Origin of the sequence: uncultured Bradyrhizobium sp. (assembly GCF_947648125.1) — a bacterium.
Lineage (GTDB): Bacteria > Pseudomonadota > Alphaproteobacteria > Rhizobiales > Xanthobacteraceae > Bradyrhizobium.
The window spans coordinates 1-57,671 of sequence record NZ_CANSMR010000021.1 but is presented as its reverse complement, the minus strand read 5'-3'; the positions used below and the strand labels follow the sequence as shown (position 1 = coordinate 57,671).

Annotated in this window: 43 protein-coding genes; 31 read left to right on the top strand and 12 right to left on the bottom strand. The window is 64.8% G+C overall.

Annotation, left to right across the window (positions count from 1 at the left end; genetic code table 11):
• Positions 1–19: 19 nt before the first annotated feature.
• The 5 genes from Q0030_RS29375 to Q0030_RS29355 form a co-directional block, all read right to left on the bottom strand.
• Entirely contained in the window at positions 20–1,063 is a 1,044-nt protein-coding gene (locus tag Q0030_RS29375; RefSeq protein ID WP_298375133.1) for a hypothetical protein, read from the bottom strand.
• A 215-nt stretch (positions 1,064–1,278) separates the two neighbouring features.
• On the bottom strand, positions 1,279–2,400 hold the full coding sequence (locus tag Q0030_RS29370) for a branched-chain amino acid ABC transporter substrate-binding protein (protein WP_298375131.1): 1,122 nt from the start codon (positions 2,398–2,400) through the stop codon (positions 1,279–1,281).
• A gap of 234 nt (positions 2,401–2,634) precedes the next feature.
• The gene (locus Q0030_RS29365; RefSeq protein ID WP_298375129.1) at positions 2,635–3,138 is read right to left on the bottom strand and encodes a hypothetical protein; all 504 of its coding nucleotides are present in this window, start codon (positions 3,136–3,138) and stop codon (positions 2,635–2,637) included.
• 27 nt (positions 3,139–3,165) lie between these two features.
• Positions 3,166–4,380 carry an acyl-CoA dehydrogenase family protein gene (locus Q0030_RS29360; protein ID WP_298375127.1) on the bottom strand — a complete coding sequence of 405 codons (1,215 nt, stop codon included), beginning with the start codon at positions 4,378–4,380 and terminating at the stop codon, positions 3,166–3,168.
• 167 nt (positions 4,381–4,547) lie between these two features.
• A complete protein-coding gene (locus Q0030_RS29355; protein ID WP_298375125.1) occupies positions 4,548–5,567 on the bottom strand; it encodes a DUF4424 domain-containing protein in 1,020 nt (339 codons plus the stop codon).
• Positions 5,568–5,723: 156 nt separating this feature from the next.
• Between Q0030_RS29355 and Q0030_RS29350 the strand changes: the two genes are divergently transcribed.
• Positions 5,724–6,059 (top strand): hypothetical protein, encoded by a 336-nt coding sequence (locus Q0030_RS29350; protein ID WP_298375123.1) that lies wholly within the window; start codon positions 5,724–5,726, stop codon positions 6,057–6,059.
• A gap of 39 nt (positions 6,060–6,098) precedes the next feature.
• Here Q0030_RS29350 and Q0030_RS29345 read toward each other — a convergent pair whose 3' ends face one another.
• Positions 6,099–7,079: an AraC family transcriptional regulator gene (locus Q0030_RS29345; RefSeq protein WP_298375121.1), complete on the bottom strand. Its 981-nt coding sequence runs from the start codon at positions 7,077–7,079 to the stop codon at positions 6,099–6,101.
• 387 nt (positions 7,080–7,466) lie between these two features.
• Here Q0030_RS29345 and paaG point away from each other — a divergent pair, with 387 nt between their 5' ends.
• Together paaG and paaZ are read left to right on the top strand one after the other, a co-directional pair.
• Positions 7,467–8,258 carry a 2-(1,2-epoxy-1,2-dihydrophenyl)acetyl-CoA isomerase PaaG gene (gene paaG / locus Q0030_RS29340; RefSeq protein ID WP_298375120.1) on the top strand — a complete coding sequence of 264 codons (792 nt, stop codon included), beginning with the start codon at positions 7,467–7,469 and terminating at the stop codon, positions 8,256–8,258.
• Between the two features lie 110 nt (positions 8,259–8,368).
• Complete coding sequence (gene paaZ, locus Q0030_RS29335; RefSeq protein WP_298375318.1) at positions 8,369–10,396, top strand: phenylacetic acid degradation bifunctional protein PaaZ; 2,028 nt, start codon at positions 8,369–8,371, stop codon at positions 10,394–10,396.
• Positions 10,397–10,405: 9 nt separating this feature from the next.
• Here the strand turns inward: paaZ and Q0030_RS29330 are convergent, their stop codons facing one another.
• The gene (locus tag Q0030_RS29330) at positions 10,406–11,059 is read right to left on the bottom strand and encodes a TetR/AcrR family transcriptional regulator (RefSeq protein ID WP_298375118.1); all 654 of its coding nucleotides are present in this window, start codon (positions 11,057–11,059) and stop codon (positions 10,406–10,408) included.
• Between the two features lie 175 nt (positions 11,060–11,234).
• The gene (locus Q0030_RS29325) at positions 11,235–12,155 is read right to left on the bottom strand and encodes a LysR substrate-binding domain-containing protein (protein ID WP_298375116.1); all 921 of its coding nucleotides are present in this window, start codon (positions 12,153–12,155) and stop codon (positions 11,235–11,237) included.
• A 100-nt stretch (positions 12,156–12,255) separates the two neighbouring features.
• Between Q0030_RS29325 and Q0030_RS29320 the strand changes: the two genes are divergently transcribed.
• The 21 genes from Q0030_RS29320 (at position 12,256) to Q0030_RS29220 (ending at position 36,389) form a co-directional block, all read left to right on the top strand.
• Entirely contained in the window at positions 12,256–13,029 is a 774-nt protein-coding gene (locus tag Q0030_RS29320; RefSeq protein ID WP_298375115.1) for an ABC transporter ATP-binding protein, read from the top strand.
• Positions 13,026–13,748 (top strand): ABC transporter ATP-binding protein, encoded by a 723-nt coding sequence (locus Q0030_RS29315; protein WP_298375113.1) that lies wholly within the window; start codon positions 13,026–13,028, stop codon positions 13,746–13,748. The genes Q0030_RS29320 and Q0030_RS29315 overlap by 4 nt, the downstream gene beginning before the upstream one ends.
• A 1-nt stretch (position 13,749) precedes the next feature.
• Complete coding sequence (locus Q0030_RS29310) at positions 13,750–14,664, top strand: branched-chain amino acid ABC transporter permease (RefSeq protein ID WP_298375111.1); 915 nt, start codon at positions 13,750–13,752, stop codon at positions 14,662–14,664.
• Between the two features lie 3 nt (positions 14,665–14,667).
• The gene (locus tag Q0030_RS29305) at positions 14,668–15,741 is read left to right on the top strand and encodes a branched-chain amino acid ABC transporter permease (protein WP_298375108.1); all 1,074 of its coding nucleotides are present in this window, start codon (positions 14,668–14,670) and stop codon (positions 15,739–15,741) included.
• Between the two features lie 30 nt (positions 15,742–15,771).
• Positions 15,772–16,959, top strand: a complete 1,188-nt coding sequence (locus Q0030_RS29300; RefSeq protein ID WP_298375105.1) for an ABC transporter substrate-binding protein — start codon at positions 15,772–15,774, stop codon at positions 16,957–16,959.
• An 89-nt stretch (positions 16,960–17,048) separates the two neighbouring features.
• Complete coding sequence (locus Q0030_RS29295; RefSeq protein ID WP_298375102.1) at positions 17,049–17,777, top strand: LamB/YcsF family protein; 729 nt, start codon at positions 17,049–17,051, stop codon at positions 17,775–17,777.
• A 40-nt stretch (positions 17,778–17,817) separates the two neighbouring features.
• The gene (locus Q0030_RS29290; RefSeq protein WP_021082329.1) at positions 17,818–18,060 is read left to right on the top strand and encodes an acetyl-CoA carboxylase; all 243 of its coding nucleotides are present in this window, start codon (positions 17,818–17,820) and stop codon (positions 18,058–18,060) included.
• A 13-nt stretch (positions 18,061–18,073) separates the two neighbouring features.
• Positions 18,074–19,474 carry an acetyl-CoA carboxylase biotin carboxylase subunit gene (locus Q0030_RS29285; RefSeq protein WP_298375097.1) on the top strand — a complete coding sequence of 467 codons (1,401 nt, stop codon included), beginning with the start codon at positions 18,074–18,076 and terminating at the stop codon, positions 19,472–19,474.
• A gap of 43 nt (positions 19,475–19,517) precedes the next feature.
• Complete coding sequence (locus Q0030_RS29280) at positions 19,518–20,393, top strand: allophanate hydrolase subunit 1 (protein ID WP_298375092.1); 876 nt, start codon at positions 19,518–19,520, stop codon at positions 20,391–20,393.
• Positions 20,383–21,360 (top strand): biotin-dependent carboxyltransferase family protein, encoded by a 978-nt coding sequence (locus Q0030_RS29275; protein ID WP_298375090.1) that lies wholly within the window; start codon positions 20,383–20,385, stop codon positions 21,358–21,360. Before Q0030_RS29280 ends, Q0030_RS29275 begins: the two co-directional genes overlap by 11 nt.
• Positions 21,361–21,570: 210 nt before the next feature.
• Positions 21,571–22,536 carry a LysR family transcriptional regulator gene (locus Q0030_RS29270; RefSeq protein ID WP_298375088.1) on the top strand — a complete coding sequence of 322 codons (966 nt, stop codon included), beginning with the start codon at positions 21,571–21,573 and terminating at the stop codon, positions 22,534–22,536.
• 105 nt (positions 22,537–22,641) lie between these two features.
• Complete coding sequence (locus tag Q0030_RS29265) at positions 22,642–23,601, top strand: helix-turn-helix domain-containing protein (RefSeq protein ID WP_298375086.1); 960 nt, start codon at positions 22,642–22,644, stop codon at positions 23,599–23,601.
• 193 nt (positions 23,602–23,794) lie between these two features.
• Positions 23,795–25,819: a hydantoinase/oxoprolinase family protein gene (locus Q0030_RS29260; protein ID WP_363323511.1), complete on the top strand. Its 2,025-nt coding sequence runs from the start codon at positions 23,795–23,797 to the stop codon at positions 25,817–25,819.
• Positions 25,820–25,822: 3 nt separating this feature from the next.
• Positions 25,823–27,784 carry a hydantoinase B/oxoprolinase family protein gene (locus tag Q0030_RS29255; RefSeq protein ID WP_298375081.1) on the top strand — a complete coding sequence of 654 codons (1,962 nt, stop codon included), beginning with the start codon at positions 25,823–25,825 and terminating at the stop codon, positions 27,782–27,784.
• A 113-nt stretch (positions 27,785–27,897) separates the two neighbouring features.
• Complete coding sequence (gene torT, locus Q0030_RS29250; RefSeq protein WP_298375079.1) at positions 27,898–29,004, top strand: TMAO reductase system periplasmic protein TorT; 1,107 nt, start codon at positions 27,898–27,900, stop codon at positions 29,002–29,004.
• 79 nt (positions 29,005–29,083) lie between these two features.
• The gene (locus Q0030_RS29245) at positions 29,084–30,622 is read left to right on the top strand and encodes a sugar ABC transporter ATP-binding protein (protein ID WP_298375076.1); all 1,539 of its coding nucleotides are present in this window, start codon (positions 29,084–29,086) and stop codon (positions 30,620–30,622) included.
• Positions 30,619–31,635: an ABC transporter permease gene (locus Q0030_RS29240; RefSeq protein WP_298375073.1), complete on the top strand. Its 1,017-nt coding sequence runs from the start codon at positions 30,619–30,621 to the stop codon at positions 31,633–31,635. The genes Q0030_RS29245 and Q0030_RS29240 overlap by 4 nt, the downstream gene beginning before the upstream one ends.
• Entirely contained in the window at positions 31,628–32,641 is a 1,014-nt protein-coding gene (locus Q0030_RS29235; RefSeq protein WP_298375070.1) for an ABC transporter permease, read from the top strand. Before Q0030_RS29240 ends, Q0030_RS29235 begins: the two co-directional genes overlap by 8 nt.
• Entirely contained in the window at positions 32,641–33,531 is an 891-nt protein-coding gene (locus tag Q0030_RS29230) for an FAD binding domain-containing protein (RefSeq protein ID WP_298375067.1), read from the top strand. Before Q0030_RS29235 ends, Q0030_RS29230 begins: the two co-directional genes overlap by 1 nt.
• A gap of 14 nt (positions 33,532–33,545) precedes the next feature.
• A complete protein-coding gene (locus Q0030_RS29225) occupies positions 33,546–34,004 on the top strand; it encodes a (2Fe-2S)-binding protein (RefSeq protein ID WP_298375064.1) in 459 nt (152 codons plus the stop codon).
• Positions 34,005–34,019: 15 nt separating this feature from the next.
• Positions 34,020–36,389: a xanthine dehydrogenase family protein molybdopterin-binding subunit gene (locus tag Q0030_RS29220; RefSeq protein WP_298375061.1), complete on the top strand. Its 2,370-nt coding sequence runs from the start codon at positions 34,020–34,022 to the stop codon at positions 36,387–36,389.
• Positions 36,390–36,521: 132 nt separating this feature from the next.
• Here the strand turns inward: Q0030_RS29220 and Q0030_RS29215 are convergent, their stop codons facing one another.
• Entirely contained in the window at positions 36,522–37,280 is a 759-nt protein-coding gene (locus tag Q0030_RS29215; protein WP_298375058.1) for an SDR family oxidoreductase, read from the bottom strand.
• Between the two features lie 79 nt (positions 37,281–37,359).
• The gene (locus Q0030_RS29210) at positions 37,360–38,631 is read right to left on the bottom strand and encodes an ROK family protein (RefSeq protein ID WP_298375055.1); all 1,272 of its coding nucleotides are present in this window, start codon (positions 38,629–38,631) and stop codon (positions 37,360–37,362) included.
• A 241-nt stretch (positions 38,632–38,872) separates the two neighbouring features.
• Between Q0030_RS29210 and Q0030_RS29205 the strand changes: the two genes are divergently transcribed.
• The 7 genes from Q0030_RS29205 (at position 38,873) to Q0030_RS29175 (ending at position 46,981) form a co-directional block, all read left to right on the top strand.
• Positions 38,873–39,838 carry a sugar-binding protein gene (locus tag Q0030_RS29205; RefSeq protein WP_298375053.1) on the top strand — a complete coding sequence of 322 codons (966 nt, stop codon included), beginning with the start codon at positions 38,873–38,875 and terminating at the stop codon, positions 39,836–39,838.
• A 64-nt stretch (positions 39,839–39,902) separates the two neighbouring features.
• Positions 39,903–41,429 carry a sugar ABC transporter ATP-binding protein gene (locus tag Q0030_RS29200; protein ID WP_298375050.1) on the top strand — a complete coding sequence of 509 codons (1,527 nt, stop codon included), beginning with the start codon at positions 39,903–39,905 and terminating at the stop codon, positions 41,427–41,429.
• Positions 41,426–42,487 (top strand): ABC transporter permease, encoded by a 1,062-nt coding sequence (locus Q0030_RS29195; protein WP_298375047.1) that lies wholly within the window; start codon positions 41,426–41,428, stop codon positions 42,485–42,487. Before Q0030_RS29200 ends, Q0030_RS29195 begins: the two co-directional genes overlap by 4 nt.
• Before the next feature lie 229 nt (positions 42,488–42,716).
• Complete coding sequence (locus Q0030_RS29190) at positions 42,717–44,066, top strand: carbohydrate porin (RefSeq protein WP_298375045.1); 1,350 nt, start codon at positions 42,717–42,719, stop codon at positions 44,064–44,066.
• Between the two features lie 39 nt (positions 44,067–44,105).
• Positions 44,106–44,870 carry an ATP-binding cassette domain-containing protein gene (locus tag Q0030_RS29185; RefSeq protein WP_298375043.1) on the top strand — a complete coding sequence of 255 codons (765 nt, stop codon included), beginning with the start codon at positions 44,106–44,108 and terminating at the stop codon, positions 44,868–44,870.
• Positions 44,870–45,952 carry an ABC transporter permease gene (locus Q0030_RS29180; protein WP_298375041.1) on the top strand — a complete coding sequence of 361 codons (1,083 nt, stop codon included), beginning with the start codon at positions 44,870–44,872 and terminating at the stop codon, positions 45,950–45,952. The genes Q0030_RS29185 and Q0030_RS29180 overlap by 1 nt, the downstream gene beginning before the upstream one ends.
• Before the next feature lie 96 nt (positions 45,953–46,048).
• Positions 46,049–46,981 (top strand): sugar-binding protein, encoded by a 933-nt coding sequence (locus tag Q0030_RS29175; protein WP_298375039.1) that lies wholly within the window; start codon positions 46,049–46,051, stop codon positions 46,979–46,981.
• A 304-nt stretch (positions 46,982–47,285) separates the two neighbouring features.
• Here the strand turns inward: Q0030_RS29175 and Q0030_RS29170 are convergent, their stop codons facing one another.
• Complete coding sequence (locus Q0030_RS29170; RefSeq protein WP_298375036.1) at positions 47,286–47,828, bottom strand: RNA polymerase sigma factor; 543 nt, start codon at positions 47,826–47,828, stop codon at positions 47,286–47,288.
• A gap of 22 nt (positions 47,829–47,850) precedes the next feature.
• Positions 47,851–57,609 carry a filamentous haemagglutinin family protein gene (locus Q0030_RS29165; protein WP_298375034.1) on the bottom strand — a complete coding sequence of 3,253 codons (9,759 nt, stop codon included), beginning with the start codon at positions 57,607–57,609 and terminating at the stop codon, positions 47,851–47,853.
• Positions 57,610–57,671: the final 62 nt, after the last annotated feature.

Below are 57,671 nucleotides of genomic sequence, written 5' to 3'. Positions count from 1 at the left end.
GAGCTGCCGTCCGCCGATCTCAGCGTTCGATCTGCCGGAACTTGTCTGTGAGGCCGTCGAGATAACCGACCCAGGTCGAATTGATCGGCTGGTTCTCGATCAGCGCGTGAAAGCGGATCATCATGCAGATCAGGAATAGCGGCTGGATGAATGCCGCGCGCACCGTCACCGCCAGCAGGGCGGCGATGACGACGGTGACCATGGCGCCATACTCCCTGACAGCCTCCGGCAACCAGACCGTCGCCACGCCGGCGGGGACCAGCAGCAGCAGGCAAAGCAGGATGCTCAGGATCCGCTCGACGATGACCATCCAGACCGACGTCGTCAGGATCGGCTTGGCGTTCTGGCAATAGTAGACCAGTCCGTCCTGGATGTTGCGCCTCGGATCGTCGCCGCCGCGCGCCAGATCGTAGGACAGCACCACCTTGTCCAGATAGCGCGTCGCGGCCGACAGGATGGTGTTGAGCAGACCGACGATCGCCTTCATGCCGGGCGCCGGCAGCCAATCGCCAAGCGTATCGAGCGCATTGTGAAACGCGCGCAGCACGGCGCGGATCAGCGCGCCAAGCCCGAACAGGACCGCGACCTCGCCGAACCGGTCCATCACCATCCGGCGGCCGTAGGCGAACTGCCCTTCGGTGCCGTTGCCGATGCTGCCGCGGGTGATCAGCTCGGTCAGCACGGCGACATGGCCGCAGGCGATGATATGAAGCGTGTAGCGCAGGATGGCACCCCAGATCCATCCGCCGAGCAGCAGGATGCCAAGCAGCCAGCAATAGCCGAACACGCTGGCGACATGGGTGCCGAGCCACACCGCGCCGCCGACCGCGACCACGGCCCAGATGGCGCACGCCGCGGCAAAGGCCAGCAGCACGCCCCAACGCGCCAGCGCATAAGGCAGGGTCTCGAGCAACAGCTTCAGCGCGGTGCCAAGACCGTGATCGCGCACCAGCAGCGGGTAGGAGTGGGACGGTCCTTGAGACGGTCCTTGGGATTGTCCCGCGGCGTGCCAATCGGCTGAACCGTCGCGGCCGCTGCCATTGCTCAGGCTTATGTCAGACACGTGTTGCCTCTCGTTGGCTCTTGGGTTGCCGTGATCGATCGAAATCGGATTCAACGGTATCGTGGTTGCGGGATCAGCTCGACGCGGTGACTCCTGCGGACCAGGCGTCACAGCGCCAACACCTCCGGGGCTGGCAGAGGGTTGGTCCGTTGGCGCTGTGAGCCGGCACAGCCGCGACATCGATCAGGGAGGAGCGCCGATGTCGCGGCCAGCGATCATTGACCGGCGGCCGGCAGCTCGGCGTAGTTGCCGTCCTTGTCGCGGCGGTACACGACGTAGTCGATCAGGGTGATGTCACCCTTCGGCGTGTAGCTGATGTTGCCGAGCACGGTATCCCAGTTTCCACTCTTGATGGTCGCTGCGATCTTCCTGGCGTCCGTGGTCTGGGCGCGGGTAACGGCCTGGCTCCAGATCTGGAACGCGGCATAGCTGTAGAGCGTGTAGCCGTCCGGATCGATGCCCTTGTCCTTGAACTTCTTCAAGGTCGCGGCTGCGGTCACCTTCTTGCGCGGATCGGGCGAGAAGGTGAACAGCGAGCCCTCGGCAAGCGGACCTGCGATCGCGGCGAACTGCTTGTCGACCAAGGCGTCGCCGCCCATCAGCACGGCATTGACGCCCTGCTCGCGCATCTGGCGCAGGATCAATGCCGCCTCGGCGTAGTAGCCACCGACATAGACGAAATCGATCGATTCCTTCTTGAAGCGGGACACCAGCGCGGCAAAATCCTTGTCGCCCTTGGTGTAGGCTTCATAGAGCTTTTCCTTCACGCCCGCCGCGTTGATGGCGTTCTTCGTTTCGTCGGCAAGGCCTTTGCCGTAGGTCGTCTTGTCGTGGATGATCGCGACGTTCTTGGTCTTGTAGTTCTTGATGATGTAGGCGGCCGCGACCATGCCCTGCTGGTCATCCCGGCCGCAGACGCGGAACGTGTTCCACAATCCGCGCTCGGTGAAGAGCGGGTTGGTCGAACCCGGCGTGATCTGCAGCACATTACCTTCGGCATAGGCGTCCGAGGCGGGAATCGAGGTCGACGAGCAGAAGTGCCCGACCACGAACGGAATCTTCGCGCCCGCCATCTTCTCGGCAACCGACACCGCCTGCTTCGGATCGCAGGCGTCGTCGCCGACTTCCAGCTTCAGCTTCTTGCCGAGCACGCCGCCCGCCGCATTGATGTCGGCGATGGCGAGGTCAGCACCGTTCTTGAACTGCTGGCCGAAGCTCGCCTCCGAGCCGGTCATCGGCCCAACCACGGCAACACTGATATCCTGGGCCATGGCCGCGCCGGACAATGCCAGGCTCGCGCCAAGCGCAAGAAAGTATCCTCGAAGTGCAAACTTCATCATATTCTCCTTGATGGTCTCAAGTCGCCTCAATGCATCGCAATCGACTGGTATCGCCGGCCGCAACGATCACCGGGGGCTGCCTTGTATGCGCGCGATGAGCAGCAGGCTCGGACTGAGGCGACGGGGAATTGGACATATGCGACATTGGGCAACAATGTGAAACACGTTGCCGTGCATTGGCGCCTGGAATCGTCCTGTGTGCGCGACAGCACATAGCTGGTGATGGTTCGATCACGGCCGCACCAGCGGCTCGGACGCTGCCGGCTTGACGTCGGCTCCGACCGGTGCTGCCGCCTCGACAGCGCCTTTCAGCTCGATCTCGTAGTAGCCGCCGACCTTGATCGCGCCCCATTGCGTCGAGACCGCCAGATTGATCCTTTGTCGCGCCGGCAAATCGGCATCGGTGTGCCGGCGGGCGACGCTGCCCTGGCACAGGACTTCGATGTGGGACAGCCGAACGCCGGCCGCATTCCAGAAGTCGAAGTTGAGATGCTGCGGCAGCGGACGGCCGAACACGCCCATCTCCTTGAAGGCGAGCTCGACATCGACATGGCCCGGCCCCGCCATGAAGCTGTAGTAATGACCGCTGATATCATTGGTGATGTTGGCGCGATTGACGCCGGCGCCGAGCACCGTCGGATGATGCGGATCGGTGGACTGTGCCGATGCCGGGGCGGCCAACCCGCCAATGCTGAGAGGCAGGCGCGGGGCCTGCTTCAGGACCATCCTGGGCATGTTCATCATGGTTGGAATGCGGCGGCGCTAGTTCGGGTTGGCGGACAGAGGGCGTGCTTCGTCGCGGTCATCGGAGAAGAGCAAGGGCGTCGACCGCATATCCGCGCCGAGATACGCCTCACCGGCCATCTGATAGTTGGCCGATGCCAAGGCGAGGTGCTGGACGGCAGCATGGACGTCTCGCACGCAGCGTTCGAGCCCGCAGCTCACGTCCACCGCGGCCGAGCCGCCGGCACCGAACATCAGCTCGGTCGCCTGCTTGGCCGTGTTCGCCGCATGGGTCGATGCCAGCCACAGCGTGGCGCGCTCGGCAACGCTGAGCACCTTGCCGGCACTGACGGCCTGCCACGCCTCTTCCAGCTTGCCGTAAAGGAATGCCCGTCCCGAACCCAGCAAGGCCTCGGCGCGGCCGAGATCGGCTTGGATCAGCGCATCTTCACGGAGCAGCTTGCGCGAGCGCGTTGCGATCTTTCGTCCGACAAGCTCGACCAGAGTGTCGATCGCGTGGCGGGCGATGCCGAGCGGCACGGCGGCGAGCGCCGCCCCGAACAGCGCAATGGTCGGAAACGCATAGAGCGGCCCCCGCTCCACCGGCGGTTCGCGGAACGAGAGCGACTGCGTGGATGGCACGAAGGCATCCGCGATCGCATAGTCATGGCTGCCCGTGCCGCGCAGCCCGATACTGTGCCAGGTGTCGAGAATCTCGCATTGCGCGGTCGGAAACAGCATGAAGCGCATCACCGGGGTGCCGTCGGGGCGCAACCGCGGCTGATCTCCGTCGAAGATCCGGCAATTGCCGATCATCCAGCCGGAGTGCTGGCAGCCGCTTCCGAGCGGCCAGCGGCCCGTGACGCGATAACCACCATCGACGATCCTGGCGATCCCGAACGGCCGCAAGGCGCCCGCCGTTCGAACCAGCGGATCGCTGCCATAGATGTCGCGCGCGGCGTCCTTCCCGAGATAGCCGCCGAACACGCCATAGGCGCCCCCGATGGCCATGCACCAGCCGGCGGCACCGTCGGCGCGCGAGATCTCCTCGACCACCCGAACGAGAGTCATGGGGGCAGCCTCCTCGCCACCGATGGCGCGCGGAATCCAGAGGCGAAAGAACCCGGCCTGCGCCATCGCCTCAACCAGCGGGACAGGCAGCCGCCGCGACTGCTCGCTCTCCAGCACCGATGCCTGAACCCGCGGCGCGAGCGCCGCGGCAGCATCGACGAACGACGAGGTGGTGTCTGTCATTGGTGGCCTCACTGCATCGCTATCGGTGGATCGCTCGCGCAGGCGATCACAGGGGGCTGCCTTTTAGGCGACTCAGCGATGCGAGGCTCGGACGGAAGCGACCAGGATTGGGACGGATGCGACATCACACAACAATGTTCGCAATCATTGCATGATCCTTGCCGGAGTTAATTCGGATTCGGAACAAAGATGACGATCTTCAGATCTCGCGACGGCGTGAAGTTGGTGTGCCGCACCTCGAATCGCGTCGGTCCAGTCTTCTTGACGCCTTCAGCGCAGAAGCTGACGAAATTGTTGGGCTCGCCCTTGTCGACGGTGAGGTGAAAGTCGCCGATCGGCGCGGCCCAGTTGGCGCCGGTCGAGAGCACATAGGCAATCGACCGTTCACTGAACGGCGGATAGGGAGCGTGCTTCGTCGCACGCGCCCGCTCGATGGTGCGGATCAGGTCGTCGTCGATGCAATATGACGCAAGAAACTCTCGCGCTTCCGGGTTGTTGCGCCAGTTGTCGGCGCCGATGATCGTCTGCACCGAGCCGCCAACGCTCGGCCGGTAGGTCTGCTCGAACGTGATCTCCCGGCCCGCAGGGAAGGTCTGCGTCCAGGTATAGGCCGAGCGCAACGTCCAGGTCGGCACGAGATGATCCTGCATCGGGCCACCCGACCCGTAGGTCTCGATGGCGCCGATGCCAAGCTTGACGAGCTGCGGCCAGTTCGATTTCGGCAATTTGTCGAGCAGCTCGCCCGCAGGCCCCCTGATCGGCATCAGCGGAATTCCGAGCTTCCGCAGCAGCGCCGTCTGGTCCACGTCGTTCGCGAGCGCCGTCTGTTCGAGATGCGGCGCTGCCGCCCTGCCGTCGACGGTGACGTGGAAATCAAAGATATTCTCGGGATCGTCGGTCGGGAGCCCGATATTCTCGTCGCCCTCCTTGCCGACGATGTCGGGCATCGGGAACGCGATCATGATCGTTTTGTCGGCAGCCGAGGTGTTGAAGAACCGGTAGACGATCCGGATCTGCTTCTCGGAGATGAAGAGATCCTCGGAACGCATCACGATATCGGGGTCCTGCTTGAAGCGAAGTCCCCCGGTTTCGAGCGCGGCGGACGTGTCATTCGCCCGCGCGCACCAGGGCATCAACACGGCAAGCAGAATCAGAAAGGCCCCTTTGGCTATCGGAGGCATGGTCATTCCTTCTCTCTTGATTGGGGGAGAAAACGCGCGGCAGTCAGTCGCATCCGTCTCCTTGAGTGCGGCGAATACCCAACAGGTTCGCGACGGCCGCGATCTTTTCTCTTCGACATCACACAGGATGACAGACTTTGCGAGCGCGCTGATGCGCCCTTAATGATCGGCTGCCTCGCACGACTTCCGATCGCCATGAAGATTGACAAGCGCCTTCTCGAACAATTTCGTTGCACGTTCCGATCCGCCGCGCTCGTTGCAATGGCGGTCAGCGCGGCAGCCGCGACATCAGCACCGGAAAGCGCGATCGGTTGGGATGCGAAGAACGGCTACCTCAAATGCGACGGCGCGATCGACGGCAGCATCGCCTGGCCGTCCGCGCCACAGGCGGCCTGCATCGCCATGCTGATGTGCGCGAATGAGCGCGCGCTGTCCGCAGAGCGTCACCAGCGGCTGATCGAACAGATCCGCCGGGTGCCGGGTTGCGGAGAGCCGTAAGAAGCGGTCGGGCGACACAACGGCAATTCAGCCGTTCGGTCAGGAACGCCGCGGCACCGCGCGAATATCCGACGGCGTCACGCCGTAGTGCCGGCGGAAGGTGCGGTTGAAGTAGGACAGATCGCCGAACCCGACTTCGAACGCAATCGTGCCGATGGCGCTGCGGCTGTGGCGCGGATCGGTCAGCAGATGATGCGCGCGCGCCAGACGCTGGCCGAGCACGAATTCCGAGAATGTCGAACCCGCGCTCTCGAACAGCCGCTGGATATGGCGCGGCGTGAGCTTCAGCCGGGCGGCCACCGCGGGCAGCGTGAGGTCGCCATAGCTGAGATTGTCGCTGATGTCGGCCTTGACCGCGGCGAGCCGGGCAGCCGCCAGTCCGCCGTCTTCCGCGGCAACCGCCGCATCCCGGTTGGCGCCGATGATCAGCGCGCCGAGATCGATCAAATGCTTGACGACGGCGCCGCGCAACTCGGGAGTCGAAAGCTGGTAACTGTCGTCGAGCTCCCTGATGTAAAGCGCCAGCAGGCGCATCGCCTCCGTGTTCGCCGGCAGAGGGCGGATCAGCATGTCTTCGGGATCGTTGACCAGCGAGGCCAGCGCCTTGCGCGGCAACCGGAGACCGACGAAGCGGCTCGGCGACACCGGCACCACCATGTTGCCGGCTTCCGCGCTCGACTGCAGCACGGCCTGGCCCGGGCCGAGCTCGATATCGCGGCCGCGCTGCGAGGCACGGGTGTTGCCGCTCGTGATGATCGTCAGCACCAGGTCGTCGGTGCCGTCGAGCAATTCGCGCGGTCTTGCGATCTTGAGATTGCTGCACGCCCAGGATCCGATGCCGAGCCCGGACAATTCGCGCACATTCGCTTCGGCATGAAACGCGCCGTCGTCGAGCGGCTCCGGATCGAGCTTGACGATCATCCGCCCGATCTGCTCGCGAAAGATCGGCAAGCGATCGCGCTCGCCAAAATGCGCGGTCGAGAATCGAAACCCTGTGATATCGCCCGACTGCATTGTCATCGGCTCGCCCTCATTGCAGCGGAAGTCGCCGCTCATATACGGCTGATTTGTGGCGGCGCACACCGCAGCATGGGCGCCATGCAGCGCAGCTGCAAACGTGAACCTTTCGCGGGTTCCGCCGATGCTTCGATCTGACAAGTGTCAAGGGTTGCGCATAAGCTTCGCAAATACGCGCTTGGTGCAGCGCGCGCGAAATTGCTCTGGTCTTGTTGTGTTTGTTGCGCCCGAATTCGCGAGCGGGACTAAAATGGTCCTCGCTCCGATAAGCCCGAAGACGTCGTCGGCATCGGAGCGCGGATAATTATAATTGACTGACCGGACGGTCAATAGTAATCCGGTCGCAGGTCATGCGACCTCGGTCATCAGAAGCCGCAACGGGAGGTAATCATGGTCAGCGATTTGGTGTTGACCGATATCCGCGCCGGATATCGCGTCCTGACGCTCAACAGGCCCGACCGCCTGAATTCATTCAGCGCCGATCTGCACGCCGTATTGATGGCCGCGCTGATTGCAGCCGAGCAGGACAAATCCTGCCGCGCGTTGATCCTGACCGGAGCGGGACGCGGATTCTGTGCCGGGCAGGATCTTTCGGACGGCGTGTTCACGCCGGGCGAAACGCCTGATCTCTCGGTGCCGATCGAAAAATACTACAACCCGCTGGTGCGCAAGCTGCGCAGCATTCCGATGCCGGTCGTGTGCGCCGTCAACGGCGTGGCCGCGGGCGCCGGGGCGAATGTGGCCCTTGCCTGCGATATCGTGATCGCCGCGCGATCGGCCAAGTTCATTCAGGCCTTCGCGAAGCTCGGCCTCGTCCCGGATTCCGGTGGCACCTGGTTCCTGCCGCGGCTCGTCGGCACAGCGCGGGCTCGTGCGTTGACCATGCTCGCCGAACCGATCTCCGCGGAGCGGGCGGAGACATGGGGCATGATCTGGAGAGTGGTCGAGGACTCCGACCTGATGACGGAGGCCCACGCCCTCGTCGCCTCGCTCGCGACGCAGCCGACCGATGGTCTTGCGTTGATCAAGCAGGCGCTCGATGCCTCCGAGACCAACACGCTCGATGCGCAACTTGATCTCGAGCGCGACATGCAGGGCCGCGCGGGCCGGTCGGCGGACTATGCCGAAGGCGTCACCGCGTTCCTCGAAAAGCGCACGCCGCGCTTTGTCGGACGAGCCTAGAATTGAACGTTGCGCCCGCAAGGCAAGACGCATCATTGATCACAAAGTCAGAGGATTCGATTTCGATGACACAGCCTCAATCCAGCGGCGCACGGACGGCAGACACCGTCATGAAACTCGACAGCTTCGTTCGCGGAAAATGGTCCGGCACAGCCGAACCGGCTACCGAGATTCGCAGTGCCGTCACCGGCGATGTAGTGGCGCTCGCGACCAGGAGCGACCTCGACATGCGCGAGATCCTCGCCTATGGCCGCACGGTCGGCGGCAATAACCTCCGCAAACTGTCGTTCCACCAGCGTGCGGGCCTGCTGAAGACGCTGGCCGACTATCTGAGCCAGCACAAGGACCGGCTCTACAAACTTTCGCTCCATGCGGGCGCAACCCGCAGCGACGCCATGATCGACGTCGATGGCGGCATCGGTACGCTGTTCGCCTATGCCAGCAAGGGACGCCGCGAGCTTCCGAACACCAGGTACCTGCTCGACGGCAACGTCGAGGGGCTCTCCAAGGGCGGCGCATTCGCCGGTCAGCACATCGTCACGCCGTTGCACGGCGTTGCCGTGCATATCAATGCGTTCAACTTTCCGTGCTGGGGCATGCTGGAGAAACTGGCGCCCGCGCTGCTCGCCGGCGTTCCCGTCGTCACTAAGCCCGCGACCGTCACCTCCTATATCGCCTACGAGCTGGTGCGGATGATCACCGAGTCCGGCGCACTGCCGGAAGGCGTCCTGCAGTTCATCGTCGGATCGACCGGCGACCTGTTCGACCATCTCACCTGCCAGGACGTGGTGTCCTTCACCGGCTCGGCCGATACGTCGCAGAAACTACAGCGGCATCCCATCGTCGCGCGCGAAGCGGTCCGCTTCATCGCCGAGCGGGATTCGCTCAACGCCGCGATCCTCGCGCCGGACGCCGTGCCCGGAACCCCCGAGTTCGACCTCTTCATCAAGGAAGTGGCGAAGGAGATGACGGTCAAGGCCGGGCAGAAATGCACCGCGATCCGCCGCGCATTGGCGCCATCAGCGCAGATCGACGCCGTCGTCACGGCGCTGCGCGAGCGTCTCGCCAAGGTCACGATCGGCAATCCCGAGAACGAGAAGGTCAGGATGGGACCGCTGGTCGGCCTCGCCCAGCGCAGCGATGTGCTCGCCCATGTCGCGAAGCTTCGCACCGAAGCCGAACTGGTGGCCGGCGATCCCGACAACTTCGAGCTGGTCGACGCCGACGCCAAGCGCGGCGCGTTCGTTCCGCCGCTGCTGCTGCATTGCGCGAAACCGCTCGCCGCAACCGCGGTCCACGAGATCGAGGCGTTCGGGCCGGTCTGCACCGTGATGGGCTATGACGATCTCGACCAGGCCATCGCGCTGACCAATCGCGGCGGCGGCAGCCTGGTCGCATCGGTCTACACCCACGACATCCCGGCCGCGACCGAGCTCGCGTTCGGCATCGGCAGTTTTCACGGCCGTGTCGCGATCATCGATCGCGACTGCGCGACCGAGCACACCGGACATGGCTCGCCGATGCCGCAGATGGTTCACGGCGGACCGGGCCGCGCCGGCGGCGGCGAGGAACTGGGCGGTGTCCGCAGCCTCCAGCACTATATGCAGCGCACCGCGTTGCAGGGCTCCCCTCGCATGCTGAGCGGCGTCACCGGCCGCTGGTTCAAGGGCAGCCCAATGCTCGAAGGTGACCTGCACCCGTTCCGCTATCACTACGACGATCTCGAGATCGGCCGCACGCTGGTTTCGAAGTCGCGGCAGATCACGCTCGACGACATCGAGCACTTCGCGCATTTCACGGGCGACACCTTCTACGCCCATATGGACGAGGAAGCGACCAAGGGGCACCCGTTCTTCCCGGGCCGCGTCGCGCATGGCTACCTGCTGCTGTCGTTCGCGGCCGGCCTGTTCGTCGATCCCGATTACGGACCGGTGCTGGCGAATTACGGTCTCGACTCGCTGCGCTTCGTCAAGCCCGTGCAGCCGGGCGAACAGATCCAGGTACGGCTAACCGCGAAGGAGAAGACGCCACGCAACAAGCAGTATGGCGAGGTGCGCTGGGACGTCGAGATCACGACAGGGACCGGTGAGACCGCGGCGACCTACGAGCTTCTGACGATGAACGCGATGCGGGCTTAGCCGCCCGCTTCAGAGCAGTTCGGCCTGCCGGTTGCGGCCGGCGGGCTTTGCCTTGCTGCGCGGCCGGGTGGCGGCCGCCTCCGCGGCACCGGCCAGCACCAGCTGCGCGACGAAGTCGGCGTATTCGGCGCGGGTCATCGGCCCGCCGTCGCGAAACCACATATAGTGCCAGTTCAGCATGCCGAAGACGCTCATCGTCAGCGGCTTGAGGACGCGCTTCTGCTTCGCTGCCGGCACGGCCGCAGCGAGCGCATCCGACATGATCCCGACCAGGATCCGCTCGCTCGCAAGCAGCGGCTGCTGCTTGTCCTTCGGCAACAGCTTGAGACTCGCGATCTGGACCTGATGCTCGGCGTCGGCATGCCGGTAGAGCTCGAGCAGGGTCGCCACGATCGTCCTGAAACGCTCAACCGGATCGCCGGCCGACACGCTCGCCTTCCGAACCGCCGCCACCAGCTTCTCGAGATGCAACGACAGGATATCGAAAAGGATCGCCTCCTTGTCAGGGTAATAGTGATAGAGCAGCGCCTTCGAGACACCGCAGGCGTCGGCAATGGTGTTCATCGATGTGCCGACATAGCCCGATGCGGCAAACAGCTCGGCCGAGCGATGCAGCATCGAGAGGCGCTTGTCGTCGTAGTCCTTGGCGCGCGATCGGGCCATGTCTTTCCGTTCCACCAGCCGGCTAGTCGGCTCTCGTCCAGAGATGTGAATTAAATGACGGCAAAAATTCCGAGACCACCGCCCTGCTTGCGCGGGGCCGCGTCCGAACCAGCATTTATTGACCATCCGGTCGAATAATTCCATGGCTGAGTTGGAATGGCGCCTCCCCGGGCCGCTAGTCGAGCTTGAACGGCTCCGATCCGGGATAGGAATGGGCGACGAACTCGCAGAAGGCGCGGGCCGCCGGTGAAAGCGTCGCGTTGCCCTTCCAGGCAAGCCCGACATCCATGGTATGGACGTCGTCATCAAGCGTCTTGAGCTCGATGCGATGTCCCTCGAGCGACCAGGGACGGTAGACCATGTCTGACAGGATGGTGATCCCCATCCCGGTCGCGACCATGCTGCGGACGGCCTCCACCGACAGGGTGCGGAAGATGACGTTGGGCACGTGCGCGGTGTGCTGCCAGTAGCGCATTGCGGAGCGCTCGGCTTCATCAACGGTCAACATCAGATAAGGCTCGCTCGCGAGGTCGGTCAGCTTGATGTTGTCCTTGCGCAGCAGTGGATGATTGACGCATGTCCATAAGCGGCGCGCCGAGCGCAACAGCAGCCGCGAGCGAATGGAGTGGCGGTCATGCAGGTTCGCGATCAGCATGATGGCCGCGTCGACGCTGCCGCTGATCAGGCTTTGCTCGATCGCATAGCGTTGAAACTCATGCAGCCGAACCGTGATGCCTGGAAACGATCGCCAGAATCGCGTCAGCAATGGCGGCAGGAAATATCCGGCAACGGTATAGCTCACGGCCACGTCGACGGTACCGTCGACCTGTGTTCCCCAGCGATGCGGCCCCCGCGTCGCATCTGACACGCTCGCCTCGATCGCGCGGGCGCGCTGCAAGAACTCGTGACCGTCAAAAGTCAGCGTCACGCCGTTGGAATGGCGGTCGAACAATTTGCGGCCGAGCTCGGCCTCGAGCGCCTTGATGGATGACGTGACCGCCGATTGCGTCACGTTGAGAGCTGCCGCGGCAGCGGAAACGCGTCCGCTCTCCGCCGTCGCAATGAAGTGCCGAACCTGACGGAACGTCAGAGACATAAAAATTTCCGATATCAGCGAACGATATTTCGAATTTTACAATCCCGCGACGGAACGGAAAGATCAATCCGTCGGTTCCGGGTGAGAAGGCGTTGAGATGATGTCCGAAGGTTTGGAATTGGTCGCGCGCGGTGTCAGCGTCCAATTCGAAGGCCTGAAGGCGCTGTCCGACGTTACACTGGCCGTGCCGCGGGGGCATATCGCCGGACTAATTGGCCCCAATGGGGCCGGCAAGACCACCCTTATTAATGTATTGACCGGTTTCCAGCCGGTCGGCGCGGGCACCGTGGAGCTGGAAGGCGAACCGCTCAACGGCATTGCAGCGCACTTGCTGCGACGCAAAGGCGTGGCGCGGACCTTCCAGTCAGGCCGCCTTTTCCGCGACCTGCCCGTCATGGACAACCTGGAAGTGACCGGCGTCGGCCTCGGCCAAGGCCGTCCCGACGCGATCAGCGAGGCCGAGCGGGTGATGGCCTGGCTCGGCATCTCGCATCTCGCCAACAGCATTGCCGGCGCGCTGCCGTATACGGACGAGCGCCGCGTTGCCATCGGCCGCGCCATCATGTGCACGCCGCGATATCTGCTGCTCGACGAACCGGCGGCGGGCATGTCGGAGCATGAGAGCCACGAGCTCGCCGCCATCATCCGCAGGATCGCGTCCGAGCTCAATGTCGGCGTGCTGCTGATCGAGCACAATATCGGCCTCGTGCTGGAGCTCTGCGAGCGCATCTTCGTGCTCGATTCCGGCGAGATCATCGAAGTCGGCCCGCCCGCCCAGATCCGCAACAGCGATGCCGTGCGGCATGCCTATATGGGCACGCAGCGCGACGAATTGATTCCACCGGTCGCAGCCGAAGCGGCCGTGGCGTCATGACCGCACTCGTCGTCGACGACATCACGGTCAGCTATGGGCGCCTCACGGCACTCCGCGGCGTGACATTGACCGTCGACGAAGGCGAAATCCTGTTCGTGACCGGCCCCAACGGCGCCGGCAAGTCGACGCTGCTCAACGCCATCGCAGGCGTCGTGCCGCCGGGCTCCGGCTCCATCCTGATCGACGGCGCGAGGATCACCGGTGCCGCGCCCGAAGACATCGCCCGGCGTGGGTTTTCGCTGGTGCCGGAAGGACGCAACGTCTTCGGCGCGCTGACGATCGAGGAGAACCTGAAGGTCGGCACCGGCATGCGCGCCGACCGCAAGACAATCGCCGGCGACCTGGACCGGGTCTACCAGGAATTCCCGATGCTGGCCGAGCGCCGCCACAGCCCGGCGGGCATGCTCTCCGGCGGCCAGCAGCAGATGCTGGTCATTGGCCGCGCGCTGATGGCCGCGCCCCGCATCATGGCGATCGACGAGCCGTCGCTGGGACTCGCGCCGAAGATCATCGACCAGGTCTACGAGATCCTGCTGCGACTGCGGGCACAGCGCAAGCTCACGTTGCTGATCGTCGAGCAGAGCTCGACGCGCGCCATGATGACGGGCGGGCGGATGGTCCTGATCCGCGGCGGCCGTATCGTGCTCGAGGGCCCCGCCGCCGACATGGTCAGGGATGATCGCCTGAAGCAGACCTATTTCGGCTTCGGAGATCACTGAGATGCGCGAGTTGCTCCAGATCATCTTCGACGCGCTGAGCCTCGGCAGCCTGTATGCGCTGGGCGCGCTCGGCATCGCCCTGATCTTCGGCGTCATGCGGCTCGTCAACTTCGCCCACGGCGATTTCATCGCCTTCTGCGTCTTCGCCATGCTGTGGCCGTCGATCGATGCCGCGGCGATCGTGTTTGCCGGTCAGTTGCCGTTCTATCTTTTGATCCCGCTGCTGCTGCTGATCGGCGCCGCGCTGTCCATTCTGTCGGAGGTCGTCGTCTTCCGCCGCTTCCGCAACGCCAATCCGGCGACGATGATGATCGCGTCCTTCGCGCTCGGCTTTGTCATCCGGCATCTCCTGCTCATGCTGTTTTCCAGCCGGCCGAAGTCGATCACGCTGTGGCCGAGCCTCGGCCTGCCGGTCGAAGTCCTCGGCGCGCACATCCCGATGCTTCAGGTCGTGACTATCATCATCACGCTGGCCGTGCTTGTGATCCTCGTCCTGTTCCTGAAGCGCACGCGCTACGGCCTCGAGATGCGCGCGGCGGCCGATAATTTCACCATGGCGCGCATGCTCGGTGTCCGCGCCAACGGCGTGATCCTGCTGGCCTTCGCCATCAGCGGCATGCTGGCGGCGGCGATCGGCCTGATCCTGGCGACCAATTCCGGCACCGCCGACATCGGCATGGGCGCCAACGTGATGCTGATCGCGTTCATCGCGACCGTGATCGGCGGCCTCGGTAGCATTCCCGGTGCCGTTGCCGCCGGCTTCCTGATCGGTGCGGCCAGCGTCGTGTTCCAGGCGACCTTGCCGCACGACGCCCGCGTGTTCCGCGACGCTTTCGTCTACGGCGCCGTCATCGTCATCCTTCTGGTGCGGCCGCAGGGCCTGTTCGCACCGAAATCCGCCAAGCAGAGGGTCTGATCGATGTCGCAGCGGCCGTCCGTCATCCGGCAAACGATCATCACGCCGATCGTGCTGATCGTGGCGCTGCTCATCATGGCCGCCCTCTCCTATCAGTTCGGCAGCCGGGCCTTCAACCGCACCGTGGTCGAGATGTTCATCAACATCATGGTGGTGGTCGGCCTCTATGTCTTCGTCGGCAATTCGGGCCTGCTGTCGTTCGGACATATCAGCTTCATGTGCCTCGGCGCCTACATGACCGCCTGGCTCACCATTCCGCCGGTGATGAAGTCGATCACGCTCAAGGGCCTGCCGGCGTGGTTGCTGCACGCGCAACTGCCGATGTGGGTGGCGACGCCGATCTCCGGTCTGTTTGCCGCGCTGTTCGCGCTGATCGTCGGGCGCGTCATCATGCGCCTGTCGGGCATTGCCGCCTCGATTGCGACCTTCGGCCTGCTCGGCGTCATCAACAATGTCTATTCGAACTGGGATTCGGTGACGGGCGGACAAGGTTCGATCGTCGGCATTCCGCCCACCATGAATGTCTGGACCGCATGGATCGGCGGCGCCGTGGCCATCGCGATCGCCTATCTCTATTCGATCTCGCGCTCGGGGCTCGCGCTGCGCGCCACGCGCGACGAAGCTGTCGCCGCCAGCGCCTCCGGCATCGACATCGTCCGCGAACGGCTGATCGCCTTCGTCGTCAGCGCCTTCATCATCGGGCTCGCCGGCGCGCTGTACGCGCATTTCCTGAGCATCGTCAATCCGGGCGCATTCTATCTGCGGACCACCTTCATCACGCTGTCGATGCTGGTGGTCGGCGGCATGTACAGCCTCAGCGGCTCGGTCTCGGGCGTGGTCGCGATATCGGTGCTGATCGAGCTGTTCCGTGATCTCGAGAAGGGCATCAGCCTGGGCGGGCACACCGTCGGCCTGCCCAACGGCGTGCAGGAGATCGCGATCGGCATCATCACCATCGTGATCCTGATGTACCTGCCGACGGGATTGACCCGCAACCGGGAGTTCTCCTGGCGCCGATGGCCGTTGCAGCGGCGCCTGACCCGGCCCGTCCAGACCGCACTGAAAGAACTGCACTGACGCTCGTTTGCAAAATTGGAGGAGTGGCATATGCGCTTTACGACATTACTCGGCATTCTGGCCGGAGCATCCGCGCTCTGGTTCACGCCGGCCCAGGCGGCCGACGAGATCGTCGTTGGTTTTGCGACCGCGGCATCCGGATTCATGCAGGCCTATGACAAGCCGGCGCAGGACGCGGCGCTGATCCGGATCGATGAGATCAACAAGGCCGGCGGCCTGCTCGGCAAGAAGATCAAGCCGGTGTTTGCCGACACCAAGACCGATCAGGCCGAAGGCGCCAAAGCCGGCCTTGCGGTGCTCGACCAGGGCGCCGATCTCGTGATCGTCTCCTGCGACTACGATTACGGTGCGCCCGCGGCGCTGCAGGCGCAGGCCGCCGGCAAGGTTTCCTTCTTCCTCTGCGCCGAATCGATCAAGGCCGGCATTCCCGGCGTCGGCCCGTTCTCGTTCTCGGCCTCGGTGCTGGCACCGGTGCAGGGCGCAACCATGTCGGAATGGGCGTACACCAAGAAGAACGCGCGCAGCTTCTATCGGCTGCTCGACAGCTGGACCGTCTACAACAAGGGCATTTGTGACGGCTTCGACTGGATGCTGCCGCGCCTGAAGGAGGCCAAGCTGGTCGGCAGCGACACCTTCAAGAACGATGACGCCTCGATCGCTTCGCAGATCACGCGCATCAAGAGCCTGCCGAAGGAACCCGACGCCATCATGCTCTGCACGATGATGCCGGGCGCCGTCTCCGCCATTAAGCAGATCCGCGCCGCCGGCATCAAGTCGATGATCCTCAATGGCTCGGGCGTCGACGGCAGCTACTGGTTGAACGCCGTTCCGGATCTGTCGAACTTCTATGTTCCCGTGCAGGGCTCTGTCTACGGCGACGATCCGAACCCGAAGGTCAACGAGTTCAACAAGAAGTACAAGGAAGTCACCGGCGGCGACCCGTCCAGCCAGTACGTCTATCCGGGCTACGTCCTGATCGATGTCTGGGCCAAGGCGGTCGAACGCGCCAAGTCGACCGATGCGGCACCCGTCGTCGCCGAACTCGAGAAGATGAAAGACGAGTCCACGCTGTTCGGGCCGCGCACCTTCACCAAGGACATCCACCACCAGAACCAGGGCCGTTACCTGATCGTCGACACCGAGGCCGGCAAGCCGAAGGTAATCGACCAGTGGACGATCTCGGACAAGATCCCGCTCGATTATCTGGTGTCCAAGTAACCCGGCAACGCGCCGCCCCGGGTGCGCCGGACGCACCCCGGGGCGGCGGCGACGGTCGTATGCAAAGCCAGTTGGAAGGAAATCAGGAGATGGTCGTGATCAACTGCGACATGGGTGAGGCCTACGGCCTCTACAAGATGGGCGACGACAAGGCATTGATGCCCCATATCGACGTCGCCAACGTCGCCTGCGGCTTTCATGCCTCCGACTTCAACCACATGCGCAAGACCGTGCAGCTCGCCAAGGAGTTCGGCGTCAAGGTCGGCGCGCACCCCTCGCTGCCGGATCTGCAGGGATTTGGCCGCAGGGAGATGAAGATCGGCCGCGAGGAGCTGACCAACTGCCTGCTCTACCAGATCGGCGCCCTCAAGGCCTTCCTCGATGCCGAAGGCATGGCGCTCAATCATATCAAGCCGCACGGCGCGCTCTACGGCATGGCGTCGCGCAGCGAGGACATCGCCGAAGCCGTGGCTGACGCCGCCGATGTCTACAAGGTGCCGCTGCTCGGCATGAAGGGAACGCTGCACCAGCAGGTCTACGAGCGCCGCGGCCACGCCTTCGTCGCCGAGTACTATGCCGACCTCGACTACAATGCCGATGGCAGCCTGATCATCACCCGCGAGCACGAGGCGAAAGACCCGGCCGAGGCCGCCACTCGCTGCGCGAGAGCCGTCAACGAAGGCAAGACGCGTACGGTGGCGGGAAACGACATCGTGGTCGGCGCCGATTCGATCTGCATTCACTCCGACACGCCGAACGCCGTCGCCATCGCGGAGGCCGTCCGCGAAGCGGTTCGCCCCTATCTCACCGCACGCTGAGCCGTCGCGGCAAAGAAACCAATCACCGTACGAGGAAACCATGGCAACGCAGCAGATCTTCTCGCCGCTCCCAGGCATCTTTTACCGCAAGCCCGCCCCCGACAAGCCGGTCTACAAGAACGACGGCGACGTCGTCGCGGAGAGCGACACGATCGGGCTGATCGAGGTGATGAAATCGTTCAATGAGGTGAAGGCCGGCGCCGCCGGCAAGATCGTTCGCTTCCTGGCCGAGAACGAGGATGCCGTGATGGCCGGCCAGCCGATCGCCGAAATCGACGTTTGAGCCCCGACCAACCATGGCGATCAAGAAGCTCCTCATAGCCAACCGTGGCGAGATCGCGGTGCGCATCATCCGCGCAGCGCGCGATCTCGGCATTGCGACCGTTCAGGTCTACAGCAAGGCCGACAAGGATTCGCTCGCGGTCAAACTCGCCGACGAGTCGGTCGATATCGGTCCGCCGCAGGCGTCGAAATCCTATCTCAACCGGGCGGCCATCCTCGCTGCTGCGCAAGGCTCCGGTGCCGACGCCATCCACCCCGGCTACGGCTTCCTCGCCGAGAATGCCGAGTTTGCGGCCACGGTCGAAGCGGCCGGATTGATCTTCGTCGGGCCGACCGCGCAATCGATCCGGCTGATGGGCGACAAGGTCGCGGCGCGCGAGGCCGCCGCTTCGGCCGGCGTGCCGACCGTCCCAGGCAGCCAGGGGCGGCTGGAATCGGCGGACGCGGCCTTCGCGCTGGTCGAGAAAAACGGTTTCCCTGTCATGATCAAGGCCGCCGCCGGCGGCGGCGGACGCGGCATTCGCATCGCGCGCTCCGCCGAGGAATTTCATCATCTGATGCCGCAGGCGCAGGCCGAGGCGCTCGCGGCCTTCGGCGACGGCGGGCTCTACGTCGAGAAGCTGATCGAAGGCGCGCGGCACATCGAGGTCCAGGTGCTCGGCGATGGACGCGATGTGATCCATTGCTTCGAGCGCGAATGCTCGTTGCAGCGGCGCCGCCAGAAGGTCTGGGAAGAAGCCCCCTCGCCCTCGCTCACCCAGACCGTGCGTGAAAAACTCTGCACGTCGGCCGTGGCGCTTGCCAAGGCCGTCAACTACCGTGGCGCCGGGACGCTCGAATATCTCTACGATGACAGGACCAGCGAATTCTACTTCCTCGAGATGAACACCCGCATCCAGGTCGAGCATCCCGTCACCGAAATGGTCACCGGCATCGACCTCGTGCGCGAGATGATCCGGATCGCAGGCGGCGAGCCCTTGCGCATTCGTCAGAACGAAGTGCGCGTCAGCGGCCATTCGATCGAGGTCCGCATCAACGCCGAGGACCCCGCCAGGAATTTCCTGCCCAATCCGGGTACGGTCAGCGCGCTCAGCGTGCCCGGCGGCGATGGTGTGCGCTTCGACAGCATGCTCTATCAGGGCTACACGGTGCCCCCGTTCTACGACAGCCTGCTCGGCAAGCTCATCGTGCACGACAAGGATCGGCCAAGCGCGATCAGAAAGCTCGAGCGCGCGCTCGCCGAACTCAGCGTCGAAGGCATCTTCACGACAAAGCCCCTGCACCAGGCGCTGGCGCGCGACGCCGACGTCAAGGCCGGACGCTTCCATACGGCATGGCTCGAACCGTGGCTGGAGTCCCATGCCGCCGGCCTTGCCACCGGTCAGCCGCCATTGGCCGTGAAAGTCGCGCCATGATGGCGAGAGATTCCGCCCCGTCAGCAACAGGAGGCCGCTAGTCATGCAAACTCGATTTTCCTTCGGCGGCGACGAGCACATTTTCGCCGAGGTCGGCGAAGCGATGTCGCTCGAGGCCTTTTTTAAGAGCCTCTTCATCACCAATGCGGTGCGCGACGCCAAGATCAAGGGCGTCACCGAGATCTGCCCCGCCAACGCATCCTATCAGGTCAAGTTCGATCCGGATCAGATCAAGCCGGACGATCTCCTGACCGAGCTGAAGCGGCTGGATTCCGCATCCGAGAAATCGGAACCGGTGATCAAGACGCGGATCATCGAGATTCCCGTGCTCTACAACGATCCCTGGACGCATGAGACATTGATGCGCTTCCGCGAGCGTCATCAGGATCCGAACGGGACCGACCTCGAATACGCCGCGCGCATCAACGGCCTCGATGGCGTCGACGCCTTCATCAGGGCGCATTCCAGCGCGCCCTGGTTCGTCTCGATGGTCGGCTTCGTCGCCGGCCTGCCCTTCCTCTACCAGATGGTCGAGCGCAAGCGGCAGCTTCAGGCGCCGAAATATCTGCGCCCGCGCACCGACACGCCGAAGCTTACCGTCGGACATGGCGGCTGCTTCAGCTGCATCTACTCGGTGCGCGGCGCCGGCGGCTATCAGATGTTCGGCATCACGCCGATGCCGATCTACGATCCCAATCAGAACATCAGCTATTTGCGCGACTTCATGTGCCTGTTCCGACCGGGCGACATCGTGAAGTGGAAGCCGATCGACCGGGCGGCCTATGACGCAGCGGTCGCCGACGTCGACGCCGGCCGCTTTGCGCCTGTGATCCGCGACGTCTCGTTCTCGCTGACCGAGTTCAACCGCGACGTTGATGCCTACAACGCCAAGCTCGATGGAGTTCTCCATGGCCGTTAAGGTTTTGAAGCCGGGTCTTGCGACCACCGTCCAGGATCTCGGACGTCCGGGCTATTATCACATCGGCATCCCGCTCTCCGGCGCCATGGACCGTCACGCGCTGGTCGCGGCCAATTTGCTGGTCGGCAACGACCCAGGTGCGGCCGTGCTCGAGGCCGTGTTCATGGGACCCGAGCTGGAATTCACCGCGGACGCGACCGTCGCGGTCACCGGCGCCGAGCTGCCGCCGAAACTCGACGGCGAGCCGCGGGAAACCTGGACCAGTTTCAGGGTGAAGCGCGGCCAGATCCTCTCCTTCGATTTCCTCAAGCAGGGCGCGCGCGGCTACATCGCAGTCGCCGGCGGCATCGACGTGCCCGTCGTCCTCGGCTCGCGCTCGACCTACGCGCTCGGCGCGCTCGGCGGCTTCAAGGGCCGCAAGCTCGAGGCCGGCGACGAGCTGCCGATCGGCAGTGCGGCCGCGACAGGCAGGGACGGACGCAGCGTTGCCAGGGATTTGCGCGGACAGCCGGCAGGGATACCGACGGAACTGCGCGCCATGCCCGGTCTCTACTGGCACCGCATCACCGAGGCGGCCGGCGACGGCTTCTTCTCGGACACCTGGAAGGTGGCGCCGGAGGCCGACCGGATCGGCTACCGCTTCAAGGGCGGCAAGCCGCTCGAATTCGTTCCGCGCGAACCGCCGTTCGGCGCCGGCTCCGATCCGTCCAACATCACCGATGCCTGCTATCCCTACGGCTCGATCCAGGTTCCCGGCGGCACCGAACCGATCGTGCTGCATCGTGACGCAGTCTCCGGCGGCGGCTACTTCATGGTCGGGACCGTGATCGCCGCGGACATGGATCTCATCGGCCAGCTGCAACCCAACACGCCGGTGAAGTTCGTCAAGGTCGACATGAACCAGGCGCTTGCGGCCCGCAAGAGCCGGTCGGAGTTGCTGGGCAAGCTGCACAACGCACTGGCGTAGCCGCCAGCAGCTGCGTCGCTATCCGCCAAAGACCGCGGCCACCGATCCGGGGTGACCGCGCGTATTCCAGGCTTCGGGCCGTCGGTTGCGGCCTCTACGCCTGATATCGACGTCACCGCGAGCACCGCACCTGTCGGCACGAGAGTTGCAACGAATGCAGCCGGGCTGAGAAACACCGCTCATGAGTTAGGCAACATCGGAACAACCGCGATGTCCGTTTCTCTGAAACAGATCCGCTACTTCGTCGCCGCCGCCGAGACCGGGCGCATCAGCCAGGCGGCCATCGACCTCAACGTCTCGCAATCCGCGGTCACCGCGGCCATTCAGCAGCTCGAAGCGACCGTCTGCGCCCGCCTGCTGGAGCGCGCGCCGAACGGCGTGACCGTCACCATGGAGGGCAGCCGCTTCCTGTCCCAGGGCCGTCAAATCCTCGCCGCCGTCGCCGAAGCGGTGCGGAACACGCAGATGTCGGCGGGGCCGCTGTTCGGGACGATCCGCATCGGCGTCACCTACACCGTGTCGGGCTATTTCCTGCCGCGCCACCAGAAACGCTTCCAGGCAAGCTTTCCCGGCATCACGATCGAGCTGTTCGAGGCGCCGCGCGACGTGCTCGAGCGTGCGATCGTCGACGGCGCACTCGATCTCGCGGTGATGCTGGTCTCCAACCTGCGCGACAACGCCAAGCTGACCAGCGAGACTCTGCTGCGATCGCCGCGCCGCCTGTGGCTTGCGCCCGAGCATCCACTGACCCGCGCCGAGCGGGTCCATCTCGCCGACATCGCCACCTACCCTTACGTCATGCTCACGGTCGACGAGGCCAAGCACACCTCGATGCGCTATTGGAGCAACGCCTCGCTCGAACCGAACACGATCTTCCGCACCTCCTCGGTCGAAGCCGTGCGCTCAATGGTCGCGGGCGGCATGGGCATCGCCATTCTCTCCGACCTGATCTACCGGCCCTGGTCGCTTGAGGGACAGCGGATCGACACCCGCGTCATCGAGGACGAGGTGCCCAGCATGGATATTGGTCTTGCCTGGCGGCGCGACACCAGGCAGTCGGACGCCGCGACCGCGTTCCGCGATTTCATGCGCTTTGCGGTGGCGGGCGTCGGGCCGGCCCGGCCTCCGGTCGGCATGGATCACCGGCACCAGGCCGAGGAGGCGATCGAAATCTAGAATATCTGTTTCCGTTTTATTCGACTTGACGCCGTCCGGCAGTCCTCGCCAAACTTTGGCCGGGACACGACGACCGGAGGCACAGCCGGCGGCGGGGAGTGAGACATGCAAGTCACCCATACGACCAACGACATCCCGTCGCAGACCCGCCGCCAGTACTGGCAGGAGGTCGTCTCGAAGACTTACTACTCGCTCGACCTGCGCTTCCCGAGCACGCGCGACTTCAATGCGCGCCTCGGTGCCTGGTCGATGGGCCCCCTCTCGGTCTCGCGAAACATCGCCAACGGCCTGCTGTACAAGCGCCATGAACGGCACCTCCTAAGCGAGCGCGAGGAATCCTTCCTGATCACGGTGCCCGAACTCGCCGAAATCCGTTTCGAGCAGGACGGCAAGGTCGTGCACTGCCGGCCGGGCGCGTTCCTGATCGAGCGCAGCCACCTCCCCTACGAGTTCAGCCATCAGGATCCGACGGCGCTGTGGTGTCTGAAGATCCCGAGCGCGGTGCTGCGCAGCCGGATTTCGCGGCCCGAGCGTCTCGCCACGCTGCAATTCGACGCCAGCCGCAGCGTCGGCGCGCTGTTCGTCGACACGCTGCGCCTCTCCGGTGAGCGGATCGAGGAAATGGACGAGACGGCGCGCGCGATGATGGGCAAGCACCTCATCGAGCTGCTTGCGATGGCCATCGAATCCGACGACCGTGTGCTGACCGGCCACTCGTCCTCGGTGCGCAATGGCCATCTGCTGCGCTGCGAGCAGTTCATCCGTGCTCGCCTCGACGACATGCGGCTCACGCCGCAGATGGTCGCCGACGGCTGCGGCATCTCGCTGCGCTATCTGCACCAGATCTTCGAGGGTGAGGGCCTGACCGTCTGCGCCTACATCCGCAACCAGCGGCTATCGATGTGCGATGCCCTGCTGCGCGATGCGAGCTGCCGCAAGAGCATCTCCGAGATCGCCTACCAATGGGGCTTTGCCGACCAGGCGCAATTCAGCCGCAACTATCGCGGCCGGTTCGGCTGCACCCCGAGCGAGGCGCGCGCCACCTCGCGCGCCGGCAACGCCTGAACACGGCAGCGCGACCGCACCCACCTGACCGTTTGGCTGACCGCTTCCCGGGCAACCCGCCGCCGGTCCGGGCACGCGTGGCCCGCCATGCGGTTCGCTCTCTCGCACAAGCCTTCCTGCGCTCAGCGTCAAGAAGGCGGGCCGCCGCTCTGCCTAAGATCAGCGAAACGCTTGTTCGAAAGGAAGACGCATGGTGCAGGACCTTCGTGTGGCTGTCGATGTCGGGGGCACGTTCACCGACATCTGCATTATGGACGAGACGACCGGTCTCATCCGCATCGAGAAGACCTCCTCCACGCGCGATCCGATCGAAGGCATCATGGGCGGCGTGTCCAAGGCCGGCATCGATCTTTCCAGGGTGGCGCTGTTCTCGCACGGCACGACGGTCGCCACCAACGCGCTGATCACCCGCCGCCTGCCCCGCACCGCCGTGGTCACGACCAAGGGGTTCCGCGACGTCATCGAGATCAGGCGCGCCAACAAGGAAGACCTCTGGGACACCTACAAGGACGTTGTGCGGCCCTACGTGCCGCGGCGCGATCGCCTGACCGTGCCCGAGCGCGTCGATGCCGGCGGCAAGGTGATCGAACCGCTCGACGTCGAGGCCGCGCGCGACGTGGCCCGCATCCTCAAGCGTCGCGGTGTCGCCGCGGTCGCAGTCTGCTTCATGAACGCCTACCTCAACGGCGCCAATGAGCGCGCGATGCGCGACATCCTGCTGGCGGAGATGCCCGACATTCCGGTGTCGATCTCCTCGCAGGTGCTTCCCGAGATCTTCGAGCACGAGCGGTTCTCGACCACGGTCGCCAACGCCGTCGTGAGCCCGGTCGTGGTCAACTATACGAGCCGGCTCGGCGAACGCCTTGCGCACGAGGGCTACACCCGCGACCTTCTGCTGCTGCACACCGGCGGCGGGGTGATGACGCCGGCGAGCGTCAAGGACTTCGCGGCGCGCCTCGCCGGCTCCGGCATCGCCGCCGGCGCCATCGCCAGCCGCTATATCGCCGGCCTGTGCGGCTTTCCCAATTCGATCGGCCTCGACATGGGCGGCACGTCCACCGACGTGTCGCTCGCCTATGAGGGCCGCTCGCGCGTCACCAAGGACTGGCATATCGAATTCGGCTATCCGATCCGCTTCGCCTCGATCGAGGTGCTCACCATCGGCGCCGGCGGCGGCTCGCTGGCCTGGACCGACCCGGCCGGCTCCCTGCGCAACGGGCCGCAATCGGCCGGCGCCCATCCGGGACCTGCCTGCTACGGCAACGGCAACACCCAGCCGACCAACACCGATGCCAACGTGACGCTGGGCCGGCTCGGCACCGACCTCGCCGGCGGCAAGGTGAAGCTCGACCCCGAGCTGGCGCGGAAAGCCGTCGAGAGCGGCGTCGCCAAGCCGTTCGGCCTCGGCCTGCACGAGGCCGCAGACGCCATCGTCAAGGTCGCCAACGCCAACATGTCGGATGCGGTGCGGCTGATCTCGATCAGTCGCGGCTACGACCCGCGCGACTTTGCGCTGGTGGCGTTCGGCGGCGCCGGCGCCCTGCATGGCGTCGACGTCGCGCGCGAGCTGTCGATTCCCGTCGTGATCGTGCCGCCCAACCCCGGCGTGACCTCCGCGCTCGGATGCCTGCTCGTCGACATGCAGCACGATTTCTCGCAGAGCTGCATGGTCGACGCAGCCGACGCCGACGCCGCCGAGATCGAAGCGCAGTTCGCCGAACTTGAGAAAGCCGCGCTCGCGCGGCTGACCCATGAGGGCGTCGCGCAGCAGGATATCGTGCTGCAGCGGTCGATCGACATGATGTACCGCGGCCAGTGGCGTTCGCTCGCGGTGAACGCACCGCAGCCGATCGGCGCGATTGCCGACCTGGTGCAGAGCTTCCACGCCGAGCACCAGCGCGAATACAATTTCCGCCGCGACAGCGCGCCGGTCAGCTTCTTCCGTCTCAATCTGAAGGCGGTCGGAGTGGTTCCCAAGGCCGAATTTGCCGTTCACAAGCCAACCGGCGCTAGCCCCGAGCCGGTTAGCCGCCGCAGGGTCTGGTTCGAGGGCAGCGGGCTCGATACGCCCGTCTATCAGCGCGACGACCTGCCCTGCGGCTTCTCCTTTCAAGGCCCCGCGATCATCGAGCAGCTCGATGCGACCACCGTCGTGCCGCCCGGCGCCGCCGCCGAGGTCGACAAATATCTCAACATCATCATCCGCGTGAAGGAGTGAACCATGGCCGGAGCTCTCCCGCTCGACCCCGTAACCTTCGAGGTTCTGAAGAATTCCTTCATCACCAGCGTCGACCAGATGGGCGAGCAGGTGCTGCGGACCTGCTACTCCTTCGTCATCTATAACCGCGACTTCTCGAGCGCGCTGCATGACGCCAACGGCGAATGTGCGGCGCAAGGCAACCAGGATATCGCCGTCCACGTCGGCACGCTGCATTTCACCTGCAAGGACGTGATGCGCCATTTCGAAGGCGACATGCATGAGGGCGACGTCTTCGCGATCAACGATCCCTATGCCGGCGGCACGCATTTTTCCGACGTGCGGCTGATCCGTCCGATCTTCGCCGACGGCAAGATCATCGCCTTCAGCCAGTCCAACGGGCACTGGTCGGACGTCGGCGGCAGCGTGCCGGGATCGTTCGACGTCGCCGCCCGCGAGATGTTCCGCGAGGGCCTGCGCATCACGCCGGTCCGCCTGTTCGACAAGAACGGCTTGCGCAAGGACGTCGCGCATCTGATCGCCTCCAACACCCGCGACCCGGCCTCGATCATCGGTGATATCCAGGCACAGGCCGAAGCAACCGCGGTCTGCGAACGCGAGATCCTGCGTCTGGTCGGCAAATACGGCCGCGATACCGTCGAGACCGGGCTTGCCGCCGTGCAGGACTATGTCGAGCGCTCGGCACGCCAGCGCATCGCAGCGCTCCCTGACGGCGAATGGGAAACCGTCGACTACATCGACCGCGATCCGGCCGGCGGCGAAGGCATGATCCCGATCCGCATCAAGATGACGATCAAGGGCGACCGCGCGATCTACGATTTCACCGGTAGCCATCCGACCATCGGCTCGATCTACAACTCGGCGTTCGGCGCGACCTTTTCCGCGGTCGCCGCCGGCATGAAGACCTTCTTCCCCGATCTGCCGCTCAATTCGGGCTTCTACCGCTGCTTCGAGATCATCGCCCCCGAAGGCTCGATCGTCGATGCCAAATGGCCGATCGCAGTCACCGGCTTCCTGATGCCATTCGAGAAGATCATGAACTCGATCTACGAAATGTGGTCGAAGCTGATGCCGGAGCGGGCGCTCGCCTGCGCCTTCAATCTCGAATATCTGCTCACCGGCGGTCTCGACGCCCGCAGCACCGACAAGCCGATCTTCATGTTCTACGACTGGCTGCCCGGTGGCTGGGGCGGCCGCAACGGCAAGGACGGCAGCAATGTCACGACCGCCTGCTTCGGCACCGGTCTGATGTCACAGCCGGTCGAAGGCCAGGAGCGCGCCAACCCGATCCTGACCACCGAATGCGAGATCCTCAAGGACTCGCCCGGCCCCGGCAAATGGCGCGGCGGCGCCGGTGTGGTGAAGACGTCGCGGATGCTGCAGGCCGAGAAGACCGTGATCTCCTATATCTGCGACCGTGAGCGCGCCATCGTGTGGGGCATCGAGGGCGGCCTGCCGTCGATGCCGCACGGCCTGACCCTGAAGCGCGCCGGCAGCGCGGCCGAGGAGCGATTGGGCTCGATCTTCTCGGACGTGCCGATCGGCGAAGGCGACGTCTTTTCGCGTCCGACCGCCGGCGGCGGCGGGTTCGGCGATCCGCTGGAGCGCGATCCGAACCTCGTGATCGAGGACATCAAGGACGACTATGTCTCGGTCGAGCGTGCCGCCAAGGACTATGGCGTCGTGGTGCACACCATCGACGCCGAGCTCTGCAACTACGAGGTCGACAAGGTCGCGACCGCTGCGCTCCGGACCAAGATCCGCTCCGAGCGCGTCGCCAATGTCCGATTCGATCCGGAAATGGTGGCGCAGCGCTACCGCAACGGAGAGATCAACGCGTTCGACGTGATCCGCAGCCACGCGGTGATCCTCGACTGGGGCACCGGCGCGCTGCTTCCCGAATCCACCCGTCAATTCCGCGAAGCATTCGAGCGGCGCTCGGTCGCGATGTGGAAAGCGGGCTGATCGTCACCGGCAGCCGCGCCGGCAGACGGCGCGGTCCACACCAAAAGAGGATTCGAAGCCGTCGCCTCCCCCCGCATCGCCTGCACTTTCATTCAAACCATGAGGATAGCGCTATGACGATCACGACGTGCCTTTCTTCCAACCGACTGTCGCCGATCCGCTCCGTGCTCGGCATCGCGGCGGCCCTCGCCCTTGCCAGCACCGCCACGCCGGCGGCGGCCGGGACCGAGACACCGTGGTTTCCAATGAAGGTGTACGATGCGTCATCCGGCACGCCGAAGCCGGCGGACTACACGCCGCTGCCGAAGGCCGAGAAACCCTACAGGCTGTGCGTGCTGTTTCCGCACATGAAGGACAGCTTCTGGGTCGCCGTTGCCTACGGCATCGTGAAACAGGCCGAGGCGATGAACGTCAACATGAACCTCTACGAGGCTGGCGGTTACGAAAATCTGCCCAAGCAGCTTTCGCAATTCGATGACTGCATGGCGAGCGGACCGGACGGGATCATTGTCGGCGCGATCTCCGGCGCGGGCCTCAGCAAGAAGTTCGAGGAAGCCAAGGCCAAGGGCGTGCCGGTGGTCGGCGTCACCAATCCGCTGCCGCCGAACGCGCTGCCCGCGGCCAATTACGTCGACTTCGTCGCCATGGGCGAAGTCACCGGCGAGGGCCTGCTGGCGCAGACCAAGCCCGGCGACAAGCTCAACATCGCGACGTTCCCCGGTCCAGCCGGCTCGGGCTGGGCGGAATCGTTCAATGAAGGGTTCAAGAAGGCCATCGCCAAGAACTCGAACGCCAAGATTCTGGCCGAGAAGTTCGGCGACTCCGGCGTCGCCGTGCAACTCCAGTTGATCCAGGACGCATTGCAGGCCTATCCCGGCATGAACGTGATCTGGGGCACCGCCCCCACCGCCGAAGCTGCCATCGGTGCCGTCGCCGAGGCGGGCCGAAGCGACCTGAAGATCGTGTCGTCCTACGAAAACCAGGCCATGCTCGACGCGCTGAACCGCGGCGACATCCTCGCCTTCGCAACCCAATATCCCGTCGGCGAAGGCGCGATCGCGATCGACCAGGCGGTGCGTCTCATCGAGAAGAAGCCGGTCATGAGCCTGGTCCAGCCGGTGGCCACGGTGATCGACAAGACCACGGTGCCGAAATTGCAGATGGATCTCGTGCTGGCGCCCGCGAGCTGGACGCCGGTCTATTCGGTCAAGGCCAAGTAGGCATGGTCAAGCAGCCGGTCTGAACGGTCGAGGCGGGAGCATGCTCCTGCCTGCTGGCTCGCGGCCAACGGAGAAGCGGATGAACGTCGAGATCGACCCGAGGCCGGCCGAGCCCTTGCTTCAGTTGCGGGGGATATCGAAGCGATTCACCGGCGTCCGTGCGCTCGACCGCGTCGACCTCGATGTCCGTGCCGGCGAACTTCACGTCCTGTTCGGCGAGAACGGCGCCGGCAAGTCGACCCTGATCAATGTCGTATCCGGTACGTTTCCACCCGACGAAGGCACGTTCCATTTCGGCGGCGAGGAAATCCAGCATCTGACGCCGCAGCGCGCGCGAGAGATCGGTATCAGTCCGGTGTTTCAGGAGTTCTCGCTGATCCCGAGCCTCACCGTCGAAGAGAACCTGTTCCTTGGCCGCGAAGTCACGCGCGGCGGAATGTTGCGCGCGCGCGAGATGCGCAAGCGCGCCAGGGCGCTGATCGACGAGCTCGGCTTCGACCTCGATCCCGCGCAACGGATCGACGACCTGTCCCGCGCGCATCAGCAGATGGCCGAGATCGCCAAGGCGCTGCTCAGCCGCGTGCGTCTTCTGATTTTAGATGAGCCGACCGCGTCGTTGACCGAACGCGAAACCGGGCGGCTGTTCGAGCTGATCGCGCGCCTGAAGAGCCAGAATGTCGGACTGATCTACGTCTCGCACCGCATGCGCGAAATCCGCGCCCTTGCTGACCGTGTGACGGTGCTGCGCGACGGCCGCCACATCCGGACCCTCGATGCCGCGAGGTCGACGGACGGCGAACTGGTGGAACTGATGACCGGCCGCACGATCGACCTGCTGTTTCCGGCGATCGCCCACCAGCCGGACAAGGTGATGGTCGACGTCGAGAACCTGACGCTCGCCGACGGCAGCGTCCGCGGGGTCAATTTCCATGCCCGGGCCGGCGAGATCACCGGCATCGCGGGCCTCGTCGGCTGCGGCAAGTCGGAGCTGATCCGCGCCATCTACGGCATCGAGCGCGTGTCAACCGGCGCGATCCGGATCGACGGCGCGCCCTACGAATTTCCAAAGCCAAGACAAAGCCTCAAGCGCGGCGTCGCCTACTTCCCCGCCAACCGGATCGCCGAGGGGCTCGCGCTGTCCCGACCGATCCGCGAGAACGCGTCGATGACCGGGCTCGACCTGCCCGCCTTCGCCCGCTTCGGCATACTCAAGCAAACCGCCGAACGCGTGACGGTCGCGGGCATCATGGAGCAGCTGCAGCTGAGGCCGCCGAACATCGAACGGAGCGCCGGCGCCCTGTCGGGTGGCAACCGCCAGAAAGTGATGTTGGGACGCGCGCTGACGCGCGAGCTGACCGTGTTCCTGTTCGACGAGCCGAGCGTTGGCATCGACGTCGGCGCCAAGCTCGAAGTCTACGAGTTCATGAAGCGTCTCGTCGAGGCCGGCGCTGCCGTGATCGTGGTGTCGTCTGAATTGCCCGAGGTGCTGGCGCTGTCGAACCGGCTTTACGTCATGCATCAGGGCCGCATCGCCGCCGAGCTGACGGGCGCCGAGAAGACCGAGCAGAATGTGCTTTCGAGCTTCTTCCGTGATCATCTCGCCGCGGAGGTCGCATGAACACGGCCCTGGTCGCCGCAGCGCCACGGGGCTCGGTCAGCCTCCGGTCGATCGCAGGCCGGATCGGGCTCCTGCCGGCCCTGCTTGTGGTGCTCGTGGCCGGCATGTCGGCAGTCGACGCGCAGTTCTATGGCATCGTCAACGTCCTCAACATCCTGCGCAACGCCTCGCTGCTGGCGATCGTTGCCTGCGGCCAGGCGCTGGTCATCATCGGAGGCGGCTTCGATCTCTCGGTCGGCGCGGTGGTCGCCCTCGCGAGCGTCGTCACGGCCAAGACCATGGCGGCCACCGCGGCCTCATTTCCCGGCTCCAACGCCCTCATCATTGCAAGCGGGGTCGCGGCCGGGCTCGGTTGCGGCGTCGCGGTCGGGCTCGTCAACGGCTTCTGCGTAGCAAAGCTCAAGGTCTCCGGCTTCGTGGTGACCCTGGGCACGATGTCCGCCACCGCCGGCGTCGGCCTCATGATCACCAACGGCATCCCCGTTTACGGCATGCCGGAGACATTCGTGAAAGGCTTCGGGCGCGCCCAGGCATTCGGTCTGCCGACCGCCGCCCACATCGCGCTGATCGTGATCCTGGTGATGGTGTTTGCACAGCGGCGTACGCTGTTCGGCCGCTACGTCTACGCGATCGGCGGCAATGCCGACGCCGCCGTGGTGTCGGGCGTGACGATCCAGCGCCATATCGTTGGCACCTACGTGGTCTCGAGCGTCCTTGCGGCCTTGACCGGCATTCTACTGACGGCACAGGTCGGCTCCGGCCAGGCAAGCTTCGGCGGCGATCGCATGATGCTGCAATCGATCGCCGCCGCCGTGATCGGCGGCGTCAGCTTGCGCGGTGGCGTCGGGCGCATCGAGATTGTCGCCGTCAGCGCACTGTTCCTCACGATTCTGGGCAACGCACTCAACCTCCTGCACGTCGACTCGCGGCTTCAGCCGGTCTTCCTCGGCATCATCATGGTCGCAGCCGTGGCGCTCGACGAACTCAGCCGACGGAGCAAGCCGCGTGTCTGATCTCGAATTGACCGTTGCCGCCAAGGACACCGATCGGCCGAAGCTGACACTCGGCCGCCGGCTCTGGAGCGCCGTCTTGCCGATCGCATTGGCAGTGTTGTTGCTCGGCTTCGCCGCGGTCGACCGCGGGGTGCTGTCGCCGGCCAATCTGCTCAACATCGCACAGCAGACCAGCTATCTGGCGCTGTTCGCGATGGCGCAGACCGTGGTCATCCTGACGCGCGGCTTCGACCTTGCACTTGGCCCGACGGTGTCGATGGTCAGCGTCGGCAGCGCGCTTGCGATGGCCGGCGCCACGGCGTCTGGTCACGGCGCGGGCGCCGTGCTGCTCGCCGGGCTCGGCGCCGGCTTCGCCCTTGGCATCGCGTGTGGTCTCTTCAACGGCGTGGTCGTCGCGCTGCTCGGAGTCAATCCTTTCGTCGCGACGTTGGGCAGCTACAACATCGCGATTGGGATTGCGACCACCCTTTCGTCCGGACGGCCGGTGCAAGGCGTGCCGGCACCGTTCTCGCAGATATTCTACAGCGGCAGCATCTTCGGCGTGCCGGCGGCGATTGTGATCACCCTCGCGGTCGGCATCGCGCTTCATTTGCTGCTGGCGCGCACCGTGTTCGGCCGGTCGCTCTATCTGATCGGCACCAACCCGCGTGCCGCGGCGGTCGCCGGCCTGCCGGTCAAGCGCATCCTGGTCGCAACCTATGTGCTGTGCTCGGGGCTTGCCGCGCTCGGTGCGATCATGATGACGGCGCGGACCGGATCGGGTGAACCGAACCTTGGCGGCGCGCTCTCGCTGCAGGCGATCGCCGGCGCCGTGGTCGGCGGGACGAGCCTGGCAGGCGGCCGCGGCGGCGTCGGCACCGCCGTGCTCGGCGCCCTGTTCATCACCATTCTCTCCAACGGCATGAACCTCACCCGGATCGACGGATACGTCCAGATGGTCGTGCTCGGCGCGATCGTCATCATCGGCGTGCTGCTGGATCGCCTGCGGCAGGAGCGGCGGCAATGATGTCAGGCTCTCCCATCCAGAACATCCCGGTCTCGTCGCGCGATGCGCCGGCGTCGATCAATGTGGCGCCCTCGCTCGCCGCAGCGCTCGACGCACTGAGCGAATACGGTGCCGGTGGCGCTCCCTTGGCCGGCGGCACATGGATCATGCGATCGCCGATCCGGCACGAGCCGCTGAGGACCCACTATGTCGCCATCGGAAGGATCGCCGAGCTGACCGCAGTCAGGATCGGCGGCAAGGCCATCGAGATCGGCGCGGCAGTCACGCACGCGGCGCTTGCGGGTGCCTTGGCCGGCCTTCCGGAATTTGCCGGCCTCGCAGCAGCCGCCGGAGGCTCCGCCAACCCCGCGATCCGCGCGATGGCGACGATCGGCGGCAATCTCGCGACGTCGGAATTCGCCGCAGCGGATTGCGTGCCGGCGCTGCTCTGTCTCGATGCCGATGTCGAGATCTCCGGCCGCGACGGTCACGAGCGCATCGGCCTGGCGGATTTCCTCGCGATCCGCTCAACACTCGCACCCGGCCGCCTGGTGACACGGATCATCGTACCTCGGGTAGAGCGCAAGACGGCCCATGCCCGCCTGCCGCTGCGCCGAGCGGGCGACTATCCGGTCGCCATCGTCAGCCTATCGGTCGGCATCGATGCGGCGAACCGCGTCCAGGCGGCACGGATCGCGGTCGGATCGGTCGAACCGAGCGCGCGCCGCTGGCCTCGGCTTGAAGCGGCGCTGATCGGACATCCACTCGACGCCGCAGCAGCGGCGCGCCGTGCGGCCGAACTGGCTGACGAGTTCGTCGGCCGCGACAGCGTCGATGCGCCGGCTTGGTATCGCCTCAGCGTGCTGCCCGGCCTCGTCCGCCGCGCCGCGATCGCTGCACTTGGCTCATGACGCGCGGAGATGACATGGGATTCAATCTGACCGTCAACGGTGATCGTCTCTCCTCTGCGGCCGATCCTGCCACCCCGTTGGTCGACATCCTGCGCGAAGAGATGCATCTGACCGGTGCGAAACCTGTTTGTCGCGAGGGCTTTTGCGGCGCCTGCATGGTGCTGGTCGACGGCGAACCCACGCCTTCGTGTCTGCTGCCCGCCGCGCTGGCCGACGGCCGCGAGATCCGTACCGTCGAAGGCCTTGCACCTCAGGGAATGCTGAACCGCATCCAGGCCGCGCTCGAGGCCAGCGATGCGGTCCAGTGCGGCATGTGCTTTCCCGGCATGGTGGTAAGCCTGACGCATTTGCTGACGACCCGGCCGGGTGCCACCCGCGACGATATCGTGATGGCGCTGACCGGAAATATCTGCCGCTGCACGGGCTATGAACGCATCGTCGAGGCGACACTGCTCGCCTTGGCCACGACATGATCGGGAGACGCAAGGATGTCAGACGTTTCCGCGACGATGGATCTGCGCCGGCGTGACGCCGCCGACAAGCTGCGTGGCCGCACCCGCTACACCATCGACCGGTATCTACCGGGCATGCTGCACGCCGCAGTGCTGCGCGCCGGCGTGCCGGCGGGGAGGATCATTCGCCTCGATACCTCCAGGGCCGCCCGCATGCCGGGCGTGCGTGCGATCGTGACGGCGGCCGATGCGCCCGGCATGATCGGGATCGGCATCGCCGATCACCCGCTCTTCGCCCGCGACGTCATCCGCTACGACGGCGAGCCGCTCGCCGCGGTCGCAGCCGCCACATTGGCGCAGGCACAGGCCGCACTCGCGGCGATCGACGTGGAGATCGAGCCGTTGCCCGCAGTCTTGACCATGGCGGATGCGCTGGCATCCGGCGCGCCACTGGTTCATCCGGACTGGCGCAGCTATGAGGTCTTGCTCGAAGGCAGCGCGCGCGGCGGCAACGTCGCCTGGGAGGCGACAGTCGTGCGCGGCGACGTCGATGCCGCCTTTGCCCGGCCCGAGGTCGAGATCATCGAAAGCTGCTTTCGCGTCGGCCGGCAGAACCACGTGGCCTTCGAGCCGCGCGCAGTCGTCGCGAGCTACGAGGATGGACGCTTCCACATCGAGACGTCGACGCAGGTTCCGTGGAGCGTCCGCAATGCGACCGCGCGCCTGCTGGGCGTGCCTGCGTCGCAGGTCCGCGTCACGGTGCCGCCGGTCGGCGGCGGCTTCGGCCTGAAGTTTGATCTGGCCGTTGAACCCTTCGCTGCCCTGCTCGCACGCGCCAGCGGCCGGCCGGTGCGCCTCGTCAATTCACGCGAGGAGGAGATGCTGACCTGCCTGTTCCGCGAGAACGCCGATATCCGCATCCGCTCGGCGGTGACGCGCGAGGGCGATATCGTGGGGCGCGAGGCGGTCGTCCTGATGGACTGCGGCGCCTATGGCGGCGAACAGATCTTCCTGACCACCATGACCGCGCACACGCTCGGCGGAAACTACAGGCTTGGAAGCGTGCGCATGGTCTCGCGCGCGGTCTATACCAACACGGCGCCGAATGGCGCGTTCCGATGCTGCAACGGCGTCTACAACACCTTTGCGCTGGAGCGCCACACCGACGAGATCGCGGCGAGGATCGGAATGGATCCGCTTGCCTTCCGCCGCCGCAATGTGCTCGGCGACAAGGATCTCGGCGCCACCGGCCAGGTATTCGAGGGCGACGTGCTCGGCCCGATGCTCGAGCGGATGGATACGCTCCGCGATGCGGCAGCGCGGCCGCCAGCGCGCACCGACGGCCGGCTCTATGGACGCGCGACCACCGTCGGCACCTGGTTCGTCTTCGTCGGCCCATCGGCCGCGACGGTGAACATGAATGCCGACGGCACGGCGACGCTGGTCACGTCGGGCGTGGAGATTGGATCCGGCTCGATGATGCAGAGCCTGCCGCAGATCGTGGCCAGCACGCTCGGCATTGCACCCGAGCATGTGATCGTCCGCGCCGCCGATACCGATGCGGCCGGTTACGACGTCGGCGTCGGCGGCGGCCGCACCACTGTTTCGCTCGGCGCGGCCAGCCTGTCGGCAGCGCAGGAGGTGCGCACGAAGCTCCTGAAGGTCGCCTCCGAGATGATCGAGGCTGCGCCCGATGATCTCGTCATGCGCGGCGGACGGATCGAGATCGCCGGCGCGCCAGGCTCCGGCCGGACCGTCGCTGAGGTCGCGACCCGCGCCCAGGCGCTGGCTGGCCCGGTCTCCGGCACCGGCGCCTTCACCGGCGCCGGCGTGCCGGCGATGCCGGGCTGCGTGGCCGGACATTTCATCGACGCGATCGATATCCCCGTCTTCGCCGTCCACGACTGCGAGGTCGCCGTCGATCCGGAAACCGGACATGTCGAGGTGCTCAGCTATCGCGTGGTGCAGGACGTCGGCCGCGCGCTCAACCCGCGCGCCATCCATGGCCAGATCCAGGGCGGCGTCGTGCAAGGGCTGGGTTATGCGCTGCACGAGGAAGTCACGATCGGCAGCAACGGCCGCGTCTGCCAGAGCGGTTTCGAGACCTATCGGGTGCCGCTGGCGCTCGATGTCGTGCCGGTGGAGATCAGTCTTTACGAGGGTGCACCGTCAATCGGACCGCTCGGGACCAAGGGTGCCGGCGAGGTGCCGATCCTGAACGTCGGAGCGGCCGTCGCCTGCGCGGTTGCAAACGCCACAGGCAAGCGCATCCAGGCGCTTCCATTGACCCCGCCGCGCGTGCTCGAACTGCTGCTCGATCGCAAGCAGGATCTGACCCTTCCCCACATTGCCGATGCGTGGGCCGACAATCTGATACGTTCGCATCAGACAGCTCCCAATACATAGCAACACGCTGGCGGCAGGCCGGCCGCTTCCTGACATTTGCCTTCGCGACAGCATGGGAACCACCAGCCGGCGCAGCTTCGCTTCAGGCTCGCCGCGGGTCCGTCCAACTCGACAACGCGGTCGGCCGTGTCGTTAGACCCAGCCGCCGTCGACGATGTGGCTCTGATTGGTGCAGGCGCCGCTGTCGTCGGCGGCGAAAAACAGGACGACGCGGGCGATGTCATCGGGCACGAGCTTGCGCTTGAGACATTGGCGCTGCATCAGCTCGGCCACACCTTCGGGCGTCAACCACAGATCCTGCTGTCGCCGGGTCATGATCCATCCGGGCAGGATGGAGTTGACCCGCACGTTGTGCGGCCCGAGATCGCGGGCCAGCGCGCGGGTGAGGCCCTGAACCGCTGATTTCGCCGTGGTGTAGCAGGGCATGTTGCCCTGACCGATCACCCAGCTCACCGAGCCGATGTTGACGATCGAACCGCCCCCTGCCTGTTTCATGTCCGGTGCGACCGCCTGGGCGCTGAAGAACTGATGCTTCAGGTTGACGGCGATCCGCTCGTCCCAGAATTCCGGTGTCACGTCCTCGATCGCGTGACGGTCGTCGCGCGCCGCATTGTTGACCAGAATGGTGATCGGCCCGAGCGCCTCGCGGATGCCGGCAACCGCGCGTCGCAGCGCGCCGATGTCGCGCAGATCGGCGTGTTCGAAGTGCACGCGGGCATGCGCTCCCAAATCGGACAGCAGCTGCTCCGAGGACGTCACATCGATATCGATGAATCCGACCCTTGCGCCTTGACCGATGAACTGGCGGACAATGGCCTCGCCGATGCCGGAACCGCCGCCGGTTACCAGGACGGTCCGGTCCTTGAGGCTTGGATAGATGGCACCCTGCATTGGCATTCTCTCGCTTTGGCGCCTGAAGCGCGTCGGTTGCGTTGCTGCGGCTCAAGCCAGGAGCCACAGCCCCCGAGGTTCACTCGGTCGTCTCCATGTAGTTTCGGTCCACCACCCGCAGCGTCCGCCGCACCATGCCGTCGACAATCGTCGCCGACTCGCTTGGACGCACATGGATCGCGGTGGACTTGAGCAGCCACGGCAACACCGCCTGCTCGAGCCGCTCCTCATAGGCAGCGCGCATCATGTCGAACGCCTGCAGGCCAGGACCTGCGAGGATCAAATGATGCGGGCGCAGCACCGAGATCGTCGTGGCGACCGCCTCGGCAAGCGCATGGCCGGCCTGCCGGAATAGCTGCTCGAGACGGGGATCGCCGGCGCGTGCCCGCGCACGCAACAGAGCCATCTGCGCCTCCGATGGTTGCTGCGACACCGCCGGTGGCAAATCGAGAAAGGTGCGGGCGTCGCGATAGAGCGCATAGTCGGCGAGATGGGCCTCGATGCAGCCGCGCTGACCGCAGCGGCATTGCGGGCCGTTCGGCGTCAACTTGACATGGCCGATCTCGCTGCCCGCGCCGGCCCCCCAGCGTGCTTCACCGTCGACAACGATGCCCATGCCGATGCCGTGACCAACCATGAGCGTCGCCGTGAGGCCCTGCGCCAGCGCCGGCTCGGCGGCCACGAGGGCCAGCGCCACCGCGACCGCGTCGTTCGCCATCACGACCTCGACGCCGAATGCCTCACGGACCGGCGTCGCCAGATCGACGTCGGTGATCGACAGCGCCGGGCTCCACAGATGCCGGCCGGTGTCGGCATCGACGATGCCCTGCAGCGCGATCCCGATTCCAAGCAACCGATGCCGCGGCGTGGCCGTCGCATCGAGCATGGCCTCGATCTGCGCGATCACGAGATCGCACAACCCGCCCGCATCGAGCCCACGGGTCGTGAGTTCGAGCCGCGATTGCGCCAGGGCAGCGCCGCTGAAGTCGGCGATCAATGTTTCGATCAGGTTCATGCGCAGCGAGACGGCGATGATGCGGCCAAACTCGGGGTTGAGGGTCAGCAGGACCGCCGGCCGGCCGCGGCGGCGGCCGTTCAGCCCATCCGCATCCTCTTCATCGGTATCGTCCGGCCACGACGTCGCTGCATCCGTCACGGCTTCGCACAGCAGGTCTTCCGCCATCAGCTTCGACGTGATGGCCGAAATGGCCGGAAAGCTCAGCCCGGTGCTGCGGGCGAGCTCGACGCGCGGCAATGGCCCCTGACGCCGCAAGACCTCGACGAGACGGCCGCGGTTCGATCCGCGGGCCAGACTTGAAGCACGTCTCAGCGGTTCGGACTGCTCATTCATGCCGGCTTTTTTAATTCGCTTGATGAAATTATTCAACGGATACAACTCAGATGTTGGCCAAAAAGCGCAGGTAGCGGCGGAAATACATCACCTTCTCACTATTATTGCGTGAAGTCCTAAACATGAACATCCTTGACTGGACATTTTGTCGCGCTAATTTATTAGTTACGTGAATAAAATAAGGCGTGAAAAGCGCCAAGCGTGAAATCCCCTCACCGGGGGTGTCGACAGGGAGGTGCATATGAATGACTCAATGAAAAGATTGATCGTGCCGCTGTTGGCGGGCGCAGCCGCGTTCGCGATGGTAACGGGGATAGCACAGGCGCAGCAGAAAAAGACCATCGCGCTGGTGACCAACGTCGCAGCCGACTTCTGGACCATCGCGGGCCGCGGGCTTGAGAAGGCGCAAAAAGAGCACCCGGAATACAATATCGAGTTGATCGTCACCAACGAAGGCACCGCGGCTGGCCAGCGGCGCGAGTTGGACGACCTCCTGGTGCGCGGCGTCGCCGGCATCTCGATCTCGGTCGACGATGCGCCGCATGCAACCGAAGAACTCAACAAGGTCGCGGCCAAGACCGTGCTGATCACGACGGACAGTGACGCACCGCAGAGCAACCGTCTCGCCTATATCGGCACCGACAACGTCGCGGCCGGACGGCAGGCCGGCGAGGAGATCAAGAAGGCGCTGCCGAACGGCGGCAAGATCGCGCTGTTCGTTGGAACGATGGACGCCGACAACGCCCGCGAGCGGGTACAGGGCATCAAGGAATCGATCACCGGCACCAAGGTCGAGCTGGTCGACGTGTTCACCGACCAGGTGGACTTTGCTAAGGCCAAGGCGAACATGGAGAACGTGCTCGTCAAATATCCCGACATCGCACTGCTCTCCGGCCTGTGGAGCTACGAGACCCCGCTGATCTATGATGCGGTGAAGGCCGCGGGCAAGGCCGGCAAGGTGAAGATCGTCGGCTTCGACGAGGACCAGCGGACGCTGCGGGGCATTTCCGACGGCACGATCGAATCCACGGTCGTGCAGCAGCCCTACGAGTTCGGTTATCTCTCCGCCACCAACATCATCAAGACGCTGAACGGCGACAAGTCCTGGATTCCGAAGGACAGCAAGCTGATCGTGCCGACCAAGGTAATCAGCAAGACCAACGTCGCGGAGTTCGCCGGGCAACTGAAGGAATTGCTGAAGAAGTAACTTCAGTCGGCTTCACCGCCCGGCCGCCACAGGCCGCCGGGCGGGCTTCAGGAGGACATGCCGAATGGCGGAGACGCTGCTCGAACTCAGCGGAATCAGCAAGACCTATCCCGGCGTCAGGGCGCTCGACGACGTCAATTTGCGCGTCTGCCGCGGCGAGGTGCTGGGCCTGATCGGCGAGAACGGCGCCGGCAAGTCGACGCTGATGCGCGTGCTGGCGGGCGTGATCGCGCCGAGCGCGGGCGTGATCCGCATCGGCGGCAACGACCACGCAAGGATGACGGTGAACGAGGCGACCCTCGCGGGCATCGCCTTTGTGCACCAGGAGCTGAACCTGTTCGAAAACCTCGACGTCGCAGCCAATGTCTTCATCGGACGCGAGAAGCTTGCCGGCGGCCCGCTGAAGCTGGTGGACAATGCGGAGATGCGCGCCCGCGTGACGCCGCTGCTGGAACGGCTGGGCGCCGATTTCGCGCCGAACACGCTGGTCGACAATCTGTCGATCGCCGAGCGCCAGATGGTGGAGATCGCCAAGGCGCTCTCGATCGACGCCCGCGTGATCATCATGGACGAGCCGACTTCCAGCCTGACAATTACGGAGACGGAACGGCTGCTGGAGGTGATTGCCGACCTGAAGGCCCACGGCATCTCGGTGATCTACATCTCTCACCGGCTCGGTGAGATCATGAGCTGCGCCGATCGCGTCGTGGTGCTGCGTGACGGGCGCACCGTCGGCGAGCTGGCGCGCCACGAGTTGAGCCATGCGGCAATGATTCGCCTGATGATCGGCCGCGACCTGAAGGCGCTGTACACGCCGCCGGCACACTCGCCGCAGCCGGGCGGCTGCGACATCGCCGGCGTTGTGACGACGGCCTTTCCGGACCGGCAGATCGACCTGTCCGTGCGGCGCGGCGAGATCCTCGGCCTCGCCGGGCTCGTTGGGGCCGGCCGCACTTCGCTTGCCCGCGCGGTGTTCGGCGTTGACCCGTTGCTGGGTGGCGAGATCAGGATCGACAACACGCCGGTCGGTGTCGCCTCGCCTCGCGATGCGATCAGGCAAGGGATTTACCTCGTGCCGGAGGATCGCAAGAAATCCGGTCTGGTGCTGGAGCTGCCGATCCGGGAGAACGTGACGCTCGCGAGCCTGCTGGATCATGCGCGGATGTGGCTGGTCAACGGCGGATCCGAGCGCAAAATCGCGAAGGAACAAGCGAGGCGCCTGTCGATCAAGGCGCCGAGCATCGACATCGAAGCCGTGACGCTCTCCGGCGGCAACCAGCAGAAGGTGGTGCTGGGCAAGTGGCTTTCCATGCAGCCGCGCGTGATGTTCTTCGACGAGCCGACCCGCGGCATCGATGTCGGCGCCAAGAGCGAGATCTACGCCCTGATGCGCAGCCTCGCCGACCAGGGCGTCGCCATCGTGATGATCTCATCTGACATGGAAGAGGTCATCGGCGTCTCCGACCGGGTCGCGGTGATGCATGAAGGCAGCGTCAGCGGCGTGCTCGAGCGCGACCAGTTCAGCGAATACAACGTGTTGAGGCTGGCGGTCGGCCAGGCGCTCGAAACCATGGAGACCGCTGCGCCATGATGAAGAAGGAACTCGGCCTGTTCTTGCTGCTGGCGGTGATCTCCGCCATCACCGGCGCGATCAATCCGGCCTTCCTGTCGTTCGTGAACCTGCTGAACATGGCCAATTTGATCGGCCTGTTCGGTGTGTTCGCGCTGGGCGAAGGATTAGTCATCATCACCGGAGGCATCGATCTTTCGCTCGGCTCGATGTTCGCGCTGCTTGGCGTCGTCTTCATCGACCTTCTGACGACGTATCAGGTGCCCTGGCCCTTCGCGCTGTTGCTGGTCCTCATGGGCGGGCTTGCGCTGGGCGGCATTCAGGGTTTCCTGATCACCCGGCTGAAGATGCAGCCCTTCATCGTGACGCTGTGCGGGCTGCTGATCTATCGCGGCGCCGCGCGCTACTACACCAGCGATTCGACGCGCGGCTTCGGCTACGGCGATGAGGCCAGCACGCTGAGCAACATCGCCTCCGGCAATGTCGCGGGCATTCCGAACACCTTCATCTTCCTGATCATCCTTGCGGTGATCCTCGGCGTGCTGCTGCACCGTTCGGTCTACGGACGCTGGCTTTATGCCGTAGGCAAGAACGAGGAAGCGGCGCGCTACTCCGGCATCAGAACGAATCTCGTGATCGCGACCGCCTATGTCATCAGCGGCGGCCTCGCCGGCGTCTCGACCGTGATGTTCGTCTTCTACACCAACTCGGTCTCTCCGAGTTCGTTCGGCAATTTCTACGAACTCTATGCGATCGCGGCGGCCGTCCTCGGCGGCTGCAGCCTGCGCGGCGGCGAAGGCTCGATTCTCGGTATCGTGCTGGGCACCGCGCTGCTGCAGGTGCTGCAGAACCTCGTGAACATCCTCGGCATTCCGAACTCCCTGAACTTCGCGGTGATGGGAACCGTGATTCTGATCGGCGTGCTGGCGGATCAGCAGTTGCAGGCCCGGCGGCGGCGCAAGGCCGCGCTGGCCGGCCTCGCCCGCACGGCGCCGAAAGCGACACCTGCGCAGGGAAAGCATGGCACATCGACGCTCGGCGCAGCTGCGGTACGGACAAGTACGGGCGAGCAGGCATGACGACGACGCGATAAGGAAACACCGCGACCGGGGAGCGGCAAACATGGTCGCGGCGACTTGAGGAGGAGAATTTGAGGGAGAGTTCGACGTGCAAGGTTGCTTTGCCGTGTGCGCGATTTCTATCTCAAGTTGATGGATCGGTACATTGACGGGGCGCGTTCCGGCTAAAGGGCTTTGGGCGGGGACGCGACACAAATGGACAAAGCCGGGGACGCTGGGAGTGCAGAAAATGTCACTTAGGTCTGTGAGCACCGCGTGGGCGTGCGGCGTGGGGATCGCCTTGTCATCTCTATTCGGGGGCGGCGCGCATGCAGCCGATCTTTTAACCAAAGCTCCGCCTGTGCCTTACACGGAGACCGATGATTTCTGGACCAGGCCCTATCTGTTCGGCGATCTTGGCAGGACGCAGCTGAAGGAGCGGGGTATCTCGCTGGCCCTGACGCTGGGCGACGAGGCCGTCGGCAATTTGTCGGGTGGCAACAGGAACACCGCGACCCAAGCCGGACAGCTGTTCTTTCAAGCCAAGTTCGATATGGCGAAGCTTGCCGGCATTCAGGGCGGTACGGTCGGCCTCACGCTGGTCGACCGCTTCGGCCGCAACCTGAACGACGAAGCGGGCATTCCGGCCTTGCAGCTGACCAACGAAGTATTCGGCCGCGGCAGCATTCTTCGCCTGACCGAACTCTACTATTCGCAGAAACTGTTCGATGACCGCCTTGAACTCAAGGGCGGCCGTCTTCCGGTCGGCTCGGACTTCTTCTTCGGCCTGTGCGAGTTCATCAACCTGACGTTCTGCGGCGGTCAGCCCGGCAACATCCAGGGTGGCTACATCTACAACTGGCCGGTCAGCCAATGGGCCGGTGTCGCACACTACAACTTCACCAAGGAATGGCAGCTCTCGGTCGGCGTCTACGACGCCAATCCGAACTATCTGACGACGTCGGACTCCGCGACTTACTTCCTGCCGGGCGTCCCCGGCTCGAGCCGGGCCTCGGGCGTGCTGGTGCCGGTCGAGGTGGTCTGGGCGCCGAGCGGCCCCCTGAACGGGACCTGGCGCTTCGGCGGCTGGTATGACAGCGCGTCGACGATCGACGGCGGCCTCCCCGGTATCATCGCGATCGCCCCCGGCATCGGCGGCGTCTCCGACCAGAACCTGGGCGATCAACGCGGCCGCTATGGCGTCTATGAGTCGATCCTGCAGCGGCTGACCGTTGAGGGTGCAAAGGCACAGGGTTGGTACGTGTTCCTCAACACGACCGTCGCCGATCACCGGACGTCGTATCAGGACTATCAGGTCGCCTTGGGCTTCAGGCACACCGGAACGTTCTCCTGGCGCCCCGAAGACGAAGTCGGTTTCGCGGTCGGTACGACCCACGTGAATTCGGCTGCGCTCACCCTGAATGCGGGCGGAAACGAAGTTCCGATCGAAGCCTGGTACGGCTGGCAGGCGACCGGCTGGATGAACCTCAAGTTCGACGCCCAGTACGTGATCAATCCCGGCGGGCGCGGCTACAATGCCGCCGGCATCAAGACCGAGAATGCCTGGGTCCTTGGTCTGCGCACGCTGGTGCACTTCTGAGTTGGAGGGGTTTGCCAGCATGCCTGAGCGAGGCCAGCCATGGTGACCCCTCACGACGCCGGGCTAGCGGTCCTGGAGCTGAAGGGCATCGGGAAAGAGTTCGGCGCCATTCGCGCGTTGCATGGCGTCGACCTGCGCGTTTCCCCTGGCGAGGTGGTCGGCCTGATGGGAGATAACGGCGCCGGCAAGTCGACGCTGGTCAAGATCATCGCCGGCAATTTCCCGCCAAGCCACGGCGAGATCCGCTTTGACGGCAAGCCGGTTCATTTCGCCCGTCCGATCGATGCCCGCGCGATCGGCATCGAAGTGGTCTATCAGGACCTCGCGCTCGCCGACAATCTCACGGCAGCGGCCAATGTCTTCCTCGGCCGTGAGCTCAAGCGCAAGCTTGGTCCGTTCGCCTTGCTCGACCACAAGGCGATGGCGGCGCGCGCGCTGGAGCTGTTCGGCGAGCTGCGTTCGGAGACCCGTCCGCACGACCTCGTCAGACAGATGTCGGGCGGCCAGCGTCAGGCGGTCGCGATCGCGCGGACGCGGCTCTCCAATGCCAAGCTCGTGATGATGGACGAGCCGACGGCCGCGATCTCGGTCCGCCAGGTCGAGCAGGTGTTAAGCCTGATCCATCGCCTGAAGGAACAGGGTGTCGCGGTGATGCTGATCTCGCACCGCATGCCCGACGTGTTCGCGGTCTGCGACCGCGTCGTCGTCATGCGCCGCGGCGAGAAACGCGCCGACAAGGCGATCGGCGACACCAGCCCCGAGGAAGTCACCTCCCTCATCACGGGAGCGAAGGAGGCTGCGTGATGGCCACGCCCCTGGAATCTCCCATCACCTTCACCAATGTCGGAAAAGCCAAATGGTGGCAGAGCGGCTTGTTTGCCTCGCAGACCGGCTACGTCCTGCTCGCGCTGGTGGCGCTGTTCGTGGTGATGAACTTCGCCAGCCCCTATTTCCTCACCGAGGGCAACATACAGAATGTGGCGAAGAATTTTTCGTTCATCGCCATCGCCACGCTCGGCGTGACCTTCGTCATCATCACGGGCGGCATCGATCTCTCGGTGGGCTCGATGATGTGCTTTTCCGCGATGATCACCTCGATGGTCATGACGCACATCTCGACACCGGGCATGCCCGGCGCGGACTGGTTCGTGCATCTGGCCGGCGACGGCAAGACCGTGATCGCCAATGTGCCCGGATTGATTCTACTCGTCTCGATCCTGGCAGGACTCGGCGTCGCGCTGATCGTCGGCCTCGCCAATGGCTTCTGCATCGCGGTGCTCGGGCTGTCGCCCTTCGTCACCACGCTCGGCATGCTCTCGATCGTGCGTGGCCTCGGCTACGTCGTCTCCAACGGCCGCGGCAGCTTTCCCAGCGGCCCCGAAGCCAGTTATTTCTACACGCTGACGTCGGGCGTCGTGTTCGGTATGCCCACGCCGTTCATCTACCTCGTCGTTCTCGCAGTGGCGATGGCGGTTGTGCTGCACCACACCAGTTTCGGCCGTCACGTCTTTGCCGTTGGCGGCAATGAGAAGGCGGCGGCGCTGACCGGTATTTCGGTCGTGCGGGTGAAGATCGAGATCTACGTGATCTGCGCGCTCGCGGCGGGTCTGCAAGGCATCATCATCTGCGGCTGGCTGGGATCGGCGCCGGCAAACATGGCGACGTCCTACGAGCTCAACGTCATTGCGGCCGCCGTCATCGGCGGTGCCAATCTCGCCGGCGGCGCCGGCGGTCCGCTCGGAGCCATCGTCGGCTGCGTGCTGCTCGAGGTGATCCGCAACGGCCTCGTGCTCGCGCAGGTCAACTCCTATTGGCAGCAGACTTTGGTGGGCGTGATCATCATCGCAGCGGTGCTGGTCGATCGCCTCCGCTCGCGCATGGCCTGACGAGTTCGTCCCCGGAGGATCATGAACGTTCGCCTATCCGTCTCCGGGAGCCGCTGATTTCGAGGAATAGGCACAATAAAAATGTGGAGGGAAGCAATGAGGAAGACACTTCTAGCCGCCGCGGTCCTCGCCATGATGGCGACGCCCGGCCTTGCCCAGAGCTACAAATTCGTGATCGTGCCCAAGGCGATGAACAATCCGTTCTTCGATTTCGCGCGCGACGGCTGCCAGAAGCGCGCCAAGGAGTTCGGCAACATCGAATGCATCTACAAGGGTCCTGTCGAACACGAGCCGGCGACGCAAGCGCAGATCATCCAGGACTTCATCACCCAGAAGGTGGACGGCCTCGCCATCTCGGTCGCCGACGTTGCCGCAATGACCAAGTCGATCGAGGCGGCGACGGCGGCCGGCATCGCCGTCATCACGTTCGACTCGGACGCACCTGGCTCGAAGCGGATTGCCTATATCGGCACCGACAACAAGGAGTTCGGCGTCGCGCTCGGCAAGCAATTGCTGAAGCTCCGGCCCGACGGTGGCAAATACGCGATGATCTCCGGCGGGCCGGGAGCGGCGAACCTCGCCGAGCGTGTCGATGGTGTCCGCGAAGCACTCAAGGGCTCGAAGTGGACCGAAGTCGGGGGATCGCCGACCTTCTGCAACGACGACCCTGCGCTGGGCGTTCAGCAGATGACCGATCTGCGCACCGCAACTCCCGACCTTGCTGCGATCATCCCGGTCGGCGGCTGGCCGATGTTCGCGCCGGAAGGCTTCAAGGCATTCGCCAGCAAGAGCAAGAAGGAGATCGACGCAGGCAAGTTCACGCTCGTCGTGGCCGACACCCTCCGGATGCAGCTTGAGCTTCTGAACGAGGGTTATGCCAATGGGCTGATCGGCCAGCGTCCGTTCGAGATGGGCGAGAAGGCGATGGATACGCTGCTTGCCATCAAGAAGGGCCAGAAGGTGCCGGAGATCATCCACACCGGCCTCGACGTCGTGACAAAGGACAACGTCGCGGCGATGTTGAAGTAGCAGCGTGCGCAGCGCGGCGTCACCTATTCGTGGAAAACTGCGGCTCAGCGCACAAAGTCGGGTAATGGGGGAAGGCTACCGCCTTTCCCCATACCAACCAAACCTACGATATCTGCCGGCGTGCCTTCTCGAGCATTGAGCGCGATGGTCTTCTGACCGGCAGCAGCCAGATCGGCCAGCCGCCGGCTGCGTCACCGTCATCCGAGGGGATCAGCCGCGCCAGCGGCGACGAGCCTTCCCGTTGCTTGAGAACATCGATGATGCGGCGCTTCAGTCACGAAGCCATTGCCGCTTGCTACATCGACTACGACCGCAGCCGCGGCCCGCCGAGGCGACGGACCACCGTGCGGCCAATAGCAGTCGCACAGTGCCGCAAGGCCAGCCTGAGGTCATTTTCGACCGTGCGAAGACTGACCTGCAGACGGGCCGCCACTTCGTGTGCCGTTGCGCCCTCGATCGAGATGCCCTGGAGCACGCGGCGAGGCCTGTCCGGAAGCTCGGCCAACGCGCATTTGAAGGCCACGATCTCGGAGCGCGCCTCGACCACCCTTGCGGCGTCGGGCTGATCGTCGCAGACATCCAGCAGCGTATCGACCTCGGATACACTGACGCGATAGGTCTGGGCTCTGTACCGATCCTTCGCGACATTGATGGCGATGCGAAAGAGATAGTCGGCCGGACTGCGAACCGGGACCGCGTCCGTGACCCGATCCAGCCGCAGGAATGTCTCGTGCAGAGCCTCGTGGGCGAAGTCTGAGGAGCCCAGGCGGCGCGTCAGCCTCGCAATGAGGGCGTCATAGTTCTGCACCAGCTGGTCACGCAGCCGAGCCTGGTTGGTATCAGCCACGTTCAGGGCCCCAAACTATTCCTCAGCGTGTCTCGAGATTCGCTCTTTCCTCCGTGGTGAGCGCCTGCCTTTGCGTTTCCGAAAGCGGACCATTGCCGACGAGCTGAAGCACGCTGTTCTGGTTGTAGCTGTGCTGATCTTGCCTACGCTTACGCCGCTTTTGTTCGTCCTCCTCAGGATCCGGCGCGGCGCCCTCGCCCCCACCATAGCCGAGCACTTCCACGATCACGACCGACGGCTGGTCATTGTTCTTTGGCGGTGGCGCCGCGGCCTGCTGGCTGGCGGCGGTGGTGTTCGACGCCGCCGTCAGTGCTGCGACCGGCGGCCCCTGCACCGTCGGAATGCCGGTCGAGGTGCCCTGCACCTGGATGTTGGCGGCATTGACTACTTGCAGCGCGGCGAGGTTGACGTTGCCCGAGACACGGATGCCAGCTTCGCCCGCATCGATGGTGCCGAGCGGCGCGATCAGGTCAACGTCGCTCGGCGGCGTCCCCGGAATGGGGGCGAGCGTCGCGATGCCGGCACCATTGGCCGGTGCCGCCGGCGACAGTTTGATATTGCCATACGCGTCATAGGTGCGCAGCGGCGGCGTATAGATCACCGTCGTCTTCGAGCCGCGGCCGGCGTTGATGTCGCCGATCGCCGACCACACCAGGATGTTGCCACCGAACGTGGTCATGATGCGGCTCTGGCCGAGCAGCACGCTGCCGAGCGAATACACATCGATATTGCTGTTCTGGCCTTGCGTGATCAGGCCAGCACCAGGACCTGGCGTCACGCCCTCGACCCCGATGATGGTCTGCCCGCCCGGATTGAGGATCTGAATGTCGCCGCCATACTGGGTGTTGATGCCGGCGTCGGCAACGTAGATGTTGTTAAAAATGTCCTTCGTGAGGCCGCTGAACATGGTGATCTTGCCCGAATAGGTCAGCGGATTACCTTGTGCATCCTGATCCGGGAACAGGGTGGCGATCGCATCGCGCCCACGCAGATAGCTGCCGTAGCGGCTGCTGGCCCTGTCGTTGTATTCGCGACCGCCGGCCGTCAGCTCGGCGTAGTAGATCTGCCGGACGAACACGCCCTGCTGCTCCATGGGCAGCGAGAGGAAGAACGCCAGCGCGTCGTCCTTCGTGCCGGTGAAGATGTAGGACTGGCCTTTGTAGGTATAGTTCTGGTCGGACGAGAAGCGCTTGTGCAGCCAGTTGTATAATTCGTCGGCGTAGGTCTTGGCGACCTTGCCGCTGCCGGCGAGCGGCGTGCCGTCGCCGGGAAGCTGGTTCGCTGCGTTGAAATACAGCTTGGCGAAATCGGTGTAGTCGGGGCCGTTGATACCGGTGCCTGCGATCGAGACGATACCCGCACCGCCCGTGGTGTTGGACTGACTAACGATGTCGCCCGCACTGACCAAGGAGCCGTAATAGCCCTGGTACAGGTTGCGGCCGGCTTGCAGTTGAAGCAGACCAGGGCCGAGAACGGTCACCGATTGATAGAAGATGTCACGGCCGGCCTGCATCAGCGAGATATCGTTCGGCCCATTGTTCAGGAGCGCACTGGGCACGGGACCGGTGCCGACGATATCGCGGCCGGCGATCACCTCGAAGGGCTTGGCGGCGATATACCAGGTGCTGTGGGTCGGATAGAAATACGCGCCGGCACTCGGGCTCTCCAGCTGCGCCTGGCCGAGGGTGAGATCGACAATGTCGATGCCGGCATAGACCAGGGCCGGCCGATCATCCCCTGCATGCAGGTTGGAGATGGGCGTGTCCTCGCCGAAAGCGATTGGACTGATGGGATTGATGCGATTGGCGGCGTTCGCCCACGCGTTGCTGCTGCCGGCGCCGCCGGTGCCGGTGGCAAAGACGGGATTGAACGGCGTCGCCAGCGTGCTCATGTCCGCGCCCGACATCGCCACGACCTGGCTCGTCCCGTAGACCGAGCCGGCTGCCAGCAATTCGAGTTGGCCGCGAGGCGACGGCAGCAGTTCGATTGTCGGCACTCCGCCGCCGGCCGCAGGCTCCATAAAGCGGATATCACCGTTGGCGGCTGCGACGATCAGCGTTCCCGGAAAGAAAGCCGTGCCGCTGAAGGAAACTCCGCTCAATACGGCCGCATCACCACCCGCCGCGTAGAGATCGATCGCGGTCGCCGGCGTCCACAATGTGAAGTTCGATTGCCCGCGGCTCATGAGCGTCGTAGTGCCGTCCGCGTTGCGTACCGTATACGCAATGCCGTTCAGATCGACTGGCGACGCCATGCCGGCGTCGCCCGCGCCGCCGAGCACGAGGTCGCCACGCGTCGTGATGCTGACACTGCCGTCGCCCGGGATGACGAGCGGCCCCGGCGTCTTGAGCGAGCGCTTGAAGACGTTGGGATCAACGGCGCGCGGATCGTACGAAACGAAATAGGATGGCCAGGTGTTCGGGGCCAGCGCGCCGACCGACCCGGCACTGACAGTGGTGTCGCCACGCAGGTTGGTGATCGAGCCGAAATAGTCCGGCACCTGACCCTGACCGTTAGGTGTTGTTGGCACCACCGGATTGAGTCCGCCGCCAATCTTCACGACCAGATTGCCGCCACCGGTCTCTACCAGCGTGCCATTCGGCAGAATACGGCCGGTCGAGGCGACCGCCAGGTCGAGGCCGGTCGAGCCGTTGCCTGTCACGCCGGCATTGCCGCCCGCGATCACAGTCAGGTTGCCGCCACCGAGCGTGCCGATGCCCTGGAAGCCGATGAGCTGCTGGTTGTTGCTAAATGGGCCGGTCTTCGCAAGCGAGCCGAAATTGATCCACCACGCAGCCGGATCGGCAGAGACGCCACCGCCTTGCAGCCGGAGCCAGTTGGCGGTGAGATTGGAGTCGGCGAACCGGGTGTTGTTGTCCGCGATCTGGAGATTGCCGGTGATATCCCGTTGCGCAGTGATCAGGAGGTCGCCGCCATGCTCGGGGTACCAGGCGTGCGAGTTGCCGCTGCTGGTGACACCGACAAGATCGTAGGGATTGCTGCCGTCGGCCGCCAGGATCGGCGCCGCCTGGGTGCCGGCCGTAAAGACGCCATATGGCGTGGCCTCGCTGAAGCTGCCGCCGGCCAGCAGGTCGAGACTGCCGGTGCCGGTGCGCAGCACGCTGAAGAACGTGCCGTTGCGCGACGAATTGTAGGCCGGATCGCTTAGCGTCAGGTTGCCGCTCCCATTGAGTGCCTGTGTCGTTTGCAACGCGCGTTGGTCGGCGGCGGCAAGATCTGCGCCGCTCACGAGCCGGATCGACGCGGAGAGCGACCCCGGCGCCAACATCTGGGCTCCGGCCGCGGTGCCCGGAGCCGCAGGAATTGCAGGCGTCGCCACAACCGCAACGGTCGGCATGCTGCCGGGCTCAAACGCGAACCCAGAGCTGTTGCTGGCACTCAGTATCGTACCGGCGGGAATCGTATCTCCGGGGTTGTAGGAGTTGTTATTGGTATCGACCAGTGGGCCCCAGAAGTTGTTGATCCACCAATTGTAGAAGTCGTCGTTCGGAACCGTCCAATTGCTCACGACGTAAACGTCAGTCTGACCGTCGTACCAGTAGGTGTAGCCGCTGAATGAGCGCTGGGTGAAGTACGGGCTGTTGGTGACGTCGAAGATCCTGATGCTCGCCAGCGCTCCCGGTGATGATTTGAATCCGTCCGAGATACTTCCCTTGACCGTCACATTGCCGCCGGCCCGGATCACGAGGGCCATCGGCTCGCCGGCGCCGTAGGTTGCCGAATTCGGATTGCGATCAGCGCCCGCGCCGTAGCGATATTGGGCAAGATCGATATCGCCGGAGGTCGAGAGGTCGCCGCTCGATGTGATCTGGACGCCCGGCCGCAGATGGTAGGTGCTGCCATACGCGGACAGACCTGCGACGCGCGCCGCCAAACCCGCATTGCCCAATGCGGCGTTGATGAAGGCCGTGCTCGCGGTGTCGTAGCCGTCGAGCGTTGTCTGGGTGATGGTGCTTCCGCCCGGCAGGTCATAGGTCCAGAACGCGTTGAGCGCGATACTGTAGGCGCCTTTGATGTTGAGCGGACCCGCTGCGTTGATGGCGATGTCGCCCGAGGTCTCGCCGGTGCGCTGTGCGTTCAGCACCACGTCGCCATAGGCAACGCCGTTCGGCGCGGTAAGATTCATGGTGGCGCCAGATGCCAGCGTGAGCGCGCCGCCTGCCGCGGTCAGCTCGATATGGCCGCGGTTCCTCGCCTCGATCGGCTGGCCGTAGCTGTCGACCTGCAGCACCGTGCTGTGAACATCGAGCACGGCGGTCGGCGCCAGCGCGAGCCCATTGCCGGCCGAGAGCCGGATGGTGCCGGGTGCGGCACCGGACGCATCGATGGTGCCGACGACGGTGAGGCTGCCGTTGTCGGTGGCGACCGTGACGTTGCTTGCCTTCACACCGTCGCCGATGACGAGATCGCCGTTCCTGATATCGAAGGCACGCGCGTCGAAGAACCCGCCCTGGGTCAGCAGAGCGTTGAGCGCGGCGAAGTCCGAACTCGAAAGCGTGCCGCTGGACACACTGAAGTCACCGCTGGCGTAACCACCCGTCGCCGCGCCGTTGAGCGCGCCTCCCAGCGTGACCCGACCGTTCGCCGCAGCGATGCTGATCGATCCTGCACCGGCGTTGGTCGCGGAGACATCGATCATGGAGCCAGCAAGCTGCGTCAGGCTGCCCTGTGCGCTGTTGAAGATCGCAGTGCCGCCGAAGCCATAGACGGTCGCCGTCTGAATCGTTGACGGCCGACCACCGAGGTCGATACGGCTTGCGCCGCCGAGTGCGATATCGCCCGTCGCGTTGACCACGAGCTTGCCGCTCGGCAACAGGATCGTGCTGTCGATCCCGACGCTGCCGCCGGTCAGGTCGATCTCGGCGCCGGCCACGGTGGACCCGGCTGCGCTTGGCGCAATACCCGCGGGCGCGACGACATTGAGCGCGCCGCCAGCGGAATAGGCCATGATCGACTTCTGCGCGCCGGTCAGCAGTGGCGTCGTCAGCGTCAGATTGCCGCCGCTGCCGCTCTGGCCGAATACGGCAGCGGGATCAGCGCTCGGCGACTGGTAGACGAACAGCTTGCTGTTGCCGGCCGAGACGATCCTCGAGTTGGCGGCGATATTGACGTTGCTGAAGCCGTAGATCACGCGGCTCGCGGTCGTTGCGTCGAGCGAGGCAAACCGGCCGAAGTCAATCTCGTCCGCGACGAAATTGAGGATGCCGGCTCCGGTGCCCGGCCCGCCTGCGGCGATCGCCGGCGGGATCGCCCCGCTCACGCCATTCCACGTGATCTTGTTGGCGGCGATGGTGGAGCTGTCGCCGGCTGCGCCGTAGCCATAGATCGCCGAGGTGTTCAGCACCAGATTGACACCGCTGCCGGTGGCATCCAGACCGGCACCTCCGAACAGATTGATGGAATTCGCCGCAGACAATGTGATGGTCTTCAGCTCCGGCGCGCCATGCAGCGGATCGCCATGGAGAAGAGTGTTGAACAGCGTCTGATCGAACATCAATCCGGCGGGTGCGCCGGCCGCGGCCACGGTCGCGGCGTCGCCGATATTGATGGTGCCGACCGCGAGCGCGATGTTGCTCGACCCGAAATGGGCGGTCGGATCGATCGCGGAAGCGCCGTTGGTCACGAACGCCAGCGTCCCTTCGGAATAGAGCGACGAGCCGGCGCCGATGGTAATCGAACCGTTGCCGACATTCGAGGGAAGGAAGTTGACGTTACCATTGGACAGCGCCAGCACTGTGAACTGGCTGACCGCATAGCTCATGCCCGTCGACACGGAATCGAACGGGACTGCGCCCTGTCCGATGGTGCTGAGCGTCACGTTGTTACCGACGCTGATATTGTTGCCGATAAAGAACATCTCCCCAGCGGAAAGGGAGACGCCATCGCGGATGAAAAGATCATGACCGTAGGGCTGATTAAGGAACAGCGCGCCATTCGAGATGATGACGGTTCCGTTGATCAGGAGACGTGGCGCCTTGAGCGCATTGAGATCGGCGGCGTCGACCGAGGGACTGGAAAATCCCTGGGTCGGCGCGTCAGCATAGATTTCGCCGACATTCAGCAACGCCACCTGGCCGGCGTTACCGCCCTGCGTACCCTGAAACAGCGCGGTGCCGTCGAATGTGAGCACAGGTTCGATCGGGGTGGCGTTCGGCCTCTCGAACATGATCTCGAGCGTCTTGCCGTCGCTCGGCAGCAGCGAACGCACGCCGCCGAATTGCGCCACGTTGGCAAGCAGGAAATCGCTGTAGCTCTGCTCGTTGAATTGCGAATATTTGCGGACCGAGGTGCCCGCGGTGATCAGCGCCGTCACCGGCAGGCTGTCCTTGATCGCGGTGTTGGCGATGCCGGTGGTGACCGAAGCAGCGTAGGTGCCGTTGCCGATTGTGAGCGGGCTGCCGACCGGCGTCGTGGTGCTGCCGCCGAGTTCGACACGGTATGCGCCGGGCAACAGCGCGTAGTTGGACGGCAGCAGTGTGTACGTTCCCGCCGGCAGTCCCGGGACACCGGACGGAATGGTGACCTGTTGACCAATCGCAGGATCGCCGGCGCCGTTTTCGGGCGCGATCGGTGCGTAGCCCGAACTATAGCCAGGGAGGATGGCATAGACCTTGTCGCTCGCCTTGCTGACGGGAGTCGCAGGGTTGGCGTTGACGAGCGGCGTGTTGATCACGTTGACCGAGCCGCCGCGTCCGGACACGAAACCAGCGCCGGCGAGCGTGCCGCCACCCGACAAATCGAGGATCGCGCCGCTCGCGACGTTGATCGACTGCCCGTCCAGGATGATGCCGGATTGCGGCCCGTTATTGTTGAAGTTGGTGAGGCCGATCGCACGGATGCTGGTGCCGTTATACGTGTAGGTCACCCCGTCGATCGTACCGCCGTAGGGGATGGTCAGGCCTGCCATCGAAACGGAAGTCAGGCTGCCGGGCAGCAGATCAACGTGTGGCGTGTACACTGGCCAGCCCAGGCCGAAGGTCAAAACACCGAGCGGTGCGCGAACGATGCCGCCCTGCTCAATCACCGGCGCCTGGAACGCGAGCTGGCCGAACACGGAGAGCGGAGCGTCCGGAATCGCATCGGTGGTGCGTCCGATGGTGAGCGTCGTCGTCGGATCGGAATTTCCACTGCCTGCGATGACGGTGGCAACGGTGTTGGTCGCGGGATAGACCTGCGCGGCGAGCAGTTCGAGATTGCCGCTGGTCGACAACTGGGTTGCGACAACCCCGGGCATCGACAGGAAGCGGATGTCGCCCTGGCTGACGAACTTGGTCGTGAAGAATCCCGGCCCGAACTGGTTGTTCGGTGCCCTTGCTGAGAACTGGATGAGACCCTGGATGTCGATCTGGTTTGCGTCGGCCTCGAACGTGGCTGATGTCGGCAATGCCGCGCCACCGGGATTACGGATGCTGGCGCTGACGGACCCATCGGGGACGACGGCCGTCGCTTCACGAAACAGGATGTAGGGAGCCGACACCTTCACGTCGCCGATGGTGGCCGGCATCGAGGGATCGATCGGTCCGGACACCGGGGCCCCCGATGTGAACGCCGCTGCCGTCAGCGTCAAGCTCCGGCCCAACGAAAGGGACACGTTACCGGAGAACGCCATGTAGTCGCCGGACGTCAGCGTCAGGCTGTCGAACCCGCCGGCCTTGACCATGTCGACGCTCACGGTCGCCTGGCCGAACGCCAGATGCGACGCGGCCGTGCCCGGGGCGATGCCCTCCGGCAACGAGGAATCCGGACGCGCCTGCACCACGGTCATCAGGCTCGGAACGACCACATTGGCCGACGTCACCAGTTTGGGGAAGTAATTCCCGTCGAAGTTCGGCGTAGTGAGCGCGATCGACAGGCTGCCGCCGGAGGCGCCGGCTCCGCCGGAGAGGGCGTGGACATCGCCGTCGAGATAGAGACCGCTCTGCGATGACAACGTAATGGAGCCGCCATTCGTTGTGACCATCTGTGGGCGGCTTGACGAGGCCGCACCGCCTGCCGCGAAATCGATCGCGACCTGCGTGCCATCTGCATTGAGCTCGGCGCCCGGACGCACGACCACGAAGGCACCGCCACCATTGATGGTGATGGAACCGCCGTCCGTCGCCTTCCCGAATAGATGTCCTGATGTATCGGACGCCTGATAGGCCAGGCCCGAGACATCGAGTTTGGCAGCGGCATCGACCCAGATCGAAATGCCGCGACCGTTGCCGCTCAGGTCGAAGTTGAAGCCTGTTCGCACCGGCGAACCGTAGGCATCATTGACCAAATTGATGCTGCCGCCATGCGCGGTGAGGTTACCGAACACGCTGATCTGACCGAAGGCATCGAGCGTGATGCTCTGGCCCGGATCGACGCTGACCGAGGCGCCGTCGCCAACCACGATCGCGCCGCCAGTTGTGGGCTTGATGAGCGAACGCAGCGTGAGGCTCGCGCCGCCGCGCTGGGTCACGGTGGCCTTACGCGGATCCCCGGTGAACAGCGGCGGGGTCCACAGCTCCAACGCCGACGACGGATCGGTGCCGGCCGGTGCCGCATAACTGCTAGTTGTGAACCGGTAGACCGGCATCGCGGCCGCAAGCACAGTGTTGTTGGCCACCACAACACCCAGCCCGCCATTGATGTCGTAATTGGAGAAGCCGGCGGTGAAGAACGCGGGATTGAGCGATGGCGCGGGCTCGACGGCGACGGTTTGCGGTATCACCCCGCCGACCGGAATAGTGCTGCCGACCGGGTAAGTCATCGGCGTTGATTGAACCGACCCAGCTGCGTAGGAGATCTGGTAGGGCAGGACCGGAAGGCCGTTGGGAAAAACTTTCGATGGAAAGACTGTGCCGGCCGGAATGACATCACCGGTGTTGCCTCCGAGATTAAAGGCGAAGATGGTCGAGCCCGCCGGCAACACGGATCCCGAGCCCCAATACTGCGTGCTGCCGTTCACCCGTGTCTGCACCAGGATTCCGGTGGGAACAGTCCAGTCCGCGCCGGTCGGCACACTGGGCACACCCGCGCTCCGGATATCGACCGGGGTCGGCACGTCATAGACCAATGAGGTGAAGGTGAGCGTTAGCGGCACCGGCAGCGGCTGCCCCGCCGGGATGGTGAGCGGTTGGGCGAACTTCAATGCGACCGGCGCCGGCGTGCCTGCGGGCAGCACACCTCCGGCAAGTTCGGCGTTTTCGCCGATCAGGATGTTGCCGGGCGTCGAGATCGTCAGGGTGCCGCCGCCAGTGACGCCCCAGGCGCGGATCGCACCATCGAGAACAAGATTTCCATCGCCCGGCGTTCCGGCATTCTGCTGGGTGTGACCCGCGAGAATCGTGACGTTGCCGCCTTTGCCGCCTTGCGTCTTGCCGTTAGGGAGGACGGCTCCGCCGGAGGACACGTCGATTGCGCTGCCGGCGGCGAGCGTGACGTTCTGAACAGAATCGAAGGTGACGTTACCTCCGTCGAGGAAGGCCAGGCCCGACACGCTGCCCGGATTGGTCTGCGCGTTAACCCACAGGCCGCGCGTATCGATGACGGCGCCGGATTCCAGCGTCAGGGCCGCACTCCCAGCCGCGTTTGTCAGCGCAAACGTGCCGGTTGCGGCATTGAGGATGTTGCTGACGAGGACGCTGCCGGAGCGCGCGATGATGTCGGCTCCGATATCGACGGTCGGAGCGATCAGCTTGACTTGCGCGCCCGATGACAATTGCAGCGGCGCGTCGATCGCGATCTTGCTGGCGGTGTTGATGTTGAGGCCGCCGAGGCCGAAGCTATTCAACGCCGGTGCATCGAACCAGGCCGTGTTGACGCGACCGGCCGGCAGCGCCGAGGTCGGGTCCA

Bases quoted from the DNA above. Each gene is read 5' to 3' on its own strand.
- Q0030_RS29370 (WP_298375131.1), bottom strand. From the start codon at position 2,400: ATGAAGTTTGCACTTCGAGGATACTTTCTTGCGCTTGGCGCGAGCCTG.
- Q0030_RS29365 (WP_298375129.1), bottom strand. From the start codon at position 3,138: ATGCCCAGGATGGTCCTGAAGCAGGCCCCGCGCCTGCCTCTCAGCATT.
- Q0030_RS29360 (WP_298375127.1), bottom strand. From the start codon at position 4,380: ATGACAGACACCACCTCGTCGTTCGTCGATGCTGCCGCGGCGCTCGCG.
- Q0030_RS29355 (WP_298375125.1), bottom strand. From the start codon at position 5,567: ATGACCATGCCTCCGATAGCCAAAGGGGCCTTTCTGATTCTGCTTGCC.
- Q0030_RS29350 (WP_298375123.1), top strand. From the start codon at position 5,724: ATGATCGGCTGCCTCGCACGACTTCCGATCGCCATGAAGATTGACAAG.
- Q0030_RS29345 (WP_298375121.1), bottom strand. From the start codon at position 7,079: ATGACAATGCAGTCGGGCGATATCACAGGGTTTCGATTCTCGACCGCG.
- paaG (WP_298375120.1), top strand. From the start codon at position 7,467: ATGGTCAGCGATTTGGTGTTGACCGATATCCGCGCCGGATATCGCGTC.
- paaZ (WP_298375318.1), top strand. From the start codon at position 8,369: ATGAAACTCGACAGCTTCGTTCGCGGAAAATGGTCCGGCACAGCCGAA.
- Q0030_RS29330 (WP_298375118.1), bottom strand. From the start codon at position 11,059: ATGGCCCGATCGCGCGCCAAGGACTACGACGACAAGCGCCTCTCGATG.
- Q0030_RS29325 (WP_298375116.1), bottom strand. From the start codon at position 12,155: ATGTCTCTGACGTTCCGTCAGGTTCGGCACTTCATTGCGACGGCGGAG.
- Q0030_RS29320 (WP_298375115.1), top strand. From the start codon at position 12,256: ATGTCCGAAGGTTTGGAATTGGTCGCGCGCGGTGTCAGCGTCCAATTC.
- Q0030_RS29315 (WP_298375113.1), top strand. From the start codon at position 13,026: ATGACCGCACTCGTCGTCGACGACATCACGGTCAGCTATGGGCGCCTC.
- Q0030_RS29310 (WP_298375111.1), top strand. From the start codon at position 13,750: ATGCGCGAGTTGCTCCAGATCATCTTCGACGCGCTGAGCCTCGGCAGC.
- Q0030_RS29305 (WP_298375108.1), top strand. From the start codon at position 14,668: ATGTCGCAGCGGCCGTCCGTCATCCGGCAAACGATCATCACGCCGATC.
- Q0030_RS29300 (WP_298375105.1), top strand. From the start codon at position 15,772: ATGCGCTTTACGACATTACTCGGCATTCTGGCCGGAGCATCCGCGCTC.
- Q0030_RS29295 (WP_298375102.1), top strand. From the start codon at position 17,049: ATGGTCGTGATCAACTGCGACATGGGTGAGGCCTACGGCCTCTACAAG.
- Q0030_RS29290 (WP_021082329.1), top strand. From the start codon at position 17,818: ATGGCAACGCAGCAGATCTTCTCGCCGCTCCCAGGCATCTTTTACCGC.
- Q0030_RS29285 (WP_298375097.1), top strand. From the start codon at position 18,074: ATGGCGATCAAGAAGCTCCTCATAGCCAACCGTGGCGAGATCGCGGTG.
- Q0030_RS29280 (WP_298375092.1), top strand. From the start codon at position 19,518: ATGCAAACTCGATTTTCCTTCGGCGGCGACGAGCACATTTTCGCCGAG.
- Q0030_RS29275 (WP_298375090.1), top strand. From the start codon at position 20,383: ATGGCCGTTAAGGTTTTGAAGCCGGGTCTTGCGACCACCGTCCAGGAT.
- Q0030_RS29270 (WP_298375088.1), top strand. From the start codon at position 21,571: ATGTCCGTTTCTCTGAAACAGATCCGCTACTTCGTCGCCGCCGCCGAG.
- Q0030_RS29265 (WP_298375086.1), top strand. From the start codon at position 22,642: ATGCAAGTCACCCATACGACCAACGACATCCCGTCGCAGACCCGCCGC.
- Q0030_RS29255 (WP_298375081.1), top strand. From the start codon at position 25,823: ATGGCCGGAGCTCTCCCGCTCGACCCCGTAACCTTCGAGGTTCTGAAG.
- torT (WP_298375079.1), top strand. From the start codon at position 27,898: ATGACGATCACGACGTGCCTTTCTTCCAACCGACTGTCGCCGATCCGC.
- Q0030_RS29245 (WP_298375076.1), top strand. From the start codon at position 29,084: ATGAACGTCGAGATCGACCCGAGGCCGGCCGAGCCCTTGCTTCAGTTG.
- Q0030_RS29240 (WP_298375073.1), top strand. From the start codon at position 30,619: ATGAACACGGCCCTGGTCGCCGCAGCGCCACGGGGCTCGGTCAGCCTC.
- Q0030_RS29230 (WP_298375067.1), top strand. From the start codon at position 32,641: ATGTCAGGCTCTCCCATCCAGAACATCCCGGTCTCGTCGCGCGATGCG.
- Q0030_RS29225 (WP_298375064.1), top strand. From the start codon at position 33,546: ATGGGATTCAATCTGACCGTCAACGGTGATCGTCTCTCCTCTGCGGCC.
- Q0030_RS29220 (WP_298375061.1), top strand. From the start codon at position 34,020: ATGTCAGACGTTTCCGCGACGATGGATCTGCGCCGGCGTGACGCCGCC.
- Q0030_RS29215 (WP_298375058.1), bottom strand. From the start codon at position 37,280: ATGCAGGGTGCCATCTATCCAAGCCTCAAGGACCGGACCGTCCTGGTA.
- Q0030_RS29210 (WP_298375055.1), bottom strand. From the start codon at position 38,631: ATGAATGAGCAGTCCGAACCGCTGAGACGTGCTTCAAGTCTGGCCCGC.
- Q0030_RS29205 (WP_298375053.1), top strand. From the start codon at position 38,873: ATGAATGACTCAATGAAAAGATTGATCGTGCCGCTGTTGGCGGGCGCA.
- Q0030_RS29200 (WP_298375050.1), top strand. From the start codon at position 39,903: ATGGCGGAGACGCTGCTCGAACTCAGCGGAATCAGCAAGACCTATCCC.
- Q0030_RS29195 (WP_298375047.1), top strand. From the start codon at position 41,426: ATGATGAAGAAGGAACTCGGCCTGTTCTTGCTGCTGGCGGTGATCTCC.
- Q0030_RS29190 (WP_298375045.1), top strand. From the start codon at position 42,717: ATGTCACTTAGGTCTGTGAGCACCGCGTGGGCGTGCGGCGTGGGGATC.
- Q0030_RS29185 (WP_298375043.1), top strand. From the start codon at position 44,106: ATGGTGACCCCTCACGACGCCGGGCTAGCGGTCCTGGAGCTGAAGGGC.
- Q0030_RS29180 (WP_298375041.1), top strand. From the start codon at position 44,870: ATGGCCACGCCCCTGGAATCTCCCATCACCTTCACCAATGTCGGAAAA.
- Q0030_RS29175 (WP_298375039.1), top strand. From the start codon at position 46,049: ATGAGGAAGACACTTCTAGCCGCCGCGGTCCTCGCCATGATGGCGACG.